At 62.6% G+C, this 57671-nt stretch carries 51 protein-coding genes, 1 tRNA gene, 2 rRNA genes and 3 pseudogenes (2 of these 57 only partly in view); 18 read left to right on the top strand and 39 right to left on the bottom strand.

Features of this window, described 5'->3' with window-relative positions:
- Both ACXAGF_RS03495 and ACXAGF_RS03490 read left to right on the top strand, forming a co-directional pair.
- A protein-coding gene (locus ACXAGF_RS03495) for a cation:proton antiporter (protein WP_475014511.1) crosses the window boundary here: on the top strand, positions 1–1086 show its 3' portion. It extends 681 nt beyond the left edge of the window; the window shows 1086 of its 1767 coding nt (coding positions 682–1767); its start codon lies beyond the left edge, outside the window; its stop codon occupies positions 1084–1086.
- A gap of 216 nt (positions 1087–1302) precedes the next feature.
- Positions 1303–2367: an ornithine cyclodeaminase gene (locus ACXAGF_RS03490; RefSeq protein WP_475014510.1), complete on the top strand. Its 1065-nt coding sequence runs from the start codon at positions 1303–1305 to the stop codon at positions 2365–2367.
- Positions 2368–2493: 126 nt separating this feature from the next.
- Here the strand turns inward: ACXAGF_RS03490 and ACXAGF_RS03485 are convergent, their stop codons facing one another.
- The 11 genes from ACXAGF_RS03485 to ACXAGF_RS03435 form a co-directional block, all read right to left on the bottom strand.
- Positions 2494–3522, bottom strand: coding sequence for a trans-3-hydroxy-L-proline dehydratase (locus ACXAGF_RS03485; RefSeq protein WP_475014509.1), 1029 nt, complete (start codon positions 3520–3522; stop codon positions 2494–2496).
- An 11-nt stretch (positions 3523–3533) separates the two neighbouring features.
- Complete coding sequence (lhpI, locus tag ACXAGF_RS03480) at positions 3534–5219, bottom strand: cis-3-hydroxy-L-proline dehydratase (RefSeq protein WP_475014507.1); 1686 nt, start codon at positions 5217–5219, stop codon at positions 3534–3536.
- The gene (locus ACXAGF_RS03475; protein WP_475014506.1) at positions 5216–6217 is read right to left on the bottom strand and encodes a 4-hydroxyproline epimerase; all 1002 of its coding nucleotides are present in this window, start codon (positions 6215–6217) and stop codon (positions 5216–5218) included. The genes lhpI and ACXAGF_RS03475 overlap by 4 nt, the downstream gene beginning before the upstream one ends.
- Positions 6218–6230: 13 nt before the next feature.
- On the bottom strand, positions 6231–7481 hold the full coding sequence (locus ACXAGF_RS03470) for an NAD(P)/FAD-dependent oxidoreductase (RefSeq protein WP_475014505.1): 1251 nt from the start codon (positions 7479–7481) through the stop codon (positions 6231–6233).
- 7 nt (positions 7482–7488) lie between these two features.
- Positions 7489–8211 carry an amino acid ABC transporter ATP-binding protein gene (locus tag ACXAGF_RS03465; RefSeq protein ID WP_475014504.1) on the bottom strand — a complete coding sequence of 241 codons (723 nt, stop codon included), beginning with the start codon at positions 8209–8211 and terminating at the stop codon, positions 7489–7491.
- Positions 8204–8857, bottom strand: coding sequence for an amino acid ABC transporter permease (locus tag ACXAGF_RS03460; protein WP_475014503.1), 654 nt, complete (start codon positions 8855–8857; stop codon positions 8204–8206). Before ACXAGF_RS03460 ends, ACXAGF_RS03465 begins: the two co-directional genes overlap by 8 nt.
- Before the next feature lie 12 nt (positions 8858–8869).
- The gene (locus tag ACXAGF_RS03455; protein ID WP_475014502.1) at positions 8870–9535 is read right to left on the bottom strand and encodes an amino acid ABC transporter permease; all 666 of its coding nucleotides are present in this window, start codon (positions 9533–9535) and stop codon (positions 8870–8872) included.
- A 70-nt stretch (positions 9536–9605) separates the two neighbouring features.
- Positions 9606–10412, bottom strand: coding sequence for an ABC transporter substrate-binding protein (locus ACXAGF_RS03450; protein WP_475014501.1), 807 nt, complete (start codon positions 10410–10412; stop codon positions 9606–9608).
- 157 nt (positions 10413–10569) lie between these two features.
- The gene (locus ACXAGF_RS03445; RefSeq protein ID WP_475014500.1) at positions 10570–12087 is read right to left on the bottom strand and encodes an aldehyde dehydrogenase (NADP(+)); all 1518 of its coding nucleotides are present in this window, start codon (positions 12085–12087) and stop codon (positions 10570–10572) included.
- Positions 12088–12228: 141 nt separating this feature from the next.
- On the bottom strand, positions 12229–13191 hold the full coding sequence (locus ACXAGF_RS03440) for a dihydrodipicolinate synthase family protein (protein WP_475014499.1): 963 nt from the start codon (positions 13189–13191) through the stop codon (positions 12229–12231).
- Between the two features lie 121 nt (positions 13192–13312).
- The gene (locus ACXAGF_RS03435) at positions 13313–14017 is read right to left on the bottom strand and encodes a GntR family transcriptional regulator (protein WP_475014498.1); all 705 of its coding nucleotides are present in this window, start codon (positions 14015–14017) and stop codon (positions 13313–13315) included.
- 384 nt (positions 14018–14401) lie between these two features.
- Here ACXAGF_RS03435 and ACXAGF_RS03430 point away from each other — a divergent pair, with 384 nt between their 5' ends.
- The 8 genes from ACXAGF_RS03430 to ACXAGF_RS03395 all read left to right on the top strand — a co-directional run bounded on the left by ACXAGF_RS03430 (position 14402) and on the right by ACXAGF_RS03395 (position 23462).
- Positions 14402–14797 carry a hypothetical protein gene (locus tag ACXAGF_RS03430; RefSeq protein WP_475014497.1) on the top strand — a complete coding sequence of 132 codons (396 nt, stop codon included), beginning with the start codon at positions 14402–14404 and terminating at the stop codon, positions 14795–14797.
- 469 nt (positions 14798–15266) lie between these two features.
- Positions 15267–16043, top strand: a complete 777-nt coding sequence (locus ACXAGF_RS03425) for a GntR family transcriptional regulator (protein ID WP_475014496.1) — start codon at positions 15267–15269, stop codon at positions 16041–16043.
- Positions 16044–16182: 139 nt separating this feature from the next.
- Positions 16183–17877, top strand: a complete 1695-nt coding sequence (ilvD, locus tag ACXAGF_RS03420; RefSeq protein WP_475014495.1) for a dihydroxy-acid dehydratase — start codon at positions 16183–16185, stop codon at positions 17875–17877.
- Between the two features lie 65 nt (positions 17878–17942).
- A complete protein-coding gene (locus tag ACXAGF_RS03415; protein ID WP_475014494.1) occupies positions 17943–18644 on the top strand; it encodes a haloacid dehalogenase type II in 702 nt (233 codons plus the stop codon).
- Positions 18645–18695: 51 nt separating this feature from the next.
- A complete protein-coding gene (locus ACXAGF_RS03410; protein WP_475014493.1) occupies positions 18696–19880 on the top strand; it encodes an ABC transporter substrate-binding protein in 1185 nt (394 codons plus the stop codon).
- A gap of 69 nt (positions 19881–19949) precedes the next feature.
- Positions 19950–20822 (top strand): branched-chain amino acid ABC transporter permease, encoded by an 873-nt coding sequence (locus ACXAGF_RS03405; RefSeq protein WP_475014492.1) that lies wholly within the window; start codon positions 19950–19952, stop codon positions 20820–20822.
- 1 nt (position 20823) lies between these two features.
- Positions 20824–22737 (top strand): branched-chain amino acid ABC transporter ATP-binding protein/permease, encoded by a 1914-nt coding sequence (locus ACXAGF_RS03400; RefSeq protein ID WP_475014491.1) that lies wholly within the window; start codon positions 20824–20826, stop codon positions 22735–22737.
- An 11-nt stretch (positions 22738–22748) separates the two neighbouring features.
- Positions 22749–23462 (top strand): ABC transporter ATP-binding protein, encoded by a 714-nt coding sequence (locus tag ACXAGF_RS03395; protein WP_475014489.1) that lies wholly within the window; start codon positions 22749–22751, stop codon positions 23460–23462.
- Positions 23463–23576: 114 nt separating this feature from the next.
- Here ACXAGF_RS03395 and ACXAGF_RS03390 read toward each other — a convergent pair whose 3' ends face one another.
- Complete coding sequence (locus ACXAGF_RS03390) at positions 23577–23981, bottom strand: MerR family transcriptional regulator (RefSeq protein WP_475019201.1); 405 nt, start codon at positions 23979–23981, stop codon at positions 23577–23579.
- Positions 23982–24034: 53 nt separating this feature from the next.
- Here ACXAGF_RS03390 and ACXAGF_RS03385 point away from each other — a divergent pair, with 53 nt between their 5' ends.
- A complete protein-coding gene (locus ACXAGF_RS03385; protein ID WP_475014487.1) occupies positions 24035–24823 on the top strand; it encodes a MauE/DoxX family redox-associated membrane protein in 789 nt (262 codons plus the stop codon).
- Positions 24824–24850: 27 nt separating this feature from the next.
- Here ACXAGF_RS03385 and ACXAGF_RS03380 read toward each other — a convergent pair.
- The 10 genes and pseudogenes from ACXAGF_RS03380 to ACXAGF_RS03335 all read right to left on the bottom strand — a co-directional run.
- A pseudogene (locus ACXAGF_RS03380) lies at positions 24851–25217 on the bottom strand (IS3 family transposase); the annotation flags it as partial.
- Between the two features lie 197 nt (positions 25218–25414).
- Positions 25415–26404: a hypothetical protein gene (locus ACXAGF_RS03375; protein WP_475014486.1), complete on the bottom strand. Its 990-nt coding sequence runs from the start codon at positions 26402–26404 to the stop codon at positions 25415–25417.
- 14 nt (positions 26405–26418) lie between these two features.
- Entirely contained in the window at positions 26419–28218 is a 1800-nt protein-coding gene (locus tag ACXAGF_RS03370; RefSeq protein ID WP_475014485.1) for a dipeptide ABC transporter ATP-binding protein, read from the bottom strand.
- Entirely contained in the window at positions 28113–29060 is a 948-nt protein-coding gene (locus tag ACXAGF_RS03365; protein ID WP_475014484.1) for an ABC transporter permease, read from the bottom strand. The genes ACXAGF_RS03370 and ACXAGF_RS03365 overlap by 106 nt, the downstream gene beginning before the upstream one ends.
- The gene (locus ACXAGF_RS03360; RefSeq protein ID WP_475014482.1) at positions 29050–30018 is read right to left on the bottom strand and encodes an ABC transporter permease; all 969 of its coding nucleotides are present in this window, start codon (positions 30016–30018) and stop codon (positions 29050–29052) included. The genes ACXAGF_RS03365 and ACXAGF_RS03360 overlap by 11 nt, the downstream gene beginning before the upstream one ends.
- Before the next feature lie 46 nt (positions 30019–30064).
- Positions 30065–31657, bottom strand: coding sequence for an ABC transporter substrate-binding protein (locus ACXAGF_RS03355; protein ID WP_475014481.1), 1593 nt, complete (start codon positions 31655–31657; stop codon positions 30065–30067).
- Positions 31654–32205, bottom strand: a complete 552-nt coding sequence (locus tag ACXAGF_RS03350) for a YbaK/EbsC family protein (protein WP_475014480.1) — start codon at positions 32203–32205, stop codon at positions 31654–31656. Before ACXAGF_RS03350 ends, ACXAGF_RS03355 begins: the two co-directional genes overlap by 4 nt.
- Positions 32202–33209 carry a dipeptidase gene (locus ACXAGF_RS03345; protein WP_475014479.1) on the bottom strand — a complete coding sequence of 336 codons (1008 nt, stop codon included), beginning with the start codon at positions 33207–33209 and terminating at the stop codon, positions 32202–32204. Before ACXAGF_RS03345 ends, ACXAGF_RS03350 begins: the two co-directional genes overlap by 4 nt.
- On the bottom strand, positions 33206–33508 hold the full coding sequence (locus ACXAGF_RS03340) for a hypothetical protein (protein ID WP_475014478.1): 303 nt from the start codon (positions 33506–33508) through the stop codon (positions 33206–33208). Before ACXAGF_RS03340 ends, ACXAGF_RS03345 begins: the two co-directional genes overlap by 4 nt.
- A complete protein-coding gene (locus ACXAGF_RS03335; RefSeq protein WP_475014477.1) occupies positions 33505–34668 on the bottom strand; it encodes a pyridoxal phosphate-dependent aminotransferase in 1164 nt (387 codons plus the stop codon). The genes ACXAGF_RS03340 and ACXAGF_RS03335 overlap by 4 nt, the downstream gene beginning before the upstream one ends.
- 86 nt (positions 34669–34754) lie before the next feature.
- On the opposite strand from ACXAGF_RS03335, the gene ACXAGF_RS03330 reads away from it, so the two are divergent.
- The 3 genes and pseudogenes from ACXAGF_RS03330 to ACXAGF_RS03320 form a co-directional block, all read left to right on the top strand.
- Complete coding sequence (locus ACXAGF_RS03330) at positions 34755–35423, top strand: GntR family transcriptional regulator (RefSeq protein WP_475014476.1); 669 nt, start codon at positions 34755–34757, stop codon at positions 35421–35423.
- A gap of 395 nt (positions 35424–35818) precedes the next feature.
- A pseudogene (locus ACXAGF_RS03325) lies at positions 35819–35956 on the top strand (transposase); the annotation flags it as partial.
- Positions 35953–36158 (top strand): annotated as a pseudogene (locus ACXAGF_RS03320) (IS3 family transposase); the annotation flags it as partial. The pseudogenes ACXAGF_RS03325 and ACXAGF_RS03320, both read left to right, overlap by 4 nt.
- Before the next feature lie 149 nt (positions 36159–36307).
- Here the strand turns inward: ACXAGF_RS03320 and ACXAGF_RS03315 are convergent.
- The 14 genes from ACXAGF_RS03315 to ACXAGF_RS03250 form a co-directional block, all read right to left on the bottom strand.
- Positions 36308–37927, bottom strand: a complete 1620-nt coding sequence (locus tag ACXAGF_RS03315) for a GMC family oxidoreductase (RefSeq protein WP_475014475.1) — start codon at positions 37925–37927, stop codon at positions 36308–36310.
- 29 nt (positions 37928–37956) lie between these two features.
- On the bottom strand, positions 37957–38730 hold the full coding sequence (locus tag ACXAGF_RS03310) for an enoyl-CoA hydratase-related protein (protein ID WP_475014474.1): 774 nt from the start codon (positions 38728–38730) through the stop codon (positions 37957–37959).
- A 3-nt stretch (positions 38731–38733) separates the two neighbouring features.
- On the bottom strand, positions 38734–39699 hold the full coding sequence (locus tag ACXAGF_RS03305) for a dihydrodipicolinate synthase family protein (RefSeq protein WP_475014473.1): 966 nt from the start codon (positions 39697–39699) through the stop codon (positions 38734–38736).
- Between the two features lie 60 nt (positions 39700–39759).
- Positions 39760–40713: a substrate-binding domain-containing protein gene (locus ACXAGF_RS03300; RefSeq protein ID WP_475014472.1), complete on the bottom strand. Its 954-nt coding sequence runs from the start codon at positions 40711–40713 to the stop codon at positions 39760–39762.
- Positions 40714–40776: 63 nt separating this feature from the next.
- Complete coding sequence (locus tag ACXAGF_RS03295) at positions 40777–41769, bottom strand: ABC transporter permease (protein ID WP_475014471.1); 993 nt, start codon at positions 41767–41769, stop codon at positions 40777–40779.
- Between the two features lie 14 nt (positions 41770–41783).
- Positions 41784–42614: an HAD family hydrolase gene (locus ACXAGF_RS03290; protein WP_475014469.1), complete on the bottom strand. Its 831-nt coding sequence runs from the start codon at positions 42612–42614 to the stop codon at positions 41784–41786.
- Complete coding sequence (locus ACXAGF_RS03285; protein WP_475014468.1) at positions 42611–44077, bottom strand: aldehyde dehydrogenase family protein; 1467 nt, start codon at positions 44075–44077, stop codon at positions 42611–42613. Before ACXAGF_RS03285 ends, ACXAGF_RS03290 begins: the two co-directional genes overlap by 4 nt.
- Positions 44078–44087: 10 nt before the next feature.
- Complete coding sequence (locus ACXAGF_RS03280) at positions 44088–45560, bottom strand: sugar ABC transporter ATP-binding protein (RefSeq protein WP_475019200.1); 1473 nt, start codon at positions 45558–45560, stop codon at positions 44088–44090.
- Positions 45561–45631: 71 nt separating this feature from the next.
- The gene (locus ACXAGF_RS03275) at positions 45632–46444 is read right to left on the bottom strand and encodes a 3-ketoacyl-ACP reductase (protein WP_475014467.1); all 813 of its coding nucleotides are present in this window, start codon (positions 46442–46444) and stop codon (positions 45632–45634) included.
- Positions 46444–47655, bottom strand: coding sequence for a CaiB/BaiF CoA transferase family protein (locus ACXAGF_RS03270; RefSeq protein WP_475014465.1), 1212 nt, complete (start codon positions 47653–47655; stop codon positions 46444–46446). The genes ACXAGF_RS03275 and ACXAGF_RS03270 overlap by 1 nt, the downstream gene beginning before the upstream one ends.
- Positions 47656–47784: 129 nt before the next feature.
- Positions 47785–48510, bottom strand: coding sequence for an amino acid ABC transporter ATP-binding protein (locus tag ACXAGF_RS03265; RefSeq protein ID WP_475014464.1), 726 nt, complete (start codon positions 48508–48510; stop codon positions 47785–47787).
- Complete coding sequence (locus ACXAGF_RS03260; protein WP_475014463.1) at positions 48491–49147, bottom strand: amino acid ABC transporter permease; 657 nt, start codon at positions 49145–49147, stop codon at positions 48491–48493. The genes ACXAGF_RS03265 and ACXAGF_RS03260 overlap by 20 nt, the downstream gene beginning before the upstream one ends.
- Positions 49144–49863, bottom strand: a complete 720-nt coding sequence (locus ACXAGF_RS03255; RefSeq protein ID WP_475014461.1) for an amino acid ABC transporter permease — start codon at positions 49861–49863, stop codon at positions 49144–49146. Before ACXAGF_RS03255 ends, ACXAGF_RS03260 begins: the two co-directional genes overlap by 4 nt.
- A gap of 60 nt (positions 49864–49923) precedes the next feature.
- The gene (locus tag ACXAGF_RS03250; RefSeq protein ID WP_475014460.1) at positions 49924–50775 is read right to left on the bottom strand and encodes a transporter substrate-binding domain-containing protein; all 852 of its coding nucleotides are present in this window, start codon (positions 50773–50775) and stop codon (positions 49924–49926) included.
- 342 nt (positions 50776–51117) lie between these two features.
- Here ACXAGF_RS03250 and ACXAGF_RS03245 point away from each other — a divergent pair, with 342 nt between their 5' ends.
- The 4 genes from ACXAGF_RS03245 to ACXAGF_RS03230 all read left to right on the top strand — a co-directional run bounded on the left by ACXAGF_RS03245 (position 51118) and on the right by ACXAGF_RS03230 (position 55406).
- Positions 51118–52146, top strand: a complete 1029-nt coding sequence (locus ACXAGF_RS03245; RefSeq protein WP_475014459.1) for a LacI family DNA-binding transcriptional regulator — start codon at positions 51118–51120, stop codon at positions 52144–52146.
- Positions 52147–52254: 108 nt separating this feature from the next.
- On the top strand, positions 52255–53511 hold the full coding sequence (locus ACXAGF_RS03240; RefSeq protein ID WP_475014458.1) for a glycerate kinase type-2 family protein: 1257 nt from the start codon (positions 52255–52257) through the stop codon (positions 53509–53511).
- A 21-nt stretch (positions 53512–53532) separates the two neighbouring features.
- Positions 53533–53928: an acyl-CoA thioesterase gene (locus tag ACXAGF_RS03235; RefSeq protein ID WP_475014457.1), complete on the top strand. Its 396-nt coding sequence runs from the start codon at positions 53533–53535 to the stop codon at positions 53926–53928.
- 288 nt (positions 53929–54216) lie between these two features.
- Positions 54217–55406 (top strand): IS3 family transposase gene (locus ACXAGF_RS03230; protein WP_475014455.1). Its coding sequence is split into 2 segments (ribosomal slippage): positions 54217–54466 and positions 54466–55406, totalling 1191 coding nucleotides; the frame shifts between segments, so codons are not numbered across the junction.
- Between the two features lie 359 nt (positions 55407–55765).
- Here the strand turns inward: ACXAGF_RS03230 and ACXAGF_RS03225 are convergent.
- The 3 genes from ACXAGF_RS03225 to ACXAGF_RS03215 form a co-directional block, all read right to left on the bottom strand.
- Positions 55766–55842: transfer RNA gene (locus tag ACXAGF_RS03225), tRNA-Met, on the bottom strand.
- Between the two features lie 103 nt (positions 55843–55945).
- Positions 55946–56060: ribosomal RNA gene (rrf, locus tag ACXAGF_RS03220) — 5S ribosomal RNA — on the bottom strand.
- Between the two features lie 94 nt (positions 56061–56154).
- Positions 56155–57671, bottom strand: a 23S ribosomal RNA gene (locus ACXAGF_RS03215) (it continues 1282 nt past the right edge of the window).

Below are 57671 nucleotides of genomic sequence, written 5' to 3'. Positions count from 1 at the left end.
CTTTCCAATGCCGTTCTGGAAGAATCCGGGCTGCTGACGGTTACGGTACTTGGCGTCGTCATTGCAAACAGCAACATCGCCTCGTTCAACGAGATCCGCCGTTTCAAGGAAACCATGACGGTTCTGCTCGTATCGGGCGTGTTCGTGCTTCTGACGTCCACGATCAGCGTCGCTGACCTGCAGAGCATCGGCCTTCGCGACCTGGTGTTCGGCGCCGTCCTTCTCTTCGTCATTCGCCCCGTCGTGGTGATGCTGCTGACGATCGGCACGCCAATGTCGATCGGGGAGCGACTCCTTTGTGCATGGATCGCGCCGCGTGGTGTCGTTGCCGTCGCCGTGTCGGGCCTGTTCGGCGCCGCGCTGGTCGACATCGGGATTGCCGACGGGAGCAAGATGGTGCCGCTGGCCTTCCTGGTGGTGCTGGCGACGGTCGTCCTCCACGGGTTCTCGCTCAGGCCGCTGGCGGCCTACCTGAACCTGACAAGGACCGAGCCGGACGGAATTCTGATCGTCGGCAGCTCGCCCTGGGCGATCGCCCTTTCCGAGCGCCTCCGGGAAGAAGGCATTCCGATCCTCATCGCAGACCGCAACTGGAGTGAACTGAGGGCCGCGCGCGCGGCCGGATTTGCCACCTATTTCGGCGAGATCCTCAGCGAGGCCGCCGAGCACAACGTCGACTTCGGCAGGTATCCCTACCTGATCGCCGCGACCGGCAACCCCGCCTACAACAGCCTGGTCTGCACCGATTTCGGCCCGGAGATCGGGCGCTCCAATGTCTTTCAGATCGGGCGCGACGAGACCGGGGCAGGCAAGAACTCCCTGCCGTCGACGATTGGCGGACGGCCGCTGACCCCGGCGGACTATCCGCTGCAGGAGCTGCTCGAGCTGCGGCACAAGGGCTGGTCCATACGAAAGACCAAGATCAGCAAGGAGTATGGCCTTGCGGACTTCGCCGGCAGCTTCCCGGCGGACGGTTTTGTGATCCTGAGAAAGAGGCCCAACGGCCGGCTGGCATTCCAGTCGGATTCCGACAAACTGGCCGCCGACGCCGGGGATGTGCTCTTCTCGTTCTCGCCGCCGACCTAGCGACAGGGAACCGCGTTGGCCCATGCGCCTGCAACGCCGTTACCGTTGCCGCCGTCGGCGGCGCTTCTTGGCCTTTGCCGCGCTCCGAGGCGGTCTTCTTCTGCGGAATGCGGATCGATATGAGCGCTTGACCCGGCCATCACCATCGTCTTTGACCTTGTCGTCGCCGCGCGCCCTGATCTAATTGTAGGGAAACTGTCCAGCCGAGGTGTCTGAATGCCCCCCCTTCCGTCCGCGCGCGCCTACGTGCCCTTCGTGTCCGTCGCCAATATGATGGACCTCGTTCACCATCTTGGCGTCGAGAAGGTCCTGGTGGACCTTGCCGACGAGATCGAAGCCGATTTCAGGCGCTGGGAACTCTTCGACAAGACACCGCGCGTGGCCTCGCACTCCGAGGTCGGCGTCATCGAGCTGATGCCGACATCGGACGGGGAGACCTACGGCTTCAAATATGTCAACGGCCATCCGAAGAACACGCGCGAAGGGCTGCAGACCGTCACCGCCTTCGGCCTGCTTGCCGACGTCGACACGGGCTATCCGAAGCTTCTGAGCGAGATGACCCTGCTGACGGCGCTGCGCACGGCGGCGGCCTCGGCCATGGCCGCCAGGCACCTCGCCCCGAAGGGCGCCAGGACGATGGCGATGATCGGCAATGGCGCCCAGTCGGAGTTCCAGTGCCTCGCCTTCAAGGCGGTCTGCGGCATCGAAACCGTGCGCCTCTACGACATCGACGCGTCGGCGACCGCGCGCTGCGCCGGCAACCTTGCCGGACGCGGGCTCGAGGTGGTGTCCTGCGCCTCCGGCCAGGAGGCGATCGAAGGGGCGGAGATCATCACCACCTGCACGGCGGACAAGCAGTATGCCACGATCCTGACCGACAACATGGTCGGCTCCGGCGTGCACATCAACGCCATCGGCGGCGACTGCCCGGGCAAGACCGAACTGCACCGCGACATCCTGCTGCGCTCGGACATCTTCGTCGAGTATCCGCCGCAGACCCGCATCGAGGGCGAGATCCAGCAGCTCGACGCGGACCACCCGGTGACCGAGCTGTGGCAGGTGATCACCGGCCGGCACCGGGGCCGGGCCGACGCGCGGCAGATCACCCTGTTCGACAGCGTCGGCTTTGCGATCGAGGATTTTGCGGCACTGCGCTACGTGCTCCGGGCGATCCAGGGCACCCCCTACTACACCCAGCTCGACATGATCGCCGACCCCGACGATCCGCGCGATCTCTTCGGCATGTTCGAGCGGGCAAGGCCGCAGGGATCGGCGGCATGATCCAGCGGCGTCCCGGCCCCGACAGGGCCGGCACCGGGCCAGCTTCGACGGCTGACGCTCGCCGACCGCCCGAGCCGCGGGGGCACCATTGCGACCGGTGCTCTAGCGCAAGCCCGATCCGCAGGCTCAGCGGGCGCCCCAGGTATCGGTCATCCGGTAACCCTCGGGCCAGGGATCGGACGGGTCGAGCATGTGCTGGTGGATGCCTGTGATCCAGGCACGGCCCGAAATTTCCGGCAGGATCGCCGGCCGGCCGCCAACCGCGCTCGTGCCGACAATGCGGCCTGTGAAGGTCGAGCCGATCAGCGACACCGCCGTCAGGCGATCGTCGCTCCCCATCTGGCCACGGGCGTGCAACACCGCCATGCGCGCGGACAACGCGGTTCCCGTCGGAGAGCGATCGACCTTGCCGGGCTGGATCGCAACGGCGGCGCCAGCCCGCAGCCCGTCCGCGGTGCGCTCCACCGGACCGGCGAAAAGGCAGAAGGAGAAGTGCTTCCAGTCAGGGTTCTCCGGATGGTGGAAACCGAGTGCGGCATTGGCCGCATTGGTGATCCTGACGCCGAGTCGGGCAATGTCGTGCGCCTCGTCCGGCGTGAGCGCGAAGCCCATGCTGGCGGCATCGACGATGACGAAGCTGTCGCCGCCATAGGCGGTGTCGACGGTGAGCGTACCCAGCCCCTCGACCTCGAGCCTGGCATCCAGCCGCTCCGCAAAACTCGGCAGGTTCTGCACGAAGATCCGTTCGGCCTTGCCGTTCCGGCACTCCGCCCGCACGCGGACGAGGCCGCCCGGGGCCTCGAGGGTGATCTCCGTCACCGGCTCCCGCATCGGCAGGATGCCGCTGTCAAGCAGAACCGTGGAAACGCAGATCGAGTTCGAACCGGACATGGGCGGGGTGTCTTCCGGCTCCATGATGATAAAGGCGGCATCGGCATCCGGGTGCTTCGGCGGCACAAGCAGGTTGACGTGGCGGAAGACGCCACCGCGCGGCTCGTTGAGCACGAAGTTGCGCAGCGTCTCGTCCTTGGCGATCCATCGGCTCTGTTCCCAGACTGTGTCGCCCGGAGGCGGGGCGACCCCGCCGACGATGACATCACCGACCTCACCCTCGGCATGGGCGGAAATCACATGAATGGTCTTTGTGCTGCGCATCGCAATGCTCCTCAAGCAAGCCAGGCCGGCAGCCGCGCCGGTGCGCGGCCGGTTAACGCGGCGGCGACGCAGTCGGCAAGGCCGCCAAGACGAACGGTGCGGCCTGACAGGCCGGGGCCGTAATGGGCGTACTTGCCGGAATTGGTGATTACCGCCCGGGTCCGCGTCGGGAACACCGGCTCGGAAATCGAGCACCAACAAAGGTCCGGCAGGACCTGCACACCCGAGGCTTCGAGGCGGGCGAGCGTGCCGTCGGCGCGCGCCGCGGCGATGACCTTTTGCCCGGCGGTGACGATCACGGCAACGTCCGGGTGACGCCTGCGTCCGCCGAGGGCCTCGGCGAGTGCCCGACATTCCTGAAGCGAGGCATGCGGGCTGCCGATTGCGACGAGCTCGACCTCTTCCGGTCCATCGTTCAACCCGGCCCAGGCCGCGGCCATGTCGGCGCGCGAGATACTTGACCGGTCGGCATCCCGGGCGGCCGCATCCTGCGCCTCCGGAGTGACACCTTCGATATGCAGCATCGGCGCGGCGGAGGTGGTGCCGAAGGCGGCGCAAAGCGCCTTGAGATCGTCGCGCGAGGGCCCTGCCTGTGCGAGGCCGCGCAGAAGCGGGATGCGGTCGGGAGCGGAGCGGCCGGCGAGATAGCCGAGCAGCGGCCAGAAGGCATCGTCCACGCCCGCGGGCAGCTCGACGTCGATGACGCGGCACGCCTTGCGGTGCGCGTCGAGGTAGACGCCGGACAGGGGCGCGCGCCCGGTCAGCGCAATGCACAGGTCGAGGAAGTCCGGATGCTTGGCCGTGCGCGCACCGAGCACGGTATTGGCGAAGATGACCGCGTTGGACTCCGCCCAGGCGATGGTCTCGCCAGCCTTTGGCGCCGTGTCGAGCAGGTAGGGCGAGCAGGTGAAGGTCGGGCGGCAGCCCATGCGGACATAGGCGTCGGCAAGGCGCGCGGCCGGGTCGCCGAACGCGGCAGGAACGCCTTGCCGCTCCCAGTTGGCGCGGTCGACGGAAATCGCGTTCATCGTCGTCGGGACGCGCACTTTGGCGCCCATGTCGGCCATCGTCTCGGCGAAGGTCAGGTTGGCCGGGCTCGCATAGATACAGCCGTCGATATGGCCCTGCGTGACGTCGACGAGGCTGGTCGCGCCCTGTTGCGCGGCCATGGCGCAGATGATGCGCATGGCCTGCCGGACCGCGATCCCCTGCCCGCCGTCAAGCATGACGCGGTCCGCTTCGCTGAGGTCGAGCGCGGCGGTCGCCGAAGGGGCGACCGGGATCGTCAACCCGTCGGCTTCGATCGCCGTGTCACCGATGACGGCACGCTCGGCGCGCGACAGCGCGGCAAAATCGTCCGGTGCAAGACGCAGCACCGGCAACGCCTTGCCGAACATTTCCGACGCGATCAGCGCGCCGAGCGTCACGACGTCCTCGGCCTCGGAAAAGACCAGCGCCGCCGGGGCACGGCCGTTCAGCGCCATGTCCAGGAGCACGCCGGACCCGGTGCAAGAGCCACGCGTCGACGGCATCATCAGGATGCCGCCGGTCAGGCAGGCGCCATGCAGTGGATGGTGCACGTCGATCACACAGCCCGTGGCCGGATCGACGCCGCCCCAGAAGCTCAGTGCCTCCGAGGTGGCGATGATGGGGCCCGAGGCCGAGCCGCCGAGGATGCTGCGCGTGCGATTGTTCATTTCACGATGAACCCGTGTGCGAAGGGGTCCCGCTCGTCGATGAAGACGGTGTTATAGCCGGTCATGCGGGCCCAGCCGGCGATCGACGGGACGATCGCATCGCGATCGGCGACCTTGGTTGCCGCCTCGACCCGGCCCTTGAAGATCGATCCGATGATCGATTCGTGCCAGAACTCGTCGCCGACCTTCAGCTTGCCCCTGGCAAACAGCTGCGCCATGCGCGCCGAGGTGCCGGTTCCGCAGGGGGAGCGGTCGATCGCCTTCTCGCCGTAAAACACCGCGTTGCGGGCGTGCGCCCCCTCCACCGTTGGTTTGCCGGTCCACAGGATGTGGCTGAGTCCGTTGATCTCGGGGTGCTCGGGGTGGACGAACTCGTACTTCTCGTTGAGCGCCTTGCGCAGCTTCGGGCTCCACCCGACCAGTTCGCCCGCCGTATGGTCGGCGATGTCGCGGAAATTCTTCTGCGGTTCGACGATCGCATAGAAGTTGCCGCCATAGGCGACGTCGACCACGACCTCGCCCAGCCCGTCGACTTCGGCGGTCAGGCCCTCCGCGTAGAGGAAGCCGGGAACATTGGTCAGGCGCACCTCCTCGACGAAGCGGCCCTCCTGGCGGTAGGTGATGTCGACCTTGCCGGCCGGCGCGTCGATCGACAGCTTGCCGGGCTCGCGCGGGCGGATCAGGCCGTTCTCGATGCCCATGGTGATCGTGCCGATCGTGCCGTGCCCGCACATCGGCAGGCAGCCCGAGGTCTCGATGAAGAGTACCGCGACGTCGCAGTCGGGCCGCGTCGGCGGATAGAGGATCGAGCCGGACATCATGTCGTGCCCGCGCGGCTCGAACATCAGCCCGGTGCGGATCCAGTCGTACTCCCGCAGGAAGTGGGCGCGCTTTTCCAGCATGGTGGCGCCGTCGAGGCGCGGCCCGCCGCCCGAGACGAGGCGGACGGGATTTCCGCAGGTGTGGCCGTCGATGCAGGAGAACGTGTGCGTGGTCATGCCGGAACCTCTGTCAGAACCGTTGGGGCGAGAAGGATGCGATGTCTATGGCCGGCGCGCGGTCGGTCAAAAGGTCGGCGACCAGCCGCGCGGTGCCCGCCGACTGGGTCAGGCCGAGATGGCCGTGGCCGAAGGCGTGGACGACCCGCGGCGTTGCGCGCGCGCGGCCGATGGCCGGCAGGCTGTCCGGCAGCGAAGGTCGGAACCCCATCCACTGCACCCCACCTTGCGACTTGAGACCCGGCAGGAAGGCCTGCGCTTTCTTCAGCATGGCCTCGGACCGGCGAAAATTTGGCAGCAGCGTCAGCCCGCCGAGTTCAACGGCGCCCCCGACCCGGATTCCGGTGGAGAGCCGCGTGACAACGAAGCCGTGGCCACCGAAGGTGATTTGCGTGCGCAGGTCGAAGGCTTCCAGCGGAAGCGTGGTGTTGTAGCCGCGTTCGGTTTCGAGCGGGATGTTCTCGCCGAGGGTCCTGGCGAGTCGGTGCGAGAATGCGCCGGCCGCAAGCACCACCTTCTCCGCGCGATGAACGTTGCCGTCGGCACAGCGGATCGCAACTCCGCCCTCGTCCGGGCACAGGGCGACTGCCTCCGCGCGCTCGACCTTTCCGCCCCTGGCGCGGAGGTGATCTGCGAGGGCAAGCGTGTAGGACTTCGGGTCGGCAATCGAGTACCAGCCGGGGGTGAAGGTGCCATGGGTGAAGCGCGGCGCAAGGCCGGGCTGGATCGCCGCCATCTCTTCAGCGGTCAGGTGGCGGAACTCGATGCCGTGTTCCGCCCGCGCCTTCCAGCCGGGAAGCGAGGCCTTGAATTCGGCCTCGCCCTCATAGACCTGGAGGTTACCCTCCTTGCGCAGCATCGAAAGGGTGCCGGCCTGTTGAAGGAAGGGGTGCAGTTCCGCCTTCGACAGGTCCATCAGGGCCGTCTGCGCCCTTGTCGAATGAGCCACGCGCCCGGGTTGGCAGGCCCGCCAGAAGCGGAACATCCAGGGCGCGATCTGAACCGCATAGCCCGGCGGTATCGTCAGCGGTCCAAGCGGGTCGAGCAGCCATTTCGGCGCCTTCCGCAGGATGCCCGGCGAAGCCAGCGGCAGGATGTCGGTGAAGGCAAAAGCGCCGGCATTGCCCGCCGATGCGCCGGCGGCGGGACCTTCACGGTCCAGGATGATGACCGACTTGCCGCGCGCCTGCGCCGCGATCGCGGCGGAGAGCCCGACGACACCGGCGCCGATGACGATGACATCGGCCTGAACCTGCACCTTCATCTCACCCTCAATGCGTCGCAGCCAGGAACTTCTTGGTCTCTTCGTGCTGGGGCGCGTCGAAGAGCTGTTCCGGCGGAGCGATTTCGGCCATGATCCCCTGGTGGAAGAACGCCACGCGGTCGGAGACCTCGCGTGCGAACTTCATCTCGTGCGTCACGCAGATCATCGTCATGCCTTCGGAGGCCAGCATCCGCAGCGTATCGAGAACCTCGCCGACCAGCATCGGGTCGAGTGCCGAGGTGACCTCGTCGAACAGCATATACTCCGGCGACATGGCCAGCGCGCGGGCAATCGCCATGCGCTGCTGCTGACCACCCGACATCCGCGACGGGTAGACCGCGAGCTTTTCGGCCAGTCCCACATGGGTCAATTGCTTCACCGCGATTTCCTCTGCCTCGCCCTTCGACAGGCCCAGCACCTTACGCGGCGCCAGCATGACGTTTTCGAGCACGGTCAGATGCGGGAAGGCGTTCCACTGCTGGAACACGATGCCGACCTTGCGGCGCAGCCTGTTCAGATCGGTTCCCTTGGCATGGACGTCGGTACCGTCGATCAGGATCCGGCCGGAATCGATCGGCTCCAGACCGTTGATGCAGGTCAGCAGGGTCGACTTGCCCGATCCCGAACCGCCGATGACGGTCACGACCTCGCCCTTGTTGACGGTGAGATTGATTCCCTTGAGCACCTCCAGCTGACCGAAGGATTTGCGGACGTTTTCGATCTCAATCATTGGGGGACCACCGTTTTTCGAGATACCCGCCAAGCCGGGCGATGGGGAAGCTGATGATGAAGTAGATGGCGCCGCAAATCATCAGGATGAGCAGCGGCTCCTGCAGGCGGGTGACCAGGATCTGCGAGGCGCGCAAGAGCTCGATCAGGCCGAGCCAGAGCACGAGAGCGGAGTCCTTCATCACGCCAAGGGTCAGGCCGATCCAGGACGGCAGCGAGACGCGGGTTGCCAGCGGCGCCACGATATAGCGCATGTCCTGCCACCAGGTCATGCCGAGGGAGCGGGCCGCGCGCCGGGTGGTCGACGGTACGGAGGTGATGCCGCCGCGCACGATTTCCGAACAATAGGCCGCCGTATAGAGCGACAAGACCACGCAGGAGGTCGTGAACGGCGCCCAGCCCAGCTTCATGATCGACTGGAGTGCATTGCCAAGCACGAGCTGAATCAACAGCGGAACCGAGCGGAACACGTCGAGGAAGAAGGTCAGCGGGGCCGACCAGTAGGGACCGAGCTCGATGCGGACCATGCCGAAGATAATGCCCAGCAGGGTCCCCGCGGCGACGGATACGGCGGTGACCATGAGCGTCATCCCCGCGCCTTGCGCAAGGAATGCGAGGTCACCCCAGGTGAGGGCGGTATCAAACATCTCTCACCTCTCCTAGTAGCGGAACATGCGCCACGCAAACGCGCGGGCGGCCAGCGTCACGGCCTTGGCGATGACGTAGTAGATCACCGCGGCCAGGGCAAAGAATTCAAAGGTCCGGAAGGAACGGGCATTGAGCTCCTGGGTAACGCCGGCAAGGTCGGTGTTCATGCCGACGGTAACGCCGAGGGACGTCATCAGGATCGCCCAGACCATCTGGTTGGTGGCGGGCAGGAAGGCGACGCGCAGCATCTGCGGCATCACAATCAGCCGGAAGGCCTGCAGCGAGGTCATGCCGAGCGAACGGCCGGCGCGCGTCTGGGTGTCCGGGATCGCCTTGAGCGCGCCGCGGAAGTTCTCGGCCAGGTAGCCGGCGTTGTTGAAGGCAATCCCGGCCAGCAGCGCCGCGTAGGGGCTCAGGTGTATCCCGAAATTGCCGAGCCCGAAATGGGCCATGTAGATCTGAAACAATGCCGGTGTGTTGCGCGCGACCTCGACCCAGGCCGTGGCGAAGCCGCCAAGAATGCGGTTACCCGAAAGACGGAACAGCGTCAGCGCGATGGCGATCGCAAGCCCGATCGCCATCGACAGGATCGCGATCTGCAACGTGACCAGCGCGCCGTCGACCATCTGGGGCAAGGCCCGCAACGCCTGGTTCCAATGGAAGGTGTAGTTGAACATTGCCGTGTCGCCTCTCAGAAAAGAGCGACGGCGCGAGGCATTGCCCCGCGCCACCGGAGAAGTGGTCAGATCAACGGTAGACGTTGTTCACGGTCAGGTCCGGCACTTCACCGCCGACCCACTTTTCATAAAGCTCGGCATAGCGGCCGGTCCGAACCTGCTGGTTGACGAACAGGTTCAGGTAGTTGATCAGGCCGTACTCCTCGCGGTTGGTGAACAGCGCGACGTAGTCGACATCGAACGGAGCCTTGCCGACGACCGAGATGTCCCCGAACTTGCCCGACTTTACGTTGGCCTGCGCGACGGTGGACGTGGAAACGGTGGCATCGATCTGCCCCTGGCTCAATGCGAGGAACACGTCCGCCTGGGTCTGGTAGGGACGGAATTCGCCCTCTCCCCAGGCCTTGACCTGTTCCTCGAGCGCGATGGCCTCGAACGTGCCGGCGGTGGCGCCGACGACCTTGCCCTTCATCTCATCGAAGCTCTTGATGCCAGCCTTGTTGTTCGCCGTCACCGCCATTTCGAAGGCGAAGTAGGGAATCGACATCCCGACCGTCTTGGCGCGCTCCAGCGTATCGGAGGTCGAGGCAACGCCGACATCGACGCGGCCGGACATGAGTGCCGGAATGCGCTCGGGGAACGGAGTTTCGATGATCTCGGCGGTGACGCCGAGGGCCTTGGCCAGATCATTGCAATAGTCGACGTCGAAACCGATCGGATTGTTGCTCTCGTCGCGCGAGCCCATTGGCGGGAAGTCGAGCACCACCGCGCAACGCAGCGTGCCGGAGGCGATGATGTCGTCGAGCTTGTCGGCATGAGCCTGACCGCCGAGGACGGTAGCGGCCAGAAGGCCAAGGGCAATGACCGATGTTTTCATTTTTCACTCTCCCAGGGTTGGTCTGTCTTTCGAGACGACCGCACTATTTCGCTTTCGCTAACGCAAATCAAATCAAAAATACAAGCAGTATACAAAAAGTATGTCGTTTGAATTTCCGACACTCCTCCCGGCGGACTGCCGCGCTGCGGCTGCCGCATCAACCGAGAATGTCCTCGGGCAGAAGCTCTTCAGGCATGTTCTGGTACGCCACCGGACGCAGGAACCGTCGTATCGACATCGTGCCGACGCTGGTGGCGCCGAAATTGGTGGAAGCCGGGTATGGCCCCCCATGCACCATGGCGTCGACCACCTCGACCCCCGTCGGAAAGCCGTTCACGAGCAATCTTCCGGCCTTGCGCTCGAGAACCGGACGCAGGCGCCGGGCGACGTCCATGTCCGCCGCCTCCAGGTGGATTGTCGCCGTCAGCTGGCCCTCGAAAGCACGGGCCAGTTGCTCCATTTCTTCGAGCGAAGCCACCCGGACCACAAGACCGAGCGGCCCGAACACCTCCTCGCGCAAGAGGTGGTCGGCGAGGAACTGCTCGCCTGTGGTCTCGAACAGGTTCGGCGAGGCGGCTCGGCCGGTGGATTCGGTCACCAGCAGCGGCCTGACCGAGTTTCGTTCGGCAAATTGCCCCTGCCCGTCGCGGAACGCCTTGGCGATTCCGTCCGTCAGCATGGTCTGCGGCGCCACCTTGTCCAAGGCCGCCGTGGCTGCCTCGGCGAAACGGTCGGCATCTGTGCCATCGACAACGACCGCGATGCCGGGGTTGGTGCAGAATTGCCCCGCCCCCATCGTAAGCGACGCCGCCCAGCCGTGCGCGAGCGCCTCGGCGCGCGCCTTGAGCGCTCCGGGCAGCAGAAACATCGGATTGACCGAGCCGAGCTCGCCGAAGAAGGGGATCGGCTCCGGCCGGGCGGCGCAGAGGTCGAACAGCGCACGGCCACCTTTGAGCGAGCCGGTGAACCCGACCGCCTTGATCAGCGGATGCTGCACCAGCGCCTCGCCGACCTGGCGGTTGCCACCCTGTATCAGCGAAAACACACCGGGGTGAACGCCGCAACTGCCGATCGCCGCCTCGACCGCCTGGGCGATGATCTCACCGGTGCCGGGATGGGCTGAATGGCCCTTGACGACGACCGGGCAGCCGGCGGCAAGGGCTGCGGCCGTGTCGCCGCCGGCGGTTGAAAAGGCGAGCGGGAAATTCGAGGCACCGAAGACGGCGACCGGGCCGACGGGGCGCTGGGCGAGACGGATCTCCGGACGCGGTGCGGGCTGGCGATCCGGCTGCGCCGCGTCAAAGCGACGATCGAGGTATTCGCCCGCCTCGATATGATCGGCGAACAGGCGCAACTGGCCGGTCGTGCGGCCGCGTTCGCCCTGTAGGCGCGCCGGCGGCAGGCCCGTCTCCTGCGTGCCGATTTCGGTAATCTCTTCGGCACGCGCCTCGATCTCGTCGGCAATGGCGCGCAGAAGGGCCGCACGCTCGGCCCGGCTGGCATGGCCGTAGCTCCAGAAGGCCTCCTCGGCGGCCGCACATGCGCGGTCGACGAGGTCCGCCGTGCCGACGGCAAACAGATGCGAGGGACCGTGTGCCGGGGCGGAGGCGAATGTTCCCGCTCCGTCAAGCCATGCGCCTGCGATGAGGTGTTGCCCTTTGGGGTTGGAAACCATCTAGCGGTCCTTTCTCTGATTGGCGGAGCGCGCGTCGACGCGAACCTCTGCATGGAACGGGCCGGGTCTCCTCGACCTGGCCCGACCGATAATCCCGGCAAACGCCGTTTTCGGCTTCCCGAACGGCCACAGGCCGTGCCTTCAGGCCTTGTACTTCTGGACCGAGCCAGGAAGCTTGGCCCACTCGGCGTACCAGGCGTCGAACAGCTTGAGCTGGGCCTCGACATAGCCGCGCTGGCTGCCCGAAAGGGCATCGGTTTCGTTGAAGTGCAACGTATATTCCCGATCGCCCTTCAGCACCATCATGTGCTTGAAGAAGAGGACGAGATCCGGCCCTTCATCGAAGGAGGAAAGGACGGCCAGCGCCTGCTCCAGCTCCAGCGCGCGCTGGCGCGCGTCCGCGTCGCCGGCGGCTGCCGCCTGAGCCAGGTTGCACAGATGCAACACTTCCTTCGGCAGGACGCAGCCAATGCCGGTGATGGCGCCGGTCGCGCCGCAGTTGATGAAGCCGTGGCAGACGGCCGTGTCGACGCCAATCATCAGTGAGACATCATCGTCGGCGCTGGTGATGTTTTCCGCCGCGTAGCGCATGTCCGCAGCGCCGCCGAACTCCTTGAAGCCGACGAGGTTCGGATGCTCGGCCCGCAGGGCAAAGAACAGATCGGCGCGTGTGGCAAAGCCGTAGTAGGGGCTGTTGTAGATTACGGCCGGCAGGTCGGGGGCAGCCGAGAGGATCGCCTTGAAGTGGTTCTTCTGGGCGGCGATGACCGAGCCGCGCGACAGCACCCGCGGGATGACCATCAGGCCCTGTGCGCCGACCTTCTGGGCGTGCGCCGCATGGGCGACGGCAGACGCGGTGTTGACCGCACCGGTACCGACGATGACCGGGATACCGGCCTTGACCAGGCGCTCCACGCCTTCCATGCGCTGCGCGTCGGTCAGAAGCGGCCAGTCACCCATCGAGCCGCAGTAGACGACGGCCGCCATCCCCTTCTCGATCAGTTCGCGGCCCTTGCGGACCAGCGCGTCGAAGTCGGGGGTGCGATCGTCCCTGCACGGCGTCATCAGCGCCGGGATCACGCCGGAAAAAATCTTGACCTTCATCGTAAGCTCCTGTTGGGCGGTCGGGTGGGCAGGATCGGCACCTTGAAGCGCATGCCGCCCTTGCCCTTCGCCGGACATTATAGCTCTTGTATTTTATTTGTCGACAAAAAATAGACAGCGATCACAAGGCGATGTCGAGCCGCCCCTCGCGATTAAAAAGCCGTTGTATCTGCTGGATAATCTGCTCGGCATGGGCCTTGGCTGCCCGGTCGGCGCCCTCCACGTCGCGCGCGGCGATGACCGCGATCATGTCCGCATGCTCGTCGACGAAACGTTGCGGAAACTGATCCTCGTACGAGCGGTAGTAGAGGCGAAGAATTCGCCGGCCCTCGTCGAGGAGCCGCTTGAAGAGCCCGGTGAAATAGGGATTGCGCCCGGCTTCGGCGATGGCCAGGTGGAAGCCGGCATTGGTGGCGATCATGGCAAGCGCGTCCCGGGCCTGAACCGCTGCCGCATACTCTTCGTGATAGCGCCGGATCGCCACCAGGTCGTCCGGACGATGGTACTGCGCCGCCAGCCGGGTGGTGACGCGGTACATCAGCACCAGCGCGTCGAAGAAGGTGTGCATGTTGAGGAAATCGATGTTCGACACCATCGTCGAGCGGTTGGGCAGCGTGTCGATGAGCCCCTCGCCCGCCAGCCGCACCAGCGCCTCGCGGATCGGCGTCCGCGACATCTTGAAGCGCTCGGCCAGTTGCACCTCGTCGATCGGACAACCGGGCGGCAGGGCGAGATCAAGGATCTCGTCACGCAGTAGGTCATAGACCAGTTTCACGCCGGAGCCGCGCTTGCGTTCGGGAGTCGAGTTCGTTTCGCGATCTGTCATTCGGGTCATTCCTCTTGTCGACAAGAGGAATACTTTTGCCTGACAACGGGATCAATACCCACATCACGTCCGGAACCGGGCAACGCTCGTGATTGGTTGCGGGGGCCTGATGGCACGGAGGCTTGTAAAGTCTCCGTCGAGCCGGCCCTGCATTGGCACGGTTATCTCGCCGAGCCGAAACTGAGCCGATGACCGACCGCCCGGCCGCCGCGAATCCGCCGTCCGCGACGACTTCGGCGAAGTAACGGAGGTCGTTGGGCCTGCACCATCGACAAGATCGTTTTGAACATGGAACAGCGCGGCTCATTTTTGGCTCTACAGAACGCGATCGTCGGGAATTACGTCGAATGGGACCAATGACGACGCGAGAGAAATGAGACCGCCATGCTTACAGCCGATAATCCCGACAGTGCCTCTGCGTCCGGAAAGCCACCACTGCATGCGTGGGCGGCGGTTGCCTCCATCGCCATGGGCACTTTCGCGCTCGTGACAACCGAATTCCTGCCTGTCGGTCTCCTGACCGGCATTTCTGCCGACCTTCAGGTCACGGAAGGAACGGCCGGACTGTTGATCACCATGCCCGGCGTGGTGGCGGCCTTCGCGGCGCCGCTGCTCACCATAGCGGCTGGAAGGATCGACAGACGGTTCGTGCTGTGGCTGCTGACGGCGATCATCGCAGTTTCGAACATCGTGGCAGCACTCTCGCCAAACCTGGCGGCGTGGCGTTTGCGAGATTCTTCGAAATGTTCGTCGCCGTCACCCAGGCCAAAAAGCCGGTAATCGCGACAGCGCTGATAGAGATGCTGATGTTGCGATAGATCTGTGTGCTGTCGAAGCCCACTGCAAGCGCTTCACCAAGGCAGCCGCCCGGTAGGCCTTTCAGCAGGTCATCAGGATGACGCCCCAACCGAGGTCGTGCTGGCCCACCGGCCATTCCTTTCGCCAAAAGGGTGGGGCACGTCCTACAAGTCCGGTACCAATAGGGTTCGCTCCTTCGAGGACATGGACCGCGGACCAAAGCGTTGGCAGTCTCATATTCGGGCCCGATCTGGGAGCACCGGCCCAGCCGCCAATGCGACGATGCCCAATTTCGACAATGCCCTGGCACTGAACTTGCGGCCGGCCCCTCCCCTTTCCGCACAGTCTAGCCAGAGAAGGCCACACACCACCCGCAACGAACAAGGCACTCGATTGAGAGTGCCGGCCACCTATCTCCCTTCAGCAAAAAGAGACAGGGGGCAGCGGATCGATGCGGACCAGCCTTGAAACACCCACCCTTTTGATGGGAATGGTGATTGTCGACAATAGCCAAGCCAGATGCTATCAACGCTGCATGTCGAAAGAACCAGACTTTAAAATCCCGAAAGTGCAAAAGCTCAGTGCCGAGGTCCAAGCTGCATCGGCGCTTCGACACGGCATATTGGATGGCGAAATCCCGCCTGGCACGAAGTTGACCGAAATCCGGATGGCGGAGCAGCTCGGTGTTTCGCGCGCCACAATCAGGACTGCCTTTCATCAACTGGCGCAGGAAGGACTGATCGACCAAGTCCCCTACACCGGCTGGACCGTCATGTCACTGAGTTCTCATGATGCGTGGGAACTCTACACGCTTCGCTCCAGCCTTGAGGCGTTGGCTGCCCGCCTTGTCGCGACAGAGATCTCAAAAAAAGATGCGTCCGCAGCGCTAAACAAAATAGAGAGGGTCTTCAGCACCCTGGAATCCGCTTGCCTTGATGGAGACCGTGGACGGATCGCCGAAGCCGATTTCGCGCTGCATCGGACCGTCATCGATTTGGCCGGCCACAAGAGGCTGGCGGAACAGTACACCAAGGTCGAACAGCAGATCCGCATATATATTTCGTCCAGCGACGCGCTCGTCGAGCCGGCATCCATTGTCGAGCAGCACCGGCCAATTCTCCAGGCCTTCAGGGCTGGTGATATTGATCGGGCCGTGCAGGCTTCCGTAAATCACAATGAACGGGAAGGGCAAAAGCTCGTCGCACATCTGGCAGCGCTCGAAGTCTAGCCCGATCTGCTGAGGCATTCCCTGCCCCTGGTCGATGGGCACGAGAAAAATTCACTTATCCATGTCGATTGTCAGACAATCGATTGACGGATGATAAATTGCATGCCAGATTGTCTCCATCGCCCGATCAGGGCAGTCGATGAAGGACAAGGCGATGGAAAAGGCAGACAAGCGGCGACGCAGCGAAAAGCAATTCACGGGGATCGAGCGCTCGCTTCAGCGGGCCTGGGCAAAGGGGGCCGGGCTAATCGACGAAGAGTTCGAGCGGCCGATGATTGCGGTCGTCAACACCTACCAGGATTTTTCGCCGGAAAACTTTCATCTACGCCAAGTCGGAGAAGCGGTGCGGGCCGGTATTCGCATGGCGGGTGGAACGCCGTGCGAATTCAACACGTTTCACGTAACCGATTCCGAAACTTTCGCCTCGGTTGGTATGCGGTATGTACTGCCAAGCCGCGACGTGGTGGCGGACATGATTGAGCTCATGGTCGAAGGCCACCGCTTTGACGGTCTGGTTCTCATCGGTTCCGGCGACAAGGTTATGCCGGGCATGGTCATGGCGGCCGCGCGTCTCGACTTGCCGGCTATCATGATCTATGGCGGCCCGACGCCTGTCGGCCGCTATCGCGGGCGCAAGGTCTTTCTCGAGACCGTCTATGATGGCGTCGGCGAACATCTGCGTGGCGAGCTATCTCGCGCCGATCTCAAGGGGCTGGAGGATAACCATTTCCCGTTCTCGGGCGCCTGCGATACGGCGACGTCCGGCAATACGGCCGGAATCTATACCGAGGCTCTCGGCCTGGCGCTTCCTCATTCGGGGACGCTGCCAGCGGGCTCGAACTATCAGCTGCGAGCGGCTAAGTATACGGGCATGCGCATCATGGATTTGGTTCGCGAAGATATCCGGCCCTCGAAGATCCTGACGAAGGAAGCCTTCGAGAACGCAATGCGTGTCGGCATGGCCGTCGGCGGCTCCACCAATATGGTCCTGCACTTCATGGCAATGGCCAAGGAAGCAGGCGTGGATGTATCCTTTGATACTTGGGACAAGCTGTCTCGCACGACACCGACTCTGGTGAAGCTCGCTCCTTCCGGTCCGTGGGGTGTGACGGAGCTGAACGACGCCGGTGGCGTGCCCGGTGTGCTCAAGGCGCTGGGTGCACGGGTCAATCGCGGTGCGATGACCGTCAGCGGCAAGACTGCCGGGGAGATCGTTGACGAGGCTCGGATCGAAAGCGCCGAGGTCATCCATTCCGACACCGATCCGGTCGAGGCAGAGGGCTCGCTTTTCATTCTCAAGGGCACGCTTGCACCCGGTGGCGCCGTGGTGAAGGCTTCAGGGGTTGCCAAGAGCATGTGGCGCACCAGCCTGCGAGCACGCGTCTTCGAGGAAGAGGAAGGCGCTATCGACGCACTTCGGGCCGGCAGCATCCAACCCGGCACATGCATCATCATCCGCAATGAAGGCACCAAGGGCGGACCGGGCATGCGCGAAATGCTCGGTGCCACATCCGCTCTCATGGGAGCGGGCCTCGGCGAAACCTGCGCGCTCGTGACCGATGGTCGCTTTTCCGGTGCGACACACGGCCCAGCGATCGGCTACGTCACGCCGGAGGCGGCACGCGGTGGTGTAATCGCGATCGTGAAGGACGGCGACAGGATCGACATCGACCTCGCTGCCCGCAAGCTCGACCTCGATGTGCCGCAGTCTGAACTGGATGCGCGGTGGTCGTCCTACGTTGCACCCGAGCCCCGCATAAAGCGTGGCTATATGAAGTTCTATTCGGAGCATGTCGCACCAGCATCCGAAGGTGCTGTCATGCCTCGCTTCTGATCCACGTGCGGGCAGCTGCGTTCATGCTGCCCGCAACTTTCTATACTCAACCAAAGGACTTTCCGATGCTGTCAGGACAGAAGCCGGAATGGCTGACCTTCGATTGCTACGGCACGCTCATCCAGTGGGATGAAGGTCTGCTTGCCGCCGTCAACCAGATCCTTGCGAAACACCCGGGCGCCAATATCGATCCGGCCACTTTGATACGGGTCTATGACAAATATGAGCATGAACTCGAAGGCGAGCGACCCCATAAGTCGTTCCGCGAGGTTGCGGGAGAGGGGTTGCGCCTCGCCATGGAGGAACTGAAGCTCGATTACTCCCCAGACGATATTGAGATCCTGACCGGCAGCATCTCATGCATGCCGCCTTTCCCCGAAGTCGTTGAGGCACTCGGTGCCTTGAAGGCGCAAGGCTTCAAGCTCTGCATCATCTCCAATACCGACGACGACATCATAGCGGGAAATGTTTCCCAGCTGGGTGGTCACATCGACCGCGTGATCACGGCTCAACAAGCTGGTGCCTACAAGCCAACACAGCAGATCTTCGATCATGCGCACGCGGCACTCGGCCTTGATCGCGCCGATGTCGTGCACATTTGTGCCAGCCCGCATCTCGATCTGGCGGCAGCGCGCGATCTCGGTTTCCGATGCATCTGGATCGACAGAGGCACCGGCCGCAAACCACTCCCCGACTACGCACCGGACGCCGTTTTCCCAACCCTGGACCGCGTTCCCCCATTCCTCGGTTCCATCAGTTGGGACTGAGGTGACAAGAGCGAAGAGCCGCCCCTAAGTAACCACAGAGAGGAACATAAAATGATCAAGCATATTCTCCTGGCGACGGCCGTCGTCGCCTGGGCCGCCGAAGGCATGGCCGCTGACACCATCCGCATCGGCTTGACGGGCCCCTTCACCGGCGGGTCTGCGCCGCTCGGCGTTTCCATCCGCGATGGCGTCCGCCTTGCGGTCGCCGATATCAATGCCGGTGGCGGCATCCACGGCAAGCAGATCGAACTGATTGAGCGCGACGACGAATCCAAACCTGAACGGGGTGTTCAGATCGCGCAGGAACTAATCAGCAGCGCCGGCATTGTCGGCGCCGTCGGAATAGCCAACACGCCGGTGGCCCTCGCCGCTTCCCGCTTCTACCAGGAAGCGAAAGTGCCGATCATTGTCCCGGTGGCGACCGGGAGCGTAGTCAGCCGTCAGTTTCTGCCGCCTGAGTATGCAGAGAACTATATCTTCCGCATCGGCGCTTCCGACACCATTCAGTCCGCGATGATGGCAGCGGAGATGATCAAGGGGCGTGGCATCGACAAGCTCGCCATACTAGCGGACTCCACGAATTACGGGCAGTTGGGCCAGGGCGACCTGGTCGCCGCCTTGGAAAAGTTGGGGGTCGCGCCGGTTTCGACCGAGAAGTTCAACGTGCGCGATCCGGACATGACGCCGCAATTGCTGAAGGCGCGCGCCGCAGGCGCCCAAGCCGTATTCGGCTATGCGCTGGGTCCCGATCTGGCGCAGGTTGCAAACTCCATGGCGAAGATCGGCTGGAAAGTGCCGTATGTGACCAGCTGGAACTCGTCCATGTCGAACTATATCGACAATGCCGGAGCCAACGGCGAGGGCGTCTACATGCCCCAGACCTTCATCCAGGACGACAGCGTCAGCGAGGGCTGGAGCCGCTTCATCAAGGCTTACCAGTCTGCCTATGACGTTGATCGCCTGCCCAATCCGTCCTCCGCGGCGCAATCCTATGACGCCATGCTGCTTCTCACCGCCGCCATCGCGCAAGCGGGTGACAACGCAACAGGTCAGATGATCAAACAGGCGCTGGAAGACCTAAAGGCGCCGGTGGACGGCGTCATCGCCAATTATGAAATCCCGTTCGGGCCGGACGATCACGAGGCGACCGAAGCATCTCATGTCGTCTTCGGGGTCGTGAAGGAAGGTCGCGTGGTCTTTGCGAACGAAGCCGACAAGGCGCGCATCGGCCGCTAGGTCTCCACAAAATCCAGCGATCAGCACTCAGGCGCCGTCGGGCATCCCCGGCGGCACAAGGGGATAGCCATGCTCGAACTACTACCACAAGTCCTCGTCAGCGGCGTTTCACTAGGCATGATCTATGGCCTCATCGCCTTCGGTTATCAGCTTACCTATGTGACGTCCAAGACCGTGAATTTCGGGCAGGCGGAAGCGCTTGCCGTCGGCGCCCTCATCGGCCTCACCCTCCAACCTTATCTCGGATACTGGGTAGCGATACCGGTCGTCATGATTTTCGGCGCCGTCTACGGGCTGGCGGTCGAGCGCATTGCCGTGCGCCCGGCCCTCAAGGCGGGCAGCGAAGGTTGGATCCTTGCCACGATTGCTGTCGGGATCATCATGAAGAACGTCGCAGAAAACATCTGGGGCAAGGAGGACCTGCCCTTTCCGTCGCCATTGCCCCCCTCTCCGTTGCAGGTCGGTACGGCCTTCGTCTTGCCGATGGAGGTCCTCATCGTAGCGGGGGCTCTTGTTCTTATGATCGCCGTCGAGTTCCTCAATCGCTCGACCCTCATCGGCAAGGCGTTCGTCGCCACCGCAGACGACCGGGAGGCTGCCAGCCTGATGGGTATCAGCACAAAGACCGTCATCGCTGCATCCTTCGCCATATCCTGCGCGAGCGCTGCCTATGCGGGGGTACTTATCGCGCCCTTGACGCTGACGGGGTCTGGCATGGGGCTGGTTCTGGTTCTGAAGGGCTTCGCCGCAGCGATACTTGGCGGCCTTACCTCCGGCATGGGAGCGCTGGTGGGCGGGCTGATCATCGGCATTGCCGAGGCTACTACCGCCTTCTACCTCTCCACCGGCTTCAAGGAAGTGCCAGGGCTGATCATCCTGCTTGTCGCACTTGCGTTGAAACCGGAAGGTCTGTTCGGCAAACCCATTTCGAAAAAGGTGTGAGATGAAGCACTTTACGTTTCCGGTGGTTGGGCTGCTGCTTCTCGTCCTTGCACCGCTTGCCACGCCCAACGCCTACTACGTCCACATGTTGACCGTGGTCCTCATATTCGCCATCGCGCTGATGGGCCTGGATCTCATTGTCGGCTATGTCGGCCAGATTTCACTGGGTCATTTCGGACTTTTTGCCATCGGTGCCTATGCGGCAGGGTTGCTCACCGTCGACGCCGGCGTCCCGCTTGTCCCTGCCTTGCTGCTGGCGGCGGCGGTGACTGCGCTGTTCGGAGCCATACTGGCGTTTCCCGCCCTGAAGACATCCGGCCCCTATTTTGCGATGGTGACGCTCGCGTTTGGTTCGATAGTGGTTGTCGTCATCAACGAATGGTCCTGGCTGACCGGCGGCGCGCGCGGCTTTGCCTTGCCGAAGCCGGCATTGGCCGGTCTGGTCCTGGAGGGAGAGTACTTCTACTGGTTCGTGCTGGCAGCATTCATTCTTGCTTGGGCCGCCACGGGCCGTTTGATCGCCTCACGCTACGGTCGCGCCTTCGAGGCCCTTCAGGGAAGCGCTATAGCCACCGACAGCCTGGGTATTTCGTCGTTCGGCTACAAGGTTCTTGCATTTCTGCTGAGCGCCGGCCTTACCGGGTTTGCCGGCGGCATATATGCATTTTCCGAACACTACATCACGCCGCAATCCTTCAACTTCGAACTGACGATCGTGCTGCTGATGGCCCTGATCGTCGGCGGACGAGCGAGCAGGCCCGGCGCTTTGGCCGGTGCGATGCTGGCGGTATGGCTGCCCAACCTGCTCGCCGATATCGCCACGTTTCGGGTCATGGCAGTCATCGCGACACTAATTCTGCTGGTGCTGACTGTCCGGGCGAGCCGGGTGCGCGAACGGAAGCGGACCTTGTGGTTGCCCTTGGCGGTTAGTGTGGTGGTCACCATCGTCAGCTTTGGCCTAGACACGATGATCGAGCAGCGACTGACGATCTTCGGTCTCATCCTGCTCGGCGCGATCAGCTACCTGCCGAACGGCATTGTCGGGAGCCTGATGGCCCTCGGCGAGGGCCCATCCAGCAAAGTGACCGAAAGCCTCAGGAACAATGCCCCGGATATCCTGCCGTACTCAAACCAAGACCGGATGAAGAGAACACTTGAATTGGACGACGTCACGCTCAGCTTTGGTGGGCTGACAGCGATCAATCATCTTTCCATGGTGATCGAACCTGGTACCGTCCACGGCCTTATTGGTCCGAACGGCGCCGGCAAGAGCACTCTGCTCAACATCCTGACAGGGATCTACACTCCTAGTTCGGGTATGGTCAGGCTTGACGGCAAGTCCATTGGCGGTGCCCCGACCGCCCGCATCGCCTGTTTGGGCGTGGCGCGGACGTTTCAGAACATTCAGCTCTTCGGCCAGATGAGCGTTCTGGAGAATGTGCTCGTAGGCCGTCATCGCTCCTTTCGTACGGGCATGCTGGATGTTTTATGGGGTGGATCGCGATACAGGCGGGACACTGTGGCCCAGTGCGAGGCCGGCCTGTCGCTTCTGGAACTCGTCGGACTTGCTCGGCTTGCTGGTGAAGATGCTCGCAATCTCCCCTATGGCAAGCAACGGCTCCTGGAGATTGCCAGGGCGCTGGCGACCGAGCCCGCGATCCTGCTGCTCGATGAACCGGCTGCAGGGCTCAACCCAGCAGAGGTGCAGGAACTGGTGACGATCCTGAAGAAGATCAAACAGGCGGGCATCACGATGCTGCTCATCGAGCACCACATGGACGTGGTGATGGCGCTCAGTGACCACGTCACAGTCCTCGATTTTGGCGAGAAGATCGCCGAAGGCACCCCGCAGTCCATATCCCAGAACCCAAAGGTGATCGAAGCCTATCTCGGCACCGCCATCGCCGTAGCCTGAAGGAGGCCTCTATGTTGACAGTTGAGAACCTCACCGCCGGATATGGCCGGTCCGATGTCTTGCACGAAGTTGGACTAGTGGTGCCGAAAGGCAAGCTCGTCTGCATTGTCGGAGGCAATGGCGCCGGCAAGACCACGACAATGCGGGCCATTACGGGGATGGTCCCCGTTGCCTCCGGCCGGGTCTGCTTCGGTGGAGTGGATATCACCAGCATGCCAGCACACAAGGTGGCGGCACTCGGCCTCGCCCACGTCCCTGAGGGGCGGCGCGTCTTTGCCAGCCTTTCCGTTCTCGACAACCTGACGCTCGGCGCGTTCCGAATAAGGGGGAGCGGCCACCGAAAACTGTCGGCCGATTTGGACGAAGTATTTTCGCTCTTCCCCCGACTGCAGGAGCGCCGAAGGCAGATGGCCGGGACGCTCTCTGGTGGGGAACAGCAGATGCTGGCGATCGGACGCGCGTTGATGGCAAGGCCGGAACTGATCTTGCTCGACGAGCCGTCGATGGGACTGGCGCCGAAACTGGTGGAGGAGGTCTACAGGATTGTCATCCAGCTGCGTGAAGAGGGCCGAACGATCCTCCTTGTCGAGCAGTTTGCCAATCTCGCCCTCGGGATTGCTGACTACGGCTATGTGCTGGAAAACGGCCGACTGGTTGTTTCCGGAACCGGTCACGAACTCTTGAAGAACGACAGGGTCAGAGAGGCCTACATCGGCGCCACGTAGGTGAAAGTGGGCGAACGGGGCGCTCGAGGCGGTGATGTTCGCCGTGCTCCCTGGAATGTCCGGCACCAGGGGGTTGTCGGCTGTTACGCTGTGCCCCAATGACCGCCAGCGCGGCTACAAATCGAACGATGCCAGGATTGGACAAGGCCCGGGCTTGCCGGATGTACACTCCCAGACGAGCCGCCGTAGGGCTTCACGTGCGCGCTCCAGCTCGGTGATCCTGATGTCCAGGGCATCAATCCGTTTTCTCGCCAGGGTTCGCGCTCGCTCCCTGTCTTCTCGGGAATCCAGGTCGAGAAGCTCCTTGATCTCCTCAAGCGTGAAACCCGCCGTCTGTGCCTGTCTGATAAACAGCAGTCGCCGCACGTCCTTTTCGCCGTAGCGGCGAACTCCCGGCGACTGCCGGGGAGTGTCCAACAGTCCCCGGCGCTGATAGTAGCGGACGGTCTCCACGCCGACATGCCCTGCTGCGGCAAGTTTTCCGATGGTCATTCCCATGAGCTCTTGACTCCGTACTATGGTACGGAACTTATGATCTTGCCAACGGTTTCACAAGTCGAGGGAGACGTGAAATGTTGGACAAGACAAAGCCGACACATCGATCGAAAAAGGCGGTCCTCTACCGTATGGTGACAGCTGACCACACCTGTCCCTACGGATTGAAGGCCAAAGACCTGCTGAAGCGCACCGGCTACGAAGTGGACGACCGCCACCTGACGACCCGTGAAGAGACCGACGCGTTCAAGGCTCAGCACGGCGTGGCCACGACACCGCAGGTGTTCGTCGGTGAGAACAGGGTCGGCGGCTACGACGATCTTCGCAGGTTTCTTGGCAAACCCGTGGCCGATGCCAAAGCCACGAGCTATCGCCCGGTGATTGTCCTGTTCGCCTTGACGGCCTTTATGGCAATGGCGGCCAGCTTCGCAGTCGATGGCAATCCGTTTTCGCTGCGTGCGGCGGAATGGTTCATAGCCTTCTCGATGGTCGTGCTCGCCATGTTGAAGCTTCAGAACGTCGAAAGCTTCGCAACCATGTTCCTGAACTACGACCTGCTCGCGAAGTGTTGGGTGCCGTACAGCTACATTTACCCATACGCAGAAGGGCTGGCCGGGGTCTTGATGATCGCGGGCGCGTTGACCTGGTTGTCGGTGCCGGTCGCGCTCTTCATCGGCACGGTGGGAGCCGCATCGGTGTTCAAAGCCGTGTACATCGACAAGCGGGAACTGAAATGCGCGTGCGTAGGTGGATCGAGCAACGTGCCGCTCGGCTTCATCTCACTCACGGAAAACCTGATGATGATCGCCATGGCCATCTGGATGGCGGCGACCTCGGCGGGCCTTTCTGTCGGCCACGTCATGTAGAACCTTCAGCCTCTGTCGCCGATCGGCTGACCTGCTCCCTGCTCTCTTGCGGCCACCGCGTTTTAGGACCGTCAACCGCTCTTCCTTGTAAATCCGGTAGAGCTTCTTCCCGTTCATCGCGACGCCCTCCCGCTTCAAAAGCAGGTGCAGGCGGCGGTAGCCGAACCGCCGTCGCTCCGATCACAGCTCCCGCAAACGTTCTCTCAGAGCAGCATCGTCCGGCCGGCTAGATATGGATCGGCAGACCCGCGGCGCAATGCCAACCAGGGCGCAGGCCCGCCGCTGCGAGTAGTTCTTCTTCTCGACTGCCCAACTCACGGCATTCCTCCTCGAGCCGGGCGTCAGACGTTTCTTTCAGCATCTCGCGGAGCGTCGATACATCCATCATCGATTGCGGGGAGAAACCTCCGCCATCAGAGACTTGGCGATATGGCCGTTTGACATCGGCCGCACGGATTCGCAGTTCTGCACGCGCCGGTGATTTCCGCGTCCTGGCTGGACGAGCCGAGGGGCGAATCAGATTCAGAGGCGGCGCAACACACGGCGCACGATCTCGCAATTCATTCGAGAATAGAGCGCTCAGTCGGCGCCTCATCGGCGCCGGGCGCGCGCATCGAGCAAGAGGAACACAGTCACCACCGCCAGCCCGGCCGCGGTCCCCCAGGACCAGGCGTAACGTGGCGAAAGGCCCTCCAGCAGGAAGGTCACGACAGGCAGGGCCGCCATCGTCACCATGACCGTATGGGGATCGGAATACCGAATGCCGACCTGCAGCAGATAGAGGGGGATGAGGATGCCGATGACGGACACGGCCAGCAGCACCGCGACCAGGTGGCCCGACCATTCGACCGGGGCACCGCCGGCGCCCCACGCCATTGCAAGCGAAAGCGGCAGGATCAGATAGAAGCGGTGCGCCAGTACCGCGCCGGACGTCCAGCCATGGCCTAGCAACGTCTTGGAGGCCATGGTGATCAGCGCGGCCCCGAAGCCGGCCGCCACGCTCGCCGCCAGCCCCAGCCACACGTCTTGGCCGGCGGACTCGAGCGCACCGCTGCCCAATGCCGCAACGCCGAGCAGGACGCAGCCGGAAAGTACGCCGATGCAGATCACGACGCGCCGGCACGGCGGGCGCTCGCGCGTCAAAGCCATGGACATCGCCACCGTCAGGATCGGGCCAACACCGATCTCAACAGCCCCGGCAACCGCCGGCTCGATGAGCTTCAGGGCCTGGAAGAAGCAGAGGAAGGTTAGAGCGGTGCCGGCGTTCAGCAACAGCAGCGCCCCCCGGGCGCGCCCGCCCACACCCTTTCTCGCCACAGCGAGAAAGAAGGTTGCGGTGAGCGCAAAGCTGAAGAAGACGAAGAGGGGCGCCGGGAGCGCCACAAGCCACGTCCCGTAGCTCACCTTGCCGATGGCCTGAAGACAGACCGCGAGGAAAATCAGGACCCGGGCCAGGGTGAGCGGCGAGAGAGGCTTCATTGCGGTTCCGGCATCAATAGGTTCGCGATGACAGCCGTCGGGCTCCAAACCGCAGGCGGACAACAGGTCGTTGAACCGCGCGGCGCGGCGTGGATACGGCAAGCCTCATCCGGCTTTCAGCTCGCGAGCCTGAACCTTGGCGCGAGCGACAACAGCGTGGCGGTGTAGGGATGGGTCGGTCGGGTAAACAGCTGTTCGACATCGCCTTGCTCCTGAATCTGGCCAAGGCGCATCACCGCCATCTGGTCGCACATCTGCCGTATCACCGCCAGATCGTGCGACACGAAGAGCATCGTCAAACCGAGCTGTGCCTGCAGGTCGCGCAGAAGGTTCAGGATCTGCGCCTGCACTGAAACATCAAGCGCCGAGGTCGGCTCGTCGCACACCAGGAAGCGCGGCCGCGTGGCGAGCGCACGGGCGATGGAAATGCGTTGCCGCTGCCCGCCCGAGAACTCATGCGGGAATTTTTGCGCGGCGGCCCGGCCGAGCCCGACGACGTGCAAAAGGTCCTCGGCGATCTCCCGCGCCTCCCTGCGGCCGCCGGCCAGCCCGTGCAACAGAATCGGCTCGCTGACGATGGCGCCGACGCGGTGCCGCGGATTGAGCGACGAATAGGGATCCTGAAAGACCATCTGCATCTCGCGCCGCAGGTCCCTTGCCGCCCGGCTTTCCAGGCCCACCATCTCCCGACCGGCGAAACGCACCGATCCTGACTTCGGCCGGTAGATCCCGGTAACGACCCGCGCGATGGTGGACTTTCCCGATCCGCTCTCGCCGACAAGACCAAAGGTCTTGCCCTGCGGGATGCAAAAGGAGATGCCGCGCAGCGCATGCAGCCAGGTGCGCCGCGAAGGCCAGAGGCTGGCGCGCGTGAGAAAATCGAGGCAAACGTCCTCCATCTCCAGCAAGGGGCCGTCCCGACGCGCGAAATCCCTCGCCTCACCCAGCCAATGGTTGGTCAGATCGACCGCCCGGTCGCCTCCCCTCTCGATGAAGTTCACCTCCGGGAAGCGTTCGATCTTGCCGTCCATTGGCGGCACGGCGGACAGCAGGCTGCGCGTGTAGGCGTGCTCTGGCGCACTCAGCACGCGCGTGGTCGGGCCGGCTTCGACTATCCTGCCGCGATACATCACCGCCACGCGGTCCGTCACCTCGGCAATCACGCCCATGTCATGGGTCACGAGAATCATGCCCACCCGGTGCTGGTCGCAAAGCTGGCGCAGCAACTGGAGGATCTGCGCCTGTACCGAGACATCCAGCGCCGTCGTCGGTTCGTCGGCGACGATCACCTCCGGCTCGCTCGCCAGCGCCAGCGCGATCACCACACGCTGGCGCATGCCGCCGGAGAACTGGTGTGGATAGTGGTCGATGCGGTCTTCAGGGGCGCGGATACCGACGCGCGACAGCAGTTCAATTGCCCGAGCGCGCGCCGTGGCGGCGTCGAAATTCAGATGCAGCCTGATCGTCTCGATCAGTTGCGACCCAACGGTCTCGACGGGGTTCAGCGAAGTCAGCGGATCCTGAAAGATCATGCTGATCCGCTTGCCCCGCATGCGCGCCAACTGAAGCGCGTCGGTCGTGTCGATGCACTGGCCGTTCATCTGGATCTCGCCGCGCGTCACCCGCCCCGGTGACGAGAGGAGACCGATGACGGCAGCGCCGACGGTTGACTTACCCGCACCACTTTCGCCGACCAGACCGACGATCTCGCCCGCCGCCACCTCGAGCGAAACGTCGTCGACGGCGACGAAGGAGCCGCGCCTTGTGGGGTACTCCACGCGCAGATTGCGGATAGAGAGAAGCGCCATGGTCACACCTTCAGCTTGGGGTTGAGCGCGTCGCGCATCCAGTCGCCCAGCAGGTTCACCGCCAGTGCCAGCGTCACCAAGGCCGCCGCGGGGAAGATCGTGACCCACCATTCGCCTGAGAACAGATACTGGTTGCCGACCCGGATCAGCGTGCCGATGCTCGGCGTCGTCGGCGGCACGCCGAGACCAAGGAAGCTCAACGAACTCTCGATGATGATCGCAAGCGCGAAGTTGATCGTTCCGATGACAAGAACCGGGGTCAGCACGTTGGGCAGAATGTGCCGGAACATGATCGCTGAGTGCCCCAGGCCCATCACCTGACAGGCCAGCACATACTCCTTGGCCGACTCCGCCATGACCGAGGCCCGCACGGTCCTCGCATACTGTACCCAGGTCGATACCGCGATGGCGCCCACGATCACCCAGAGCTGGAGACCGGCCAGCCATCCGGGTGGGAAGATGCTTCGGGCCAGTCCGTCGATCAGCAGCGCCAGCAGAATCGCGGGAAAGGCCAGCTGGATATCGGCCAGGCGCATCAACGCCGAGTCGAGCCAGCCGCCCACATAGCCCGCGACCAGCCCCACGCCCACGCCGATCACTAGTGCGATGGCGACAGAGGCAAATCCGACCAGCAGCGAGATCCTGGCACCATGGAGAATGCCGGACAACACGTCACGTCCCTGGTCGTCGGTGCCCAGCCAGTAGCGGGCATCACCGCCATCGACGAAGGCCGGCGGGAGGTTGCTGTCCATGATATCCAGCGCGCCGGGATCAAAGGGATCGTGGGGTGCCAGCCAAGGGGCAGACAGCGCGCACAGCAGAAAAAGGAGAAGAGTCAATGTCGACAGGACCGCCACGGGCGAGGTGCGGAAGGCGTATCCGGCATCGCTGGACCAGGCGCGTGCGCACAAGCCTGCCGGCCTTGCGGTCGTTGCATCGTCAGCAGCCATGGCGCAGCCTCGGGTCGATTCGGACATAGAGCAGATCCACGATCAGATTGATGAGCACAAAGATGAAGGCGACCAGCAGCAGGTAGGCGGACATCACCGGCACGTCGGCGTCGCCAATGGCCTGAATGAACATCAGTCCGACGCCGGGCCACTGGAACACGCTCTCGGTGATGATCGAAAAGGCGATGATCGACCCGAGCTGCAACCCCGCGACGGTGACCACCGGGATGAGGGTGTTCTTCAGAGCATGTCGAAAGCAGAGCGAATGCTGAGACAGGCCCCGAGCCCGGCCGAAACGGATGTAGTCCATCGACAGCACTTCCAACATCTCGGCCCGCACCAACCGCAGCACCAGCGTGAGTTGGAAGAGCGCCAGCGTTGAGGCCGGCAGCAGCAATGAGGCCAGGCCCGACCCGGTGAGCAGGCCGGTGGTCCATCCGAAAAGGCTCACCAGCTCGCCGCGCCCATAGGTCGGCAGCCAGCGCAGCCAGACCCCAAAGACAAGGATCAGCAGGATGCCGATCAGGAAGGTCGGCAACGAGACGCCGATCAGAGACCCGCTCATGATCAGCCGGGACAGCACGCTCTTGCGGCAGATGGCCGTATAGACGCCGAGAGGGACGCCGGTCAGCCCGGCGAAGAAGGCGGCGACGACGGCCAATTCCAGCGTTGCGGGCAGCCTCTGCACCAGCAGGTCGGCGACGGGAATGCGGTGGCGATAGGAAATGCCGAAATCGCCCTGGACGACCTGCACCAGGAACCGCGTGAATTGCACCAGGACCGGATCATCGAGGCCAAGCGCCGTACGCAAGGCGGCGCGGTCGCCGGTGCCCGTGTCCTGGCCGACCATTGCGGCGACCGGATCGCCCACGAACCGGTACAGCGCAAAGGCGACGAAGGCCACGGCCAGTAGGACGAGGACACTCTCGGCCGACCGCCTGAAAACGAGAGCTAGCATGGGACGCTCCTGAACGGATCACGGCAATTCTGTTGCTGTGGTGCGGTTACTCAGCGATCGTGACGGTGCGCAGATCGAGAACGTTGTCGGCGCGCTGGGTCACCTCGACCCCGTCGACCACGCCCCAGCTGATCGGCTGCTGATGCAGCGGGATATAGCCGACATCGGCCTTGACGATTTCGAATGCTCGGCTGATCAAGGCCTGACGCCTTTCGGGGTCGGTCTCGACCGCAACCTGGCCGGCCAGCGCGTCGACCTCGGGGTTGCAATAGCCGCCGAGGTTGAAGGGGCCGGTGGTGCCCTCCACGTCCCGGCAGGCCATCAGCAGGTTCAGCACCTCGTAGGCATCCATCGAACTTGGCGTCCAGGCCAGCAGATAGAATGAAGTGTCGTAGCCCCCGGCGGCCAGGATCTTGGCGAAATACTTGGATTTCGTCTGCGCCAGCAGGTCCACCTTGACCCCAACCCGCGCCAGCATGCCGACGATCGCTTGGCAGATCACCTCGTCGTTCACGTAGCGATCATTCGGGCAGTCCATCTGCAGCGCAAAGCCATCGGGATAGCCCGCCTCGGCCAGCAACGCCCGGGCCTTTTCCGGATCATGGGCGTAGGGCTCGTTCAGCGCCGGGTCAAAGCCGATGACCTGCGGCGCCACCATCAGACCGGCCGGGCTCGCCGCGCCACGCATGATGCGTCCGGTAATGGCGGGAACGTTGATCGCGTGTGCAAAGGCCGCGCGTACACGGACATCGGCAAACGGGTTGGCGGTGGTGACGTCCGAGCGCTGCAGAACCGGGCGTGACTGGTCCATGCCCAGATAGACCGTGCGCGCTTCGGGATTGGCGATGACGCGGATGGCTTCGGCTTTGTTGATCCGCTCCCAGTCCTGAAGCGGCACGGGATAGGCGAGGTGAACCTTGCCGGAGAGCAGCGCAGCCACGCGCGTCGGATCCTCTTGAATCGGAGTGAATACCGCCTCCGTCACGTTGCCCGGCACCCCGTTCCAATAGCCGTCAAATCGCTCCAGGACAGTGCGGACGCCGGACTGACGCTCCTTGACGGTGAACGGGCCGGTACCGTTGACGTTGAGGTTGGCGTAATTGGCCGAATTGCTGTCGGCAACGCTGGTCGCTTCCGTCGCGCCGTTGGCCTCGGCCCATTCCTGGTCCATGATGTAGAAGAAGACGAGGTCATTCATCAGCGTGGGCACCGGCCCGGCGGTGGTGATGATGATATCGTGATCGGATACCTTCTCGATGTTCTCGATCAGCCGCGCCCGGCCCTTCTGGTCGGAACCCTCGGTCAACGCCCGCCGCCAGGTGAAGATCACGTCGTCGGCGGTGAACGGATTGCCGTTGTGGAAGGCGACGCCTTGCCGGAGTGTCAATTTCCAGGTGGTCGGCGAGGTCAGGGCCCATGAGGTGGCAAGCGCTGGCTGCACCCGCATCTCGCCGTCATAGGCGGTCAGTCCTTCGTAGATGTTTCCCAGAAACCCCAACGTGAAGGTCTCATTCAACGCTTGCGGGTCGAGGCCCTGCACGTCCGCCTGGTGAGCAAAGGTCAAGGTTTCGGCCGATGTCTGCGCGGCATTGAGGGCAAATGCGCAAACCGCGCTCAGTAGCAGGTATCGGGTGTTCATCTGTTTGCTCCCTGTTGAGAATTGCCCCCGCATTCGCGGTGGTGACTGCCAGTGGCGCGGCTCGGCGCGTCATTTCCCCCAGCCGCCGCCAGCAGGCTTGCGCCGGTCGCATGCAGAAGCTGCCGAGGATCGACGGAAAAGACCGCGTTGGGCGCTCCGGCGGCGGCCCAGACAAGCGGCTGCGCGAGCAATGCCGGATGCATGAAGACCGGTACCGGGCTCCGGTGACCCAAGGGTGCGACACCGCCGATGGCAAAGCCGGTCTCCGTTCGCACCTTTTTGGCATCCGCGCGCACGAGCGGCCCGCCAACGGAACCCGCAGCGGCTGCAATGTCGACCTGTCGGTCGCCGGGAATCAGCAACAGGACCAGCCCACCGGTATCGGAACGCTCGAAGACAAGCGACTTGACGATCTGCGCAACACCACAGCAACAGGAGCGCGCCGCCTCCTCCGCCGTGCGCGTGCTGTCGGGCATGGTTAGGATCTCAACGTCCAGCCCTGCCATTGCGGCTGCCTCTGCCACCCGGCGCGTGCTCCTGTCACTCATGCCGCCCCCCCTGCCGGCAGGGCGAGCCGGAGATAGTTCGCACCGAGGACGCCCCGGATCTCGTCTCTGGAGAAGCCGATTTTTTCGAGCGCGGCGACAAGATCGCTCAGCCGTTCTGGCGCGAAGAAGGTCCATGGCGGCGTGGGGTAGCCGCGAGGCCAGCGAGCCTTGTGATTGTGGTAAAAGGCGAAATCGCTACCTTCGAGGTACATGAAGTCAAGGCCCAGACCGATCCGATCGACCCCGGCCACGGACGCCATGTGCGCGATGTGGCGCGCCATCTCGCAGGGCAGATCGGGCCCCTCGGCTCCGAGAAAGAAACCCACCCCGTTGACGCCGATGTAGCATCCGGCCTCGGCTGCGGCCCGAATCTGGGCGTCGGTCAGGTTGCGCTCGTGCTCGAAAAGGGCGCGGGCGTTGGAATGCGAGAAGATCGGGGGGCAGTTCAGGCCCATTGCGAGAACGTCGAAGGTGGTCCGCTCGCCGCAATGCGTCAGGTCGACCCGCATGCCGACGGCATCCATTCGGCGTACCAATTCGCGCCCGCGCGCACTCAGCCCGGCATTTCGCGGTTCATGGCAGCCATCGGCAAAGATGTTCGCCTCGTTGTAGGCCAGGATCGTGCGTCCGATCCCCGCCAGAAAGAATGCGTCGACGAGGTCAAGATCGCGCGAGAAGGGCGTGGCGGACTGGAAATGCAGCGACGCCGAGAGGCGCCCCTCGGCCTGGGTCGCCGTTATCTCTGCGGCCGACCGGGCCAAGGAGACGCCGGAGCCGGCGAGCAGGCGCGCCAGTTGGCCGAGGTTGGCAAGGGCCTCGGACGCCGTCTCCTGCCCGCTCGCGACGGTCAGCGACACGTGGCTGAACCCGGCCTCACGAAAACGGCCGACCTGTTCGCCGAAGTCCGCACCGGGCGGAAGGAAGGGGCGGGACCAGGGCCAGAGCCCGTCGATCACGGGCGCGCCCTGGAGCCAGGGGAAGCGGTTTAAGAGTGCGTTTGTCATATCCTGCCCTCATAACGATAGGCGGGCGGCCCGATGTCGAGATGCACCGGCAAAAAGGACTGTGCGGACGGCACGCAGGCATGTGCCGGCTCGGCGGCGGCAGCCCCCCGGGCGGTCATGACGCAGGCCGAGACGATGTCATTGCGCTCCATGCGCGCGCCCGCGTAGCCGGCGTCGGTCCGGTCGAATCTCCTTCCTGCCCGCGCCACGGCATCGGCACCCTGACCGATCGGTTCGATCGCTCCTGCCCTCCCCGTGCGGATCATGCCCGGCCCTGCCCGAAAGCGCTCGATGCTCATACCGACCAGGCCCTCCGGATGCGCTCGCGCAGGTCGCCCATGCGCGACACAGGTTCGTTGGCGTAGACGAAGCGCAGGTAACGACCGGCCCGCCTGTCCAGGCCCCAGCCGGTCATCGGCGTCGCGGCGATGGCTCCGAGATCGAAGATCCGCTGCGCCGCCTCGCCGGGCTTCATTCCCAGCGCGACGGTATCGATCAGCAGCGACCATCCGCCGTCGGGCGCCACCACCGGCAGCCCTGCCATCTCGGCCAGGATATGATCCCGTCGGCGCTGCCATTCCGCCGTAGCGGCCGCCACGCCGTCGTCCGCGGTGGTCAGCGCCGCAGCGGCGCCGGGCATGGCAATGCCCACCTGGCATACGACATTGGTCAGGCTGACCAGCCCGATATCGCCCATGATCCTGCGCGGCCCCACGATCCAGCCGACCCGCCAGCCGATCATGCGGTACTCTTTCGAAACCGCCCCGATGGTGATCACGCGCTCGGCCATGCCGGCAAAGCTGGCCGGATGCAGCACCGGCGCACCGGCAAAGACAATCCGCTCCATCGCCGCATCGTGCACGATCCACGCGTCGGCGGCCTCGGCGGCGTCACAGATCGCCTGCCACTCCTGACGGGTGTGCACGATGCCGCTCGGCATGGAGGGACTCATCGTCACGATCGCGCGGACCTTGGGTGAAACCGCGTCGCGAAGCGCATCGAGGTCCAGCCGCCAGCGCCCTCCACTCACGACGAGGGGGATCAACTTCGGCACGCCTCCCGACAAGCGGATCCGGTTGATGAGGCCCGCATAGGCGGGGTCAGAGATGAGCACCTCGTCACCCGGCTCGATCAGCGCCAGCAAGGTGTTCAGGACACCCGACAACCCGCCGGCGGAGATGATGCACTGCGTCTCGGGGTCGTAGCTCACGCCGGTCGTGGCCGAGACCCGGGCGGCGGCCGCCCGGCGCAATTCGTGGATTCCCAGGAACGGCAGGTAACTGTTCGCATCGTCCCGCGTCACCGCGGCCAGGGTCGCCTCGATGGCGGCCGGGGGGGGAGCGATATCCGTGTCGAGATTTTCGAGGCGCAGCATCTCGGCGCTCGCAAGCGCGTCGGCGGCATTGCCCATCTTGTCCACCCCGATACCAGGAATGTCGGCAAGTCTTGAAACAGTCACCCAACTCTCCATATTGGATCCAATTTTTATTATTGAAAGACACACCTCCGATTGCTTGTCAACATTGCAGTTGCTATGAAGACCGCATGCAGAGTGTTCCTCAAAAGCGCGGCGACCGCGCACAGCACGTTGAAGCGCTGATCCGCGACGCGATCATCACCGGTGCCTTGGCGCCCGGAAGCGCCCTTCGCCAGGAGGAACTCGCGCGGACCTATGCCTCCAGCCGAATGCCGATCCGCGAGGCGTTGCGGACGCTGAGCGCGGAGGGCCTGGTTCAGCTCATCCCGAACAAGGGCGCCATCGTCGCGCCGATTTCGGCGGACGAACTGCGCGAAAACTTCGAGATGCGCGAGGCGGCCGAGACGCTTGCGATCCGCCTGGCCGTGCCGCACCTGTCGAACGCTCACATCGACGCGGCGGCAGCGGTTCAGAAGCGGCTGGAGACTTGTGACATTCTGGAGTTCGGCGCGCTCAACAAGGCGTTCCACACGACGCTCTACCGGCCCGCGGACCGGCCGCGCCTGATCGCGCACATCGCGAGCCTGCACGACATCGCCGAGCGCTACCTTCGCTTCACGCTTGTGCACCTGGACTATGTGCGTCGCTCGTCGGACGATCACGAGGCCATTCTCGAGGCCTGCTACCGCAGGGACGTGGACCGCGCCATCAGTCTCACGTCCTCACACATCCTCGATGCCGGCCGGACGTTGGAACAGTACCTACGCCGCGTGGCCTCCGATCACACCGGCGACTGATCCGGCCGCTTCCGCCTCCTCGTCGAGGACGAAGGCCTCGCCGGCGGTGGCAGTCGCCGACCAAACATCCGGCTCGTCAGTGGTCAGTGACAGCAGCCGACCAAAACGCCGAGGCGCCAAGCCTTGCACGTCGATGAATGCGTTCACGCTGTCCGGTTTCGTTACATCATGTCATAGCGTCAGCGTGACTAGCAGCACGAACATCATGGCAACCGCCAACACCGAAAGTTCAACAAATCCGTCGTCCATCGCAGGACCCTCCTGTCATGACGGCATACAACGCGCACGACGCGCGTCTGTTCCCGGCCGCCCTCTGCGCCCCTCATCTTCCGCAACTGAATAGCCCCTAGATTTGTGGACGCCTTCCTCCCTATTTCTGAGGCAAGGAGGCCATGATGGGGTCTGGCAATTTCAGTGACGAGTTCAAGCGCGATGCTGTCGCGCAGGTTACCGAGCGGGGCTATCCGGTTGCGGAGGTGTCGCAGCGGCTGGGCGTGAGTCAACACTCGCTCTACGCGTGGAAGAAGAAGCTAACTGCCATGACAATGCCGTGGCGGAGAACTTCTTCAATCTCCTCAAACGCGAGAGAATACGGCGCAGGACATACCGGAACACGCGAGGAGGCAAGGAAGGATGGTGTTCGACTACATCGAGATGTTCTACAACCCCAAGCGCAAGCACGTCAGGAACGGAATGCTGTCACCCGTCGAGTTCGAGCGGCAGCAGGAAATGTAACCCGAAGGCGTCCACGAAACTTGGGGCTATTCAGAGGCTTGTAAGGATACGAACCGCTGCCTCGAATCCAAGCTCCTGATTCACATAAGAAACCCGGTCCAAACGGGCCGGGAAATTAGCACTCCTTCGCCGTTTGAACTAAAACTCCGTCACGCTGGGATGGCGCAGCGGTCCGATACACTGTTGACAGCCCCATTTTTGATCAGGTCTGCCGCCTTTTCACCGATCATCATGGTTGGGGCATTGGTATTCCCGCTGAGAAGCACGGGCATGATCGAGGAATCCGCAATACGCAGGCCCTGCACACCTCTCACACGAAGCTGCGGATCGACGACCGCGTCCTCGTCCACACCCATCTTGCATGTACCGACCGGATGGTAATCACAGCACGCATACTGACGAACATAGGCCATGATATCCTGCTTCGACTTGGCGTTGGGACCAGGCAGTCGCTCGATCTTGATGTATTTGGCGATCGCAGGCTGGGAGAGAATTTCGCGAGTCGTCTCGATCGATTTGAGTGACATGTCGCGGTCGTACTCCTCACCATGATAGTTCGGATCGATCAGCGGCTCATCGGCTGGGTTTCCGGACCGCAGTGCGATGGTCCCGATGCTCCGCGGCCGCAGGAAGGTCGTATTGACCGTGAACCCATGCCCATCGAGGCGCGTCTGACCACCCCGGATCACCATTGCAGGCGCGATGTGGATCTGCATATCCGGGCGGCCGTTGTTCTCGCTGGAGGCGAAGCCGCCTCCCTCGACGATCACCGAAGCCGCCGGACCGCTGCGATAGAGCAACCACTGCAGCCCGTGACGCATGGAACGGGGGAAGCGGTCCTGGCCATCGTAGCTGATCGGTTCCTTCAGGCTAACATGGACGTTCGAGCACAGATGGTCCTGCAGGTTCTTGCCCACGCCCTTGAGGTCGATCTTCGGATCGATGCCAACCTGGCGAAGCTCATTGGCGTCACCGATTCCGGACAACATCAGTAGACGCGGCGAATTGATCGCCCCGCTCGTGACGATCACCTCGCGGCTGCAATGGATCGTTCGGACCGACTGACCCTGCGCGACTTCAACGCCGACGGCCCTATCCCCTTCGAGGACAATGCGGATCGCCCTGGAACCGGTCATCACCGTCAGGTTCTTCCGCGACTGCACAGGGCGGAGATAGGACACCGCCGAACTCCGGCGGCGGCCGTCGCGGCAGGTCACCTGGTAGAGACCCGCGCCATACTGGGTCTCACCATTGAAATCCGGGTTATATGGCAGCCCCCAGGACTGGCAGGCCCGGACGAAGGCCTTCGAGAGCTCATGGGGGTTGACCTGATCGGAGACCCAGAGCGGACCGCCTTCGCCATGATACCTGTTCAAGAGGCGATCGTTGTCTTCCGACTTGCGGAAATAGGGCAAAACGTCCTCGTAGCTCCAGCCTTCGTTTCCGAGCGCCGCCCAGTTGTCATAGTCCTCACGCTGGCCGCGAATGTAGATCATGGCATTGATGGAGCTCGAGCCGCCCAGTGTCTTGCCTTGCGGATACCAGATCTCGCGATTGTCCAGATTCTTCTGCGGCACGGTCGAGAAGCGCCAGTTAACGCCCGGTCCGAACAATTTGCCAAGGCCACCCGGTATGTGGATCATAGGGTTCCAGTCCCGGCTGCCGGCTTCGAGCAAAAGAACCTTGACCGACGGGTCTTCGCTCAGGCGGTTTGCGATCACGCAGCCGGCAGAGCCCGCGCCCGTCACGATGTAATCGAAATCTGGCATGCTACCTCCCGATCCCTTCTGGGATCTCCTCAACGACCCTGGAACTTCGGCTTGCGCTTTTCGGCAAAGGCACGAAGCCCTTCCATTCGGTCTTCCGTGTCAAAGGCCTCGACGGTGAGTTTATGCTCGACACGCAGGCCCTCAGCGAGGGAATACTCGTCCGCCGCCCGTACGGCGCGCTTGGCATAGGGTGTGACTGCGATTGACTGCGCGGCAATGGCGGACGCAATTTCAACCGCCCGCTCCTGCAAACCATCCACCGGCACAATCTCGCTGACCAAGCCCTTTCGCTCGGCGAGCGCGGCATCGACCATCTGGCCGGTCAGCACCATCTGCATGGCAAAACTCCGTCCGACGAGACGGGGAAGCCTTTGCGTGCCGCCATCGCCGGGGAAGGAGCCGATGTTGATCTCAGGCGTTGCGAACTTGGCGGTGTCCGCAGCGATGATGATGTCGCAAAGAAGGGCCAATTCCAGCCCTCCGCCAAGGGCAAAGCCGTTTACGGCGGCAATGATCGGCTTGGGGAAATCCTGGATCTCCTGCCAGCGCGCCAACCTGTCGGGATCGGCATAAGATGCCACGCCCCTCTCCAACATATCGGAGATGTCCGCACCGGCTGAAAAAGCGCGTCCGCTGCCCGTCAGGATCACGCAGCCGACCTCGTTGTCCGCCTTCGCATCATCGAGCAGACCGACGAGGTCGGCGAGCAGTTCCTTCGACAGCGCATTCAGCTTTTCCGGACGGTTCAGCGTCAGGTGGAGCACTCCGGGCGACGGACGGTTTTTCAGCACAAGTGCGATCATCGGTCATGCAACCTTCTTGTAAAGGGTCTCCGGCGTCAGGCCAGCCTGCTCAACACAACGGCGGATCTTTTCGATTTCGGCGGCCGTCGGCTTGACCAGCGGCGGGCGAACATAGGCTTCCTCCCAGCGACCGAGAATGACAAGCGCTTCCTTCATGCGATTGTGCATGTCGAGAAGCGGATGATCATAAAAGGCGCGGACCGTCGGATAGATCTTGTCATTGATCGCCTTGGCCGCGTTGAGATCGCCGGCCTTCACAGCGCGCAGAAGCGCGACCTGAAGGTTGGCGATCACCGACCCGGCGCCGGAGAGCAGGCCGTCGCAACCAAGGGCAAGCGAGCCGAGGAGCCAGGAGCTGTGGGTGGTGAGTGTTCTGACCGGCTGGTCCAGCGCCCGAAGCTCGCGGATCTGGCGTTCATGCAGGTTGCCGTCACCACAATTGTCCTTGATCGCCCGGATCGAGGGGAAACGCGAGCAAAGCTCAAGCAGCGTCGGCAGGGGTATCGCAAGGTTCGAGGCGACGGGGAACTGGTAGTGGATGATCGGAAGGCTGGATGAACCGGTGATGTGCTTGTAGTGCTCCTGAATAACTTCCAAACGCATATTCCCACCGAGAACCATGACTTCCGGCGGGAAAACCAGAAGACCGTTCGCGCCTTCGTCCTGCGCCTTGCGGGCGATGCGTGCGGCTTCAAGGCTCGAATTCGTGTAGACCGCGACAACGGTCGGAACGCGTTCTTCGAGCACCTCCTTGGTGACCGTGATCGCGCGGAATTGTTCCTCGATGGTCAACGACGCGACCTCGGCTGCATGACCATTGATGGCGATCGCACTGATACCTTCCACGCCGCCGACATCTGCGAGGTGTCTGCGATAGGCTTTTTCATCGACCTCGAGCTTCGCATTGAACGGCATGAGAACGGCGGGAACGACGCCCTGGGGATCGTCGTAGTGGCGAACGGATGTCATCGCTTCTTCCTTCTGTTCGAGGTGGGGCCGCGCACGGACGGCGCGGCCCATCGGCGTGGCTTAGATCCCCTTGCCGAGGAACTGATCGACGTTGTCGCTGGAAACCTGGACGGTCGGCAGGACAATCTCCTTGTCGACGGTCTCGCCCTTGGCGATCTTGTAGGCGGCCTGGATGCCTTCCGGCGCGCAGAACGGATAGATGAAGCAGGCCGACATCTTGCCGTCCTTGATCGCCTGGAAGGCCGTGTTCTGGCCGTCCATCCCGATCACCTTTACGCCTTCGAGGCGGCCGGCGGCTTCCATCACCTGGATTGCGCCGAGCGCCATTTCGTCATTGTGTGCGTAAACGGCCTGGATTTCACCCGGCCTGAAGCGCTGAAGCATGTCCTCCATGAACTTCACGGCCTTGTCGCGGGTATAGTCGCAGTTCTGCTGCGCCACGACCTTCAGGGCGGCATTGCCGGCGACTGCGCTCGCAAAGCCGTTGTGGCGATCGTTGGTGGCCGAGGCTCCGGCCGTGCCCTGCAGCTCGATGATGTTGCCTCCGTTCGGAAGCGCATCGATCAGGAATTTGCCGGCGCCTTCGCCGAGCGGCAGGTTGAGACCGCCGAGATGGCAGGTTACCTCCGTGTTAACCTTGCGGTCGAGTGTCAGAACGGGGATGCCCTGCGCCAGAGCGTCCTTGACCACTGGTGTCAGGGCCTGTTCGGTGAGCGGCGAGATCACGAGAACCTTGATACCCTGCGTCAGCAGGCTTTCCACGTCCGCCACCTGCTTGGCGGCATCGTTGTTGCCATCGGTCACGATGATGTCGAGGTCCGGATAGTTCTCCGCCGCGAATTTCTTGTTCACCTCGACCATTGCGATGCGCCAGGGATGGTTCATGGTGCCCTGGCTGAAGCCGATCTTGATCTTATCCTGGGCGAAAGCGCCGCGCAGCGGCAGTCCTAACGTGCCTACGGCGGCGGCCAGGGCTGCGGAGAGCGTCAGGAATTGTCTGCGGTTGGTGTTCATGTTCGTTCCTCCTCAAGATTGGACAGTTGCAATTCTCCGTGCACCACCATGGCGCGACGGCATTCAGATCCGCTGGCGGTGGCGATAAACCTCGAACATGACGGCAGCGATGATGATGGCGCCCTTGACGATCTGCTGGGTGAAGGGCGAGATGCCGAGCAGGTTCAGGATGTTGGCGATGACGGCTATGATGGCGGCGCCGATGACGGTTCCGATGATGGTGCCTTCGCCGCCGAAGAGACTGGTGCCACCGATGACCACGATCGCGATCGCTTCCAGTTCGAGGTTAGTGCCGGCCGTCGGCTCGCCGACGGTGAGGCGAGAGATCGTGATAAGCGCCGTCAGCGAGGCGAGAATGCCCGAGATGACGTAGACCGACATGAGCACCGCCCCAACCTTGATGCCGGCAAGGTGCGCGGCTTCTGCATTGGAGCCGACGGCGTAGACTTGGCGGCCGAGGGCGGTCGAGCGCAACACGACGAAGGCGATCAAGGCGACGCCAGCAAAAATCCAGATCGGCACGGGAACGCCGAGAAGGAAGCCGCCACCGAGGAAATAGAAGGCATCGGTGGCATCACCGAGGTTCTGCGGCTCGCCGTTGGCGATGGTCATCGCGATACCGCGACCCATGACGAGTGTGCCCAGCGTCATGATGAAGGGTGGCATGCGGAAGAAGACAACGCCGGTGCCGTTCAGCGCGCCGAACACCGCACCCATCACGAGCGCCAGGACGATCACGACCGGGATCGGCGTGCCCGACGAAAGCAGCATCGCGCTGGAGACCGCGACGACCCCGACGATCGAGCCGACGGATAGGTCGATGCCGCGCGTCAGAATGACGAAGGTCATGCCGATGCTGACGATACCAAACAGGGCGATCTGGCGCCCGACATTCATGAGATTACCGACCTGCAGGAAGCTTGGCGAAAGGTAGATTGCTACCGCGCACAGCGCGACCAGCACCCAGAAAAGGCCGAGGCCTTGCACGAGCGACCATGCCCGCGAAGCAGCCGAGCCTTCCATTGACGCATTCCCGGGGGTTGCCGTGTGAGCCATGTCCCCTCTCCTCCCTAGTTCTGGTTCGGCGGCTCGTGGAGCCGGTTGGTGAGCCAATCGACGGCGGCAGCCATTCCGCCGTCGTCACAGGACGGGCCGACAAAGGCCGCGAAGCTCTTGATTTCGTCGATCGCGTTGCCGACGGTCAGGGCGACGTTTGCCCAGCGCAGCATGCCGACGTCGTTTTCCGCGTCTCCGGCGGCCGCACAGCGTTCCTGGGTGACGCCCAGATGGGCGGACAGCATCTGGATGGCGGTGCGTTTCGAAACACCCGGCGGATTGATCTCCAGAAGCCTCCAATGCGAGCGCACGAGAGAGAGTGTCTCGGAAAATCTTTCCTGCATCGTCTCGAATGGGCGGGCATCGTTCGCGTCAGTACGCACGCACATGATCTTGCCGGGCTGTCCCGGAAGATCTTCGAACGCATGGACGATAGCCAGCGTCTCGCCGGTGATCGCGACCTCGCGCTGCACCACTGGATTGATTTCGAGGGCATAGACCCGGTCGATGCCGTACCAGAGGGCGTCGAGCCCAAGATCTCTGGCAGCCTGCATCGCAGACAGGGCATCCTCACGCTCGATTGTCGTCGTTGCGATCGTCGCCCCCGTTTGAAGGCTCCCGATCCAGCCGCCATTGAAGCAGGCGACGAGATCAGTAAGCCCGAGGCGCTTCGCATAGGGGCGCAGCGCTTCGGGGGATCGTGCCGATGCCAGCACGACCCGCACGCCCCGCTCTCCGGCCCGTGCGATGGCGTCCACGACCGGCTCGGGAAGAGCATAGTCGTGCGTCAGCAACGTACGGTCGACGTCCGAGACCAGAAGCGCGATGGGGGCGGCGGCGTTCATCGTGCGAAGACCGGCTGGCGCGGACCCGTGTGAATGAACAGTGTCTTCAACTGCGTGAATTCCTCGAAGCCGGCCTGGCCCATCTCGTAGCCGAAGCCCGAGCCCTTGACGCCGGTGAGCGGCAGTTGCGGGGCGCCGTCGATGATGGTGTTTGCCTGCACCCAGCCACTCTTCAGGCGCTTGGTGACGGTCAGAACCGTGTCGATGTTCTTCGACCAGACATAGTTCGACAGGCCGTACATGCTGGAGTTCGCGAGCTCGATGACCTCATCGACGGTGTCGAAGCGTGTGACACTGAGAACCGGCCCGAAGATCTCTTCCTTGAAGATCGTCATCGACGGTGCGACATGATCGAAGATCGTTGCCTCGACGAAATGCCCACTGCCCGGCTTCGCGGCACTGCCGCCAGTCAGGAGGGTTGCGCCTTCGTCAACGCCCGAGCGCACGAATTCCAGGACTTTGTTGAAGTGCTTCTCATCGATCATCGCGCCGATATCGGTATCTTCGTCGAAGGGATTGCCGACCTTGAGCTGCGCCGAGCGCTCGGCGACGCGCTTGACGAACTCGTCGGCGATGGCGGCCTCCACGAACAGGCGCGAACCAGAGACGCAGCATTCGCCATTGTTGAAGAAGACGCCCATCAGCGCCCCGTCGACGGCCGCGTCGAGATCGGCGTCAGCGAAGACTATATTGGCCGACTTGCCACCGAGTTCCATCGAAGTCTTCACGACATTGCGCGCCGATGCCTCGATGACGGTCTGACCGACCTGGGTCGAGCCGGTGAAGGAGATGAAATCGATGCCGGGATGCTCGGTGAGGTGCTGACCGACGACGGAGCCCTTGCCCGTCACGACGTTGAATACACCCGCCGGAACGCCTGCCTCCGTGGCGAGTGCGGCAAGTTCAAGCGCGCTGCCGGAGGTGAATTCCGACGGCTTCACGACGACAGCGCAGCCCGCGGCGAGCGCGAAAGGCACCTTCTGGCTGAGGATCAAGGCGGGGAAATTCCACGGCGTGATCAGGCCGACAACGCCGACCGGCTCGCGCATGATCATCGCAGTCTTGCTGGCGCCGAGATTGGTGTAGGTCGTGCCGGCCATTTGGAGCGCCAGCGAAGCAGCATAGCGGATGAGGCCGACCACACCGGAAATATCGCCACGGGCGAAGCGGATCGGCTTGCCGACCTCCTCAACCTCGATGCGGACGAGACGGTCAAAGTTGGCGCGAACGAGATCGGCATACTTGTTGAGAATCTCGGCGCGGTCCATGCCGCTCATCGACGGCCAGGGCCCCTTATCGAAGGCAGCACGCGCCGCCGCGACCGCGCGGTCCATGTCCGCGATCTGGCCGGAAGCGAAACGGGCAACGACCTCACCGGAGGCGGGTGCCTTGCGTTCGACGTGCGCATCGGCGGAGGCATCGAAACGGCCATCGATGAAGTGGGTGTACTGACGGGCTGACATGTCTTGCTCCTTAATTCCAGACCGCGTGGGCCATGAGGGATTCCTCGGTTGCGCCTTTCCCGTCGACAATTGCCGCGACGCTCCCCTGCCGCATGACCATGATCCGGTCACACAAGCCCAGAACCTCGGGAAGTTCAGACGACACCATCACAATGCTGGCGCCGAGCGTGGAGGTGAGCTGCACCAGGAGATCGTAGATTTCGCGCTTGGCGGCGACATCGACGCCGCGCGTCGGCTCGTCGACCAGCAGAATGGTGGTCCCGGCGTTGAGCTGCCGGGCAATACCGCATTTCTGCTGGTTGCCGCCGGAAAGCGTGCGCACACGGGTCGCACCCGAAGGCGTCTTGATGCGCATCTGCTCGATATAGCCAGCGACCTTTCGGCGCTCGCGGCTTGAACGGAGGAAGCCGCCGCCGCTGACCGATTTCAATGCGGAGATCGTGACGTTGAAGGCGACGGACTGGTCGAGGAACAAGCCTTCAGTCTTGCGATCCTCGGGCAACAAGCCGATGCCCTTGGAGAGCGCCGCACCCGGGCTTCTCAAGGCAAGCCTTTCGCCGTCGACGGTGATCTCGCCGCTATCAAGCGCGTCCGCGCCGGCGATGGCGCGAAGGACTTCCGTCCGCCCCGAGCCTGCAAGACCGCAGATGCCGAAAATCTCGCCGCGGCGAACCTCGAAATTGATGTCCTGCAGAACCCCCTTGCGGTTCACATTTGCGACGGACAGGCGAACGTCTGCCTTCGGCTCCGGCCGCTGCGGGAAGATGTCGCTCATCTCGCGGCCGACCATCTGGCGGATGAGGTCGTCCGTCGTGATGCCCGCGAGCGGCGCGGTCGAGATCACCTGGCCGTCCCGGAGAACCGTAACGTCCTGGCAGATCTCGTAGAGTTCCTTCAGGCGGTGCGAGATGTAGACGAAGGAAACACCCTGCTCCGTGCTGAGCTTGCGGATGAGGGCGAAGAGATTGTGCAACTCACTGTCGCCGAGCACGGCCGAGGGCTCGTCGAGCACAACGATGCGGGCGTTGCGGGAGATTGCCTTGGCGATTTCCACCATCTGGCGCTGGGCGACGCTGAGGCGGTCAATCCTTGCTGCCGGATCGACTTTGAAATTGAGGCTGTCGAGGATTTTGCGCGCGTCGGCGCGCGCTTGGCGCCAGTCCACAGTTCCAAGGCTGCTTTTCGGGAGGCGACCGAGGAAAATATTCTCGGCTACTGTCAGGTGCGGCGCCTGCGCAAGTTCCTGGTAGATAACCGCGACGCCGAGCTGAAGCATTTTCTCCGGCGTCGGATTGTCGATTTCGACGCCGTCGATAACGACGGAGCCTTCGCTCGCGGTATAGGCGCCGGACAGGATGCGCATCAGCGTCGACTTGCCCGCGCCGTTTTCGCCAACGAGAGCATGGACGCTGCCCCGCGCCACAGCGAAACTCACATTCTTGAGCGCGTAAACGCCAGGGAAACGCTTATGTATCCCCCTCATTTCCAGAACAGGCGCCGTCATCGCATTGCCTCCCAATACGCGTGAAATCGTTTTCTCGACAGGTCCAAAAATTACAGCCTCGGAACCTGCAGTCCTCCACCTATGCTGTAGATGTCGCCGGTGCTGAACGGCATGCCGCCGGTCACGAGTGTGGTAATGGCGCGGGCCACGTCTTCGGGCTCACCCCAGCGTCGGATGGGCGAGAGCGAGCCGGCCTCGACGCCGGGATTGTATCGGTCGAAGACCTCCGCCGTCATATCGGTGCGGATCAGGCCGGGGCGGATCTCGAAGACATTGATATCGTGCTCGGCGAGCCGTAGCGCGAACTGCTGCGAAGCCATCGAGAGCCCCGCCTTGGAGATGCAATACGGCCCCTTTTCCGGCGAAACGAGACCAGCATTCGACGAGGTGATGAAGACGATCGAGCGGTCGTCAGCATGCTCGCGCGCAACCATCGTTTTCGCGACGGCTTGCGTGAGGAAAAACGTGCCGCGGAGGTTGATATCGATCAGCCGATCGAAGCTCTCCTCGGAAACATCGAGAAGATCGCCACGCTCGGCGACTTGCACGCCGGCATTGTTGACGAGGCACGTCACCGGGCCAAGCCGATCCTCCACCGCCGAGAGGAACGCCGAATAGTCGGCCGTATTGGAGATGTCGAGCCTGAAGAAGAACGCTTTTCGCCCCTTCTCCGTCACTTGGCGCACGGTTTCGTCACCATTGCCGTCCGCGGCGATATCGACCACGGCAACATCAAAGCCCGACTTCGCAAGCGCGACGCAAATCGCCCGGCCGATGCCGCGACGGGCGCCGGTAACGATGGCGACGCCTCGCCTCCGGCCTTCGACCGCCAGCACATCCTGTTCACGGGAAGTCGTGTCCATCACGCGGCTCCCTTCTGCGATTGCTCATCGGGCGCGGTCACCGCCTTGGAGGAAAAAAGCTGCTCGATCTCGGCTGAACCGAAGCCATGCTCGGTAAGGATTTCGCGGGTGTGCTCGCCGATTTCGAGAGCGAGGACGCGAAGATCTGGAACCTTGCCGTCGTATCGGTTCGGGTGGTTGACCAAATGAATCTTGCGGCCGCGAACATCCACTTCGCGGAACACTTCCGAGTGCACAAGCTGCGGATCGTTGAGCAGCTCGTCGTAATATTTGACCGGCGCCCACCAGACATTGTGGCCGTCGAAGCGTTCTTCCAGCTCGGCAATCGTGTACTTCGCGGTCGCCTCGGCAAGAGCTTTGGCGAAGGCGTCCCGGTCCTCGTAACGATCCAGTCCAATCATTTTACGAAGTTCGGCACTTTCGACGGCCTCGGCCAGATCCGGCGTCTCGCACAGCGACACGACGACATGACCATCGGCGGCCGGATAAACGCCATAGGGCGCCTGATGGAACCAGGTCGCAAGGCTCTTGGGCCGATCGAGGGCGTTCCGCTCGATCGCGCCGGCGAACCAGTTCACGAGAGGTTCGTTCTGCAGGTCGATGCCCGAATTCAGCAGGCTGCCTTCGACCCGCGTCCCCTTGCCTTCCCGCAACTTGCGAACCAAGGCGCCGAGGACGCCCATGGCGAGCAGCGCGCCGCCGTGCTGATCGACCACCGCAGCACCCACCGGCGTCGGGCCGGATGCAACATTGCCGGTGACGCTGATCAGACCGGAGCGGGCCTGGACCAGAAGATCCTGACCCGGCTTACCGAGCATCGGGCCGCTGGAGCCGAAGCCGCTCGCGGAAGCGAAAATCAACGTCGGGTTCAGGCGCTTGAGTTCCTCGTCGTCGAAGCCGAGACGGGCGAAGACACCGGGCCGAAAGTTCTCCAGGACGACATCGGCCTCCTGGATCAGCCTGCGGGCAACTTCCTTGCCAGCAGGGTTCTTGAGATCGATGGCGATCGAGCGCTTGTTGCGGTTCGCGCAGAGATAAAAGCCGCTGACGCCTTCGATATAGACATTAGCACCGGACCAGGCGCGCTCGTAGGCGCCCCCGAGAGGTTCGACCTTGATGACTTCGGCGCCCATGTCGGCGAGATATTGGTCAGCAGCAGGTCCCTGAAGAAAGTGGCAGAAGCTGACGACTTTGATTCCATTGAGCAGCAAGTTTCCCTCCCATGCGTCTGTGAAAACGATTTCTCATATTTTCACAGGCGAGTCAATCTACGGTATGCTGGCAGCTAAGAGAAATGGCCTCAGAGAGCGCCGGCGGCCGATAAATCGTTCTCTCGGTTGCTATGCAGCGCCGAGAAACTGGCGGAACTCACTCGTCCGCGGGGAAGAGAAAATCTCTGCGGACGGCCCCTCCTCGTGAATGAGCCCCTGATGCATGAAAATAGTAGTCGTCGCGACCTTGCGCGCGAACTCCATCTCGTGGGTCACGAGGATCATCGTCATGCCGTCGGCGGCAAGCTTCTCCATGACAAGGAGCACCTCCCCGGTCAGCTCGGGATCAAGCGCCGAGGTCACCTCATCGAACAGCATCACCTTCGGGCTCATGGCGAGCGATCTCGCGATGGCGACACGCTGCTGCTGTCCACCCGACAGTTCGTCCGGATAGGAGCCCGCCTTTTCGCGCAGACCAACCTTCGACAGCATTTCGAGAGCGGTCTCTTGCGCCTGCGCTCGTGTGATGCCCTTGGTGAGGCGCGGCGCCAGCGTGACGTTTTCCAGAACCGAGAGATGAGGAAAGAGATTGAAGCTTTGGAAAACGATGCCGACGTCCTTGCGCAGGTCACGCAGGGCCCCGGCGCTGTAGACCATTGAATGACCAGCTATCTCGATCTTCCCGTCATTGACCATTTCGAGGCCGTTCAGGCACCGAAGCAGCGTACTCTTGCCGGATCCGCTCTTCCCGAGCAGAGCGACCACCTGGCCCTTTTCAACATTGAGCGACACGCCCTTCAGGACCTCGAGAGCCCCGAAGCTCTTCCTGAGGTTTTCAACTCGCACGATAGGCATTGAACTTCACCTCGAAGCGTTTGCTCGCGAGCGAAAGCGGGTAGCAGATCACGAAATAGATCAGGCCGACCGCGATGAACACGCGAAAGGGTTGGAACGTGGCGTTGTTGACGAGCTGGGCCGCACGCGCCAGTTCGACGACCCCGACGATCGAGACAATCGAGGTGTTTTTGACGAGCTGGACCAGGAAACCGACGGTGGGCGGCAGGGCGATGCGCACGGACTGCGGCAGGATAATATAGCGATACTGCTGGGCCCGGGTCATGGCGAGGGATGTCGACGCCTCCCATTGCTGGGGCGGCACGGACTGGATCGCGCCGCGCCAGATATCCGCAAGATAGCCGCTCGCATAGATCGCCAGCGAAATGGAGGCGGCCACCATCGGGCTGAGATCGTAGCCCGCCTTCGACAGCCCGTAATAGGACAGGAACAGCAGGATCAGAGCAGGAATGCCCTGAACGACGGCAATGTAGCCTGTCGCCAGAACGCGCAGCCACCGGTGGATCGACACGCGCGCGAGCGCGATGAAGAGCGCGAAGACGCCGCCGAGGACGGTCGCGGAAACGGTGAGCAGGATCGTCCAGCGCGCCGCCGCGAGCAAAATGCAGATTTCCTGGATGCCGAAATCGCGGATCATTGCTTTGCCTCCCCGGCGATCAACGCCGCGGTCCCGAAGGACCGAGCCCTCGCCGCCTTCCTGCCGAATGCATAGCGGCCAAGGGCGAAGAGGCCGGATTTCAGGACGATGGCGAGCGCCAGATAGAGCGCACCAGCGACCATATAGGCCTCGAAGCTTCGGAACGTCGCCGACTGGATGGTGTTGGCGGCCCCGCTCAGTTCCTCGACAGAGATGAACGAGCACACGCTCGACGTCAGCATCATAAGAACGAACTGGCTGACGAGCGATGGCCAGACCTTCTGTACGGCAGGCTTCAGGATGATTTGGCGGAAGATTTGCAGCCGGGTCAGAGCCAAGGCATGCCCGGCCTCGATCTGAGACCGGTGAATGGAGTCGATGCCGGCCCGGAAGATTTCCGTGGCGTAGGCTCCGAGATTGATCGTCATCGCGATCAGGCCAGCCTCAATGGCGCTGACCTTGAAGCCATAGGCCGGCAGGCCGAAGAAGATGATGTAGAGCTGGATCAGGAACGGCGTGTTGCGGATCAGCTCGACATAGACGGTCATTGGCCAGCGCAGCGACGGTGGCGCCAGATGGCGAAGCAGCGCCACCAGAAGGCCAAGCCCACTCCCGCAGATGATTGCGGCAGCCGAAAGCTCGACGGTCAGCAGGACGCCCTTCAGCAGAGCAGGCATATTCGCCACGACGGGCGCAAACTGGAGATCGAAAAGCACTGTAGGTCTCCTCAAGACGGGCGGGCGAGCGACGGCACTTCGCGCCGCTCGCCGCGGTTGTCAGAAGACGGGCATGGTCGCCGGCAGCTTTTTGCCGGTCCATTTGACCGAGATATCGTCGAGTTCACCGCTCTGCTTGATGAACGAGAGCGTGGTGTTCAGCCACTGGCGAAGCTCGTAGGCATCCTTGCGCACGGCGATCGACATGTACTGATTGAAGAGCGTGAACTTCGGTTCGAACGGAATGTCCGGCCGAGCCTTCTTCAATTCGCCGAACACGGTCTCGGGAATGGCAACCGCATCAACCTGCTGGGACATAAGGGCCTGCATCGTCGTCGAGTCATCTTCGAAGCGGGTGACGGTCGCGCCTTCCGGCGCCATCTTGTCGAGCGCAGCCTCCTGCGGCGTGCCACGCGATACGCCGATCTTCTTGCCTGCGAGATCCTCGAGTTTCGCGAAGGTGGCGTCATTTGCGCCCAGGATGACGAGCTGGAACGTGCTGTAGGGCATCGTGAACATCACGGTCTGGGCACGCGCCGGCGTCGGAGAAAGTGTCGCGACCACGATGTCGACCTTGTTGGATTCCAGCGCGGGAATGCGGGCAGCCGTGGTGAACGGCACGATCTCCGCCTCGACGCCGAGATACTTGGCGATCAGGCTGGCTGCGTCGACGTCATAACCGACGGTAGCGCCGCTACCGTCAATCATGCTGAACGGCGGAGCGCCGGCGTTCACGCCGATCCGCACTTTTCCGCTGGAAATGATGTCGTTGATCGATTGGGCATGTGCGCCCGCGGCCGCTGCACAGGCAATGACAGACGCAGCGATGAGCTTGGCAAATTTCCTCATAGGCCTCCTCCATGTATCGACGATGCCGCATGACTGACGCCGCAACTGTGCCGCGCCGGACAAGTCATGAGCGAGATGTGAACGCCCTCCTAAGTGAATTCCCCAAGCGTTCGTGAAATCGTTTTCTCAGTGATTGGCGATGATGTCAAGACTGTTTTTCCTCCCCATCCGCCCGTCAACAAAGTCACACTGCGCACGGTTCCGAGGCGTTTTCATCAAAGTAGTGAGCCTGTATCGCCTGAAATATGCGCCATCTATCGAACTCTCCAGCGATTTCGATAAATCGATTTCTTGGGAGAGGCATCAAAAGGTGCTATTGTGGGCGTCAGCGCAAACTTGACGGTTGAACCTCCGAACTAAAGCTGCAATAAATCGATTTCACAGTTGCGGAACGAGGAGACGCACTTGCAAACCGACCAGCAAAGCCTCGACGCCAAATTGATCGATGTGGCCAAGCGGGCAGGATGTTCGCCCGCCACGGTGTCGCGGGTGTTGAACAACAATCCTTCCGTCGGCGTGGCCGCGCGCGAGCGGGTCCTGAAAGCGGCGGCAGACCTCGGCTATGTTCCGAACGGCTCGGCCCGGGCTCTGCGGTCGACCAGATCGCGCCTCGTCGGCGCAGTCATCCCGACGCTCGATCACGCGATCTACGCCACCATGGTCAACAGTCTTCAAGCCCGGCTGGCGGAGAAGGATGTGTCGATCATCATCAGCACCTCCTTCTACGATATCGACATGGAATGGGAGCAGGTCCGCCTTCTGGTCGAACGCGGCATCGAGTCGATCATTCTGGTCGGGTCCATCCATCGCCCCGAAACGATAGCACTGCTGGAACAGCGAAAGATCGCCTATGTCTACACCTACACGTCCTCATCGACCGACATAGGCGCGGCCGTCGGCTTCGACAACGAGAAGGCGGGCCGCATGGCCGCGCGCTATCTTCTCGATCTTGGACACACGAAAATCGCCATGATTGCCGGCATCACCGAAAACAACGACCGTGCCACCACACGGCGCGATGGCTTCGTGGCTGAGTTGGAAAAGCAGGGCATCCCGAAAGGAAACATCGCGGTGCTGGAGTCGGCCTACAAGATCGAAGCTGGCCGCAACGCCATGAAGAGGCTCATGGAGCGCCAAGATCGGCCAAGCGCGGTCTTTTGCGGCAGCGATATCATCGCCGCCGGCGTTATCAAGTATTGTCATGAGAACCAGATTGTCGTTCCGAACGACATATCGGTGCTGGGCTTCGACAACCTCGAAATTGCCGAACTGACGACGCCGGACCTGACGACGGTAGAAGTCCCCGCCCGCGAGATGGGCACGCTGGCCGGCGACTATCTTCTCGCCACGAATGCCCAGCGTCAGCATATGCGCCAGCGCGAACTGCCGCTCAGGCTGGTCGTACGAGCCAGCACGGCCCCAATGGCGAGATAGGGCGCTCGATCCGGCGCTCGGGCGCCGGTTACGCCTGGTGAAATGCAAACCCGTTCCTGCGAATCCGCGCTGTGGCTTCGCACCAACACCCTCTCCTCAAGGTGAGAAATGCAAGATCACAGAGCACTTCTCGTGTCCCTCTTCGATGCCGCCGTGGAGGCGGCCGATCCGGAACACTGCCTGCGCCCCTTTCTGCCGGAGGTGCCAAAAGGCCGAACGGTCGTTGTCGGTGCGGGGAAGGGTGCGGCACAATTGGCCCGTGCCCTTGAACGGCTTTGGCCGGGCAAGCTCGAAGGGGCGGTCGTGACGCGCTACGGCTATGGTGCACCCTGCGAACACATTGAGGTGTTGGAAGCGTCCCATCCCGTCCCCGACGCCGCCGGCTTGCTGGCGTCGCAACGACTTCTCGACTTCGTCCAGGGCCTGACGGCAGACGACCTGGTGATTGCCCTTGTATGTGGCGGCGGATCAGCGCTCCTCCCAGCCCCGGCCGATGGTCTCGATCTTGCCGACGAGATCGCGCTCAACGAGGCATTGCTGCGATCGGGAGCGCCGATTTCGGCAATGAACGCGATCCGAAAGCAGTTCTCACGGATCAAGGGCGGCAGGCTGGCGGCGGCGGCATATCCTGCGAAAGTCGTGACGCTCGTCGTTTCCGACATTCCCGGAGATGATCCCGCCTTGGTATCCTCCGGCCCGACAATTCCGAGCACGACGACCGCGCGCGATGCGATCGCCATGATCGAACGATATGGGATCGACCTCCCCGAAAAGCTTCTTCAGCACCTCCGTTCGGCAGATCCCGCACCTCAGGCGGATGATCCCGTCTTCGAAGGGCATTCTGTGCATATCGTCGCCTCGGCCAAGGTATCGTTGGAAGCGGCCGCCGACGTCGCCACGAAAATGGGCATTCGGGCAGCGATATTGTCGGATTCCCTTGAAGGGGAAGCCCGCGAAGCCGGCGCCTTTCACGCGGCGATAGCACGAGAGATAGCGCACAATGGCAGGCCGTTCGAGCGCCCCATCGTCCTTCTGTCCGGCGGCGAGACGACCGTCACCGTCAGAGGGAAAGGCAAGGGCGGCCGCAACACGGAGTTTCTGCTGTCGCTCGCCCTGAACATCCCGGGCACCCAGGGGATTCATGCGTTGGCGGCAGATACGGACGGCATCGATGGCAGCGAGGACAATGCCGGCGCTTTCGTCTCTAGTTCCACTGTTGATCGTATGATCGCGACCGGCGTCTGGGCGGAGGATTACCTTTCCAAAAATGACGCATGGTCAGCCTTCGCAGCCATCGGTGATCTCTTCGTCTGCGGGCCGACCGGCACGAACGTCAATGACTTCCGCGCAATCCTCATCACCTGATGATCCCGATCGGATAGCCCTATGTTCCGCAAGCAAGAACTCATTCGATTCCAGCACTGCGATCCGGCGGGGATCGTCTTCTATCCACGCTATGTGGAAATGATCAATGCGACCGTCGAAGACTGGTTCGCCGAAGCCGTCGGCTTTGATTTCGCAAAAATCCATGTCGAGATGAACAGTGCGATCCCTGTTGTGTCGCTACAGATCGATTTCCGGGGACCGAGCCGCCTCGGGGAACGGCTGCAACTCGACTTGCAAGTCGAGCGGCTTGGAACGTCGAGCATTCATCTTTCCATAACCGCTTCCGTTGATGAGGATGTGAAGTTCAACGCCCGCATTGGCCTCGTCCACATCAGCAAGGAAGATTACCGGCCGCGGCCTTGGCCCGAAGCTATCGTGTTGCAGACGAGCAGATGACTTCCAACGCCTGAGTCTTCACGTCTCGGCTGCAGCCAGCGCCAGCGCCAGCGCATTGGAACCTTCGTCGATCGGATCCACCACCTAATTCTGTAAATCGTCTCTCGTCAGGATGTACAACACGGCCTCTTCATCCATTGCCTGGGCCTCGAACAGTGCCTTTGCGAGGACATGGAAGGTGGGCCTTCGCTTCCTGAGAACTGCCCTCGCCCGGTCAAGGGCGGCTGACCTTGCCCCGCTGACCTAATCCATTTTGAAGTAAGCTCTGGCCATTGAGAGGACCAGGGAATGAAGCGCAACCGTTTCACAGACGAACAGATCGTCGGCATTCTGAAGGAGCATGAGGCGGGCATGCCGGTCTCGGAGCTTTGCCGCAAGCACGGCGTCAGCGATGCCAGCATCTATAAGTGGAAGACCAAGTTCGGCGGCATGGACGTGTCGGAAGCCAAGCGGCTGAAGACGCTGGAGGACGAGAATACGAAGCTGAAGCGGCTCCTGGCGGACGCGATGCTCGACAATGCTGCTTTGAAAGACCTTCTGGGAAAGAAGTGGTGACGCCCGCAGCCAAGCGGAGAGCTGTCGCGCATCTGATGAACCAACATCGGATGAGCGAACGGCGGGCGTGTAAAGCCATCGGCTTTTGCCGGATGACGATCCGTTACGAAACCAGGCGCAGCGACGATCATGACCTTCGCGAGCGGATGAAGGCGCTGGCGCATGAACGCCGCCGCTTCGGCTATCGACGCATTCATGTGCTGCTCAGACGCGAGGGCCACCTTGTGAACCACAAGAGGCTCTTCCGGCTCTATCGGGAGGAGAAGCTGACGGTACGCAGACGTGGCGGTCGAAAGCGAGCGATCGGTACACGAGCGCCGATGCTGATCCCGATGGCCGCCAATGATCGTTGGTCGCTCGACTTCGTGTCAGATCAACTCACCGATGGACGCAGGTTCCGGGTTCTGACGGTCGTCGACGATTGCACGAGGGAATGCCTCGCTCTCGTCGCCGATACGTCGCTTTCCGGCCTGCGGGTTGCCCGTGAGCTTGACCGGATTGTCGAGGCGCGTGGCAAACCGAAGATGATCGTCAGCGACAATGGCAGCGAGTTCACCAGCAACGCGATCCTGCAATGGACGGACCGGGCCAAGGTGGATTGGCACTACATCGCGCCGGGCAAGCCGATCCAGAACGCTTTCATCGAAAGCTTCAATGGGCGGCTGCGAGACGAGTTCTTGAATGAAACCCTCTTCTCGTCCCTGCCCCATGCCCGATCAGCGCTTTCAAACTGGCGCTGCGACTACAACGATCACCGACCGCACTCTGGCCTCGGCTGGCTGACACCTGCCGAGTACGCTCGGACCATCAACCCGCGACGTGATGCGGTGCTGCGCGGCCGAAATGGCTCCGCACCGCAACCCGCCGCTACCGCCCCAAGTGTTGCAACCCAAAACCGCTGGAGCGAACTCAAAACTGGATAAAACTTGGGGGCAAGGTCACGGCTTCCAGCCTGGCATGAACACAAGCCGCCAGGTCGGGTTCGCGGTCGATAGAGCAGCGGATGTTCGGTGCCGAAGCCAAGGGTTTGCTCTATGTCAAAGGCAAGCCGCGTGGCCCGCGCCAGATCGCTGTTGTCACGGCCGGATCGGCTCGATCCTGGCCGCGATGGCAGTGGCGACGATCCTGGAGAAGCAGTTCGAGGCACTGAAGCTGCACGATTGTCTGGAGAAGCTGCGCGCTGGCGAACTAGAGACGGAGCAGAAACAAAAAAAGCTCCTCGACGCTTACGCGGAGGAGCTTTCAGAGAAGCGACTTGAATGGGCAAGTATTCAAGTCTCGTTGGTTGCGGGGGCAGGATTTGAACCTGCGGCCTTCAGGTTATGAGCCTGACGAGCTACCGGGCTGCTCCACCCCGCGTTATTGTTGTTCCGGACCGGCTATGGTTGGCGCGTGCGCCTGTTCCAGGTGTCGGGCTTTGGGCCCTTGCGTGTCGAGAAGATTGTTGATTTGCCTTTAGCAGACCTGGCAGCGACCTACTCTCCCGCGTCTTAAGACGAAGTACCATTGGCGCTGGGGCGTTTCACGGCCGTGTTCGGAATGGGAACGGGTGCAGCCACCCCGCCAGAACCACCAGGTCGGCTAAGGGCAAATTGATTGAGAAGCTGGTGAGGTTTTCACCTCGTTTGTCTTGAACACGTCGCCATCCGGGGATGGGCATTGTCAATGAGAACGATCAAGCCGATCGAGCGATTAGTACCGGTAAGCTTCACACATTGCTGCGCTTCCACACCCGGCCTATCAACGTGGTCGTCTTCCACGGCTCTGATAGGGAATACTCGTTTTCAGGTGGGTTTCCCGCTTAGATGCCTTCAGCGGTTATCCCTTCCATATATAGCTACCCTGCTATGCCCTTGGCAGGACAACAGGTCCACCAGAGATATGTCCATCCCGGTCCTCTCGTACTAGGGACAGATCCTGTCAATATTCCTACACCCACGGCAGATAGGGACCGAACTGTCTCACGACGTTCTGAACCCAGCTCACGTACCGCTTTAATTGGCGAACAGCCAAACCCTTGGGACCTGCTCCAGCCCCAGGATGCGATGAGCCGACATCGAGGTGCCAAACAACCCCGTCGATATGGACTCTTGGGGGTCATCAGCCTGTTATCCCCGGCGTACCTTTTATCCGTTGAGCGATGGCCCTTCCACGCGGGACCACCGGATCACTATGACCGACTTTCGTCTCTGCTCGACTTGTCAGTCTCGCAGTCAGGCGGGCTTATGCCATTGCACTCGACGAGCGATTTCCGACCGCTCTGAGCCCACCATCGCGCGCCTCCGTTACTCTTTCGGAGGCGACCGCCCCAGTCAAACTACCCACCATACACTGTCCCGGACCCGGATGACGGGCCGCGGTTAGACATCCATGACGATAAGGGTGGTATTTCAAGGATGGCTCCACAGAAACTGGCGTCCCTGCTTCAAAGCCTACCACCTATCCTACACATGCCGACACGAATGCCAGTGTAAAGCTATAGTAAAGGTGCACGGGGTCTTTCCGTCTGACCGCAGGAACCCCGCATCTTCACGGGGAATTCAATTTCACTGAGTCTGCGTTGGAGACAGCGGGGAAGTCGTTACGCCATTCGTGCAGGTCGGAACTTACCCGACAAGGAATTTCGCTACCTTAGGACCGTTATAGTTACGGCCGCCGTTTACTGGGGCTTCGATTCAAAGCTTGCACCTCTCCTCTTAACCTTCCAGCACCGGGCAGGCGTCAGACCCTATACGTCGTCTTGCGACTTCGCAGAGCCCTGTGTTTTTGATAAACAGTCGCTACCCCCTGGTCTGTGCCACCCCTCTCCACTTGCGTAAAAAGGGGTCACGCTTCTTCCGAAGTTACGCGTGCAATTTGCCGAGTTCCTTCAACGCAGTTCTCTCAAGCGCCTTGGTATACTCTACCTGACCACCTGTGTCGGTTTCGGGTACGGTCTATAATGGTGGAGCTATTTCCTGGAACCGCTCCGCCGCCCAGCCAATCCAATAAGGCTGAACGACTTGTGCAATCCGTCACTACCACCAGGCCCACGAATATTAACGTGGTTCCCATCGACTACGCGTGTCCGCCTCGTCTTAGGGGCCGGCTAACCCTGCTCAGATTAACTTTAAGCAGGAACCCTTGGTCTTTCGGCGAGCGGGTCTCTCACCCGCTTTATCGTTACTCATGTCAACATTCGCACTTCC

It is taken from the genome of Mycoplana sp. ABR4_002, from assembly GCF_056159645.1.
Note: the sequence above shows the minus strand (reverse complement) of the source record. Positions and strands in the feature narration are given on the sequence as shown.

Excerpts from the sequence above, each read along its gene's own strand:
- ACXAGF_RS03440 (WP_475014499.1), bottom strand. The coding sequence starts at position 13,191 with ATGAAGGTCAAGATTTTTTCCGGCGTGATCCCGGCGCTGATGACGCCG.
- ACXAGF_RS03475 (WP_475014506.1), bottom strand. The coding sequence starts at position 6,217 with ATGACCACGCACACGTTCTCCTGCATCGACGGCCACACCTGCGGAAAT.
- ACXAGF_RS03435 (WP_475014498.1), bottom strand. The coding sequence starts at position 14,017 with ATGACAGATCGCGAAACGAACTCGACTCCCGAACGCAAGCGCGGCTCC.
- ACXAGF_RS03470 (WP_475014505.1), bottom strand. The coding sequence starts at position 7,481 with ATGAAGGTGCAGGTTCAGGCCGATGTCATCGTCATCGGCGCCGGTGTC.
- ACXAGF_RS03235 (WP_475014457.1), top strand. The coding sequence starts at position 53,533 with ATGTTCCGCAAGCAAGAACTCATTCGATTCCAGCACTGCGATCCGGCG.
- ACXAGF_RS03350 (WP_475014480.1), bottom strand. The coding sequence starts at position 32,205 with ATGAGTGACAGGAGCACGCGCCGGGTGGCAGAGGCAGCCGCAATGGCA.
- ACXAGF_RS03260 (WP_475014463.1), bottom strand. The coding sequence starts at position 49,147 with ATGATCCGCGATTTCGGCATCCAGGAAATCTGCATTTTGCTCGCGGCG.
- ACXAGF_RS03240 (WP_475014458.1), top strand. The coding sequence starts at position 52,255 with ATGCAAGATCACAGAGCACTTCTCGTGTCCCTCTTCGATGCCGCCGTG.
- ACXAGF_RS03275 (WP_475014467.1), bottom strand. The coding sequence starts at position 46,444 with ATGGACACGACTTCCCGTGAACAGGATGTGCTGGCGGTCGAAGGCCGG.
- ACXAGF_RS03425 (WP_475014496.1), top strand. The coding sequence starts at position 15,267 with ATGCGGACCAGCCTTGAAACACCCACCCTTTTGATGGGAATGGTGATT.
- ACXAGF_RS03295 (WP_475014471.1), bottom strand. The coding sequence starts at position 41,769 with ATGGCTCACACGGCAACCCCCGGGAATGCGTCAATGGAAGGCTCGGCT.
- ACXAGF_RS03280 (WP_475019200.1), bottom strand. The coding sequence starts at position 45,560 with ATGAGGGGGATACATAAGCGTTTCCCTGGCGTTTACGCGCTCAAGAAT.
- ACXAGF_RS03310 (WP_475014474.1), bottom strand. The coding sequence starts at position 38,730 with ATGATCGCACTTGTGCTGAAAAACCGTCCGTCGCCCGGAGTGCTCCAC.
- ACXAGF_RS03385 (WP_475014487.1), top strand. The coding sequence starts at position 24,035 with ATGTTGGACAAGACAAAGCCGACACATCGATCGAAAAAGGCGGTCCTC.
- ACXAGF_RS03305 (WP_475014473.1), bottom strand. The coding sequence starts at position 39,699 with ATGACATCCGTTCGCCACTACGACGATCCCCAGGGCGTCGTTCCCGCC.
- ACXAGF_RS03455 (WP_475014502.1), bottom strand. The coding sequence starts at position 9,535 with ATGTTCAACTACACCTTCCATTGGAACCAGGCGTTGCGGGCCTTGCCC.
- ACXAGF_RS03315 (WP_475014475.1), bottom strand. The coding sequence starts at position 37,927 with ATGCCAGATTTCGATTACATCGTGACGGGCGCGGGCTCTGCCGGCTGC.
- ilvD (WP_475014495.1), top strand. The coding sequence starts at position 16,183 with ATGAAGGACAAGGCGATGGAAAAGGCAGACAAGCGGCGACGCAGCGAA.
- ACXAGF_RS03430 (WP_475014497.1), top strand. The coding sequence starts at position 14,402 with ATGCTTACAGCCGATAATCCCGACAGTGCCTCTGCGTCCGGAAAGCCA.
- ACXAGF_RS03450 (WP_475014501.1), bottom strand. The coding sequence starts at position 10,412 with ATGAAAACATCGGTCATTGCCCTTGGCCTTCTGGCCGCTACCGTCCTC.
- lhpI (WP_475014507.1), bottom strand. The coding sequence starts at position 5,219 with ATGAACAATCGCACGCGCAGCATCCTCGGCGGCTCGGCCTCGGGCCCC.
- ACXAGF_RS03365 (WP_475014484.1), bottom strand. The coding sequence starts at position 29,060 with ATGGCTGCTGACGATGCAACGACCGCAAGGCCGGCAGGCTTGTGCGCA.
- ACXAGF_RS03415 (WP_475014494.1), top strand. The coding sequence starts at position 17,943 with ATGCTGTCAGGACAGAAGCCGGAATGGCTGACCTTCGATTGCTACGGC.
- ACXAGF_RS03290 (WP_475014469.1), bottom strand. The coding sequence starts at position 42,614 with ATGAACGCCGCCGCCCCCATCGCGCTTCTGGTCTCGGACGTCGACCGT.
- ACXAGF_RS03410 (WP_475014493.1), top strand. The coding sequence starts at position 18,696 with ATGATCAAGCATATTCTCCTGGCGACGGCCGTCGTCGCCTGGGCCGCC.
- ACXAGF_RS03460 (WP_475014503.1), bottom strand. The coding sequence starts at position 8,857 with ATGTTTGATACCGCCCTCACCTGGGGTGACCTCGCATTCCTTGCGCAA.
- ACXAGF_RS03300 (WP_475014472.1), bottom strand. The coding sequence starts at position 40,713 with ATGAACACCAACCGCAGACAATTCCTGACGCTCTCCGCAGCCCTGGCC.
- ACXAGF_RS03330 (WP_475014476.1), top strand. The coding sequence starts at position 34,755 with ATGCAGAGTGTTCCTCAAAAGCGCGGCGACCGCGCACAGCACGTTGAA.
- ACXAGF_RS03465 (WP_475014504.1), bottom strand. The coding sequence starts at position 8,211 with ATGATTGAGATCGAAAACGTCCGCAAATCCTTCGGTCAGCTGGAGGTG.
- ACXAGF_RS03355 (WP_475014481.1), bottom strand. The coding sequence starts at position 31,657 with ATGAACACCCGATACCTGCTACTGAGCGCGGTTTGCGCATTTGCCCTC.
- ACXAGF_RS03490 (WP_475014510.1), top strand. The coding sequence starts at position 1,303 with ATGCCCCCCCTTCCGTCCGCGCGCGCCTACGTGCCCTTCGTGTCCGTC.
- ACXAGF_RS03485 (WP_475014509.1), bottom strand. The coding sequence starts at position 3,522 with ATGCGCAGCACAAAGACCATTCATGTGATTTCCGCCCATGCCGAGGGT.
- ACXAGF_RS03340 (WP_475014478.1), bottom strand. The coding sequence starts at position 33,508 with ATGAGCATCGAGCGCTTTCGGGCAGGGCCGGGCATGATCCGCACGGGG.
- ACXAGF_RS03360 (WP_475014482.1), bottom strand. The coding sequence starts at position 30,018 with ATGCTAGCTCTCGTTTTCAGGCGGTCGGCCGAGAGTGTCCTCGTCCTA.
- ACXAGF_RS03395 (WP_475014489.1), top strand. The coding sequence starts at position 22,749 with ATGTTGACAGTTGAGAACCTCACCGCCGGATATGGCCGGTCCGATGTC.
- ACXAGF_RS03345 (WP_475014479.1), bottom strand. The coding sequence starts at position 33,209 with ATGACAAACGCACTCTTAAACCGCTTCCCCTGGCTCCAGGGCGCGCCC.
- ACXAGF_RS03265 (WP_475014464.1), bottom strand. The coding sequence starts at position 48,510 with ATGCCTATCGTGCGAGTTGAAAACCTCAGGAAGAGCTTCGGGGCTCTC.
- ACXAGF_RS03285 (WP_475014468.1), bottom strand. The coding sequence starts at position 44,077 with ATGTCAGCCCGTCAGTACACCCACTTCATCGATGGCCGTTTCGATGCC.
- ACXAGF_RS03445 (WP_475014500.1), bottom strand. The coding sequence starts at position 12,087 with ATGGTTTCCAACCCCAAAGGGCAACACCTCATCGCAGGCGCATGGCTT.
- ACXAGF_RS03405 (WP_475014492.1), top strand. The coding sequence starts at position 19,950 with ATGCTCGAACTACTACCACAAGTCCTCGTCAGCGGCGTTTCACTAGGC.
- ACXAGF_RS03400 (WP_475014491.1), top strand. The coding sequence starts at position 20,824 with ATGAAGCACTTTACGTTTCCGGTGGTTGGGCTGCTGCTTCTCGTCCTT.